This is a genomic window from Escherichia sp. MOD1-EC6300, assembly GCF_002965045.1.
GTDB lineage: Bacteria > Pseudomonadota > Gammaproteobacteria > Enterobacterales > Enterobacteriaceae > Escherichia > Escherichia coli_F.
In genome coordinates, this window is sequence record NZ_PTRH01000013.1 from 57,672 (window position 1) to 115,188 (window position 57,517).

58 protein-coding genes and 2 tRNA genes (1 of these 60 running past the window's edge) are annotated in these 57,517 nt (G+C 50.0%); 14 read left to right on the forward strand and 46 right to left on the reverse strand.

The window, feature by feature from the left end; all coding sequences use genetic code 11:
• From BGE37_RS18475 to dsbG, 3 genes are all read right to left on the reverse strand, one after another.
• Positions 1-66, reverse strand: the 5' portion of a protein-coding gene (locus BGE37_RS18475) for a phosphoadenosine phosphosulfate reductase (RefSeq protein WP_000029791.1). Its footprint begins 1,155 nt before the window's first position; only the first 66 of its 1,221 coding nucleotides appear in the window; the start codon lies at positions 64-66; its stop codon lies beyond the left edge, outside the window.
• A gap of 146 nt (positions 67-212) precedes the next feature.
• Entirely contained in the window at positions 213-1,115 is a 903-nt protein-coding gene (gene citR, locus BGE37_RS18480; protein ID WP_024212087.1) for a DNA-binding transcriptional repressor CitR, read from the reverse strand.
• A gap of 207 nt (positions 1,116-1,322) precedes the next feature.
• Positions 1,323-2,069, reverse strand: a complete 747-nt coding sequence (gene dsbG, locus BGE37_RS18485; RefSeq protein ID WP_024212086.1) for a thiol:disulfide interchange protein DsbG — start codon at positions 2,067-2,069, stop codon at positions 1,323-1,325.
• Positions 2,070-2,441: 372 nt separating this feature from the next.
• Here dsbG and ahpC point away from each other — a divergent pair, with 372 nt between their 5' ends.
• Both ahpC and ahpF read left to right on the forward strand, forming a co-directional pair.
• Positions 2,442-3,005: an alkyl hydroperoxide reductase subunit C gene (gene ahpC / locus BGE37_RS18490; RefSeq protein WP_000052796.1), complete on the forward strand. Its 564-nt coding sequence runs from the start codon at positions 2,442-2,444 to the stop codon at positions 3,003-3,005.
• 170 nt (positions 3,006-3,175) lie between these two features.
• Complete coding sequence (gene ahpF, locus BGE37_RS18495; RefSeq protein ID WP_032183601.1) at positions 3,176-4,741, forward strand: alkyl hydroperoxide reductase subunit F; 1,566 nt, start codon at positions 3,176-3,178, stop codon at positions 4,739-4,741.
• A 121-nt stretch (positions 4,742-4,862) separates the two neighbouring features.
• Here the strand turns inward: ahpF and uspG are convergent, their stop codons facing one another.
• The 11 genes from uspG to citC form a co-directional block, all read right to left on the reverse strand.
• A complete protein-coding gene (gene uspG / locus BGE37_RS18500; protein ID WP_000278505.1) occupies positions 4,863-5,291 on the reverse strand; it encodes a universal stress protein UspG in 429 nt (142 codons plus the stop codon).
• 123 nt (positions 5,292-5,414) lie between these two features.
• The gene (gene yldA, locus BGE37_RS26020) at positions 5,415-5,504 is read right to left on the reverse strand and encodes a small membrane protein YldA (protein ID WP_349813939.1); all 90 of its coding nucleotides are present in this window, start codon (positions 5,502-5,504) and stop codon (positions 5,415-5,417) included.
• A 142-nt stretch (positions 5,505-5,646) separates the two neighbouring features.
• A complete protein-coding gene (rnk, locus tag BGE37_RS18505; protein WP_000089731.1) occupies positions 5,647-6,057 on the reverse strand; it encodes a nucleoside diphosphate kinase regulator in 411 nt (136 codons plus the stop codon).
• A 229-nt stretch (positions 6,058-6,286) separates the two neighbouring features.
• Complete coding sequence (gene rna / locus BGE37_RS18515) at positions 6,287-7,093, reverse strand: ribonuclease I (RefSeq protein WP_105288309.1); 807 nt, start codon at positions 7,091-7,093, stop codon at positions 6,287-6,289.
• A gap of 113 nt (positions 7,094-7,206) precedes the next feature.
• Positions 7,207-8,670, reverse strand: a complete 1,464-nt coding sequence (gene citT, locus BGE37_RS18520) for a citrate/succinate antiporter CitT (RefSeq protein ID WP_000050328.1) — start codon at positions 8,668-8,670, stop codon at positions 7,207-7,209.
• A 50-nt stretch (positions 8,671-8,720) separates the two neighbouring features.
• Complete coding sequence (gene citG, locus BGE37_RS18525; protein ID WP_105277471.1) at positions 8,721-9,599, reverse strand: triphosphoribosyl-dephospho-CoA synthase CitG; 879 nt, start codon at positions 9,597-9,599, stop codon at positions 8,721-8,723.
• Positions 9,574-10,125, reverse strand: a complete 552-nt coding sequence (citX, locus tag BGE37_RS18530; RefSeq protein WP_000550421.1) for a citrate lyase holo-[acyl-carrier protein] synthase — start codon at positions 10,123-10,125, stop codon at positions 9,574-9,576. Before citX ends, citG begins: the two co-directional genes overlap by 26 nt.
• A gap of 3 nt (positions 10,126-10,128) precedes the next feature.
• Positions 10,129-11,661: a citrate lyase subunit alpha gene (gene citF, locus BGE37_RS18535; RefSeq protein WP_000192245.1), complete on the reverse strand. Its 1,533-nt coding sequence runs from the start codon at positions 11,659-11,661 to the stop codon at positions 10,129-10,131.
• Positions 11,662-11,671: 10 nt separating this feature from the next.
• The gene (gene citE, locus BGE37_RS18540; RefSeq protein WP_000622357.1) at positions 11,672-12,580 is read right to left on the reverse strand and encodes a citrate (pro-3S)-lyase subunit beta; all 909 of its coding nucleotides are present in this window, start codon (positions 12,578-12,580) and stop codon (positions 11,672-11,674) included.
• Positions 12,577-12,873, reverse strand: a complete 297-nt coding sequence (citD, locus tag BGE37_RS18545; RefSeq protein ID WP_000700703.1) for a citrate lyase acyl carrier protein — start codon at positions 12,871-12,873, stop codon at positions 12,577-12,579. The genes citE and citD overlap by 4 nt, the downstream gene beginning before the upstream one ends.
• A gap of 14 nt (positions 12,874-12,887) precedes the next feature.
• Positions 12,888-13,946, reverse strand: a complete 1,059-nt coding sequence (gene citC, locus BGE37_RS18550) for a [citrate (pro-3S)-lyase] ligase (protein ID WP_105288310.1) — start codon at positions 13,944-13,946, stop codon at positions 12,888-12,890.
• 379 nt (positions 13,947-14,325) lie between these two features.
• Here citC and dpiB point away from each other — a divergent pair, with 379 nt between their 5' ends.
• Both dpiB and dpiA read left to right on the forward strand, forming a co-directional pair.
• On the forward strand, positions 14,326-15,984 hold the full coding sequence (dpiB, locus tag BGE37_RS18555; protein ID WP_105288311.1) for a sensor histidine kinase DpiB: 1,659 nt from the start codon (positions 14,326-14,328) through the stop codon (positions 15,982-15,984).
• The gene (gene dpiA / locus BGE37_RS18560; RefSeq protein ID WP_072616967.1) at positions 15,953-16,633 is read left to right on the forward strand and encodes a two-component response regulator DpiA; all 681 of its coding nucleotides are present in this window, start codon (positions 15,953-15,955) and stop codon (positions 16,631-16,633) included. The genes dpiB and dpiA overlap by 32 nt, the downstream gene beginning before the upstream one ends.
• 40 nt (positions 16,634-16,673) lie before the next feature.
• On the opposite strand, the gene dcuC is transcribed toward dpiA, so the two are convergent.
• Positions 16,674-18,059, reverse strand: coding sequence for an anaerobic C4-dicarboxylate transporter DcuC (gene dcuC / locus BGE37_RS18565; protein WP_000955057.1), 1,386 nt, complete (start codon positions 18,057-18,059; stop codon positions 16,674-16,676).
• Between the two features lie 588 nt (positions 18,060-18,647).
• On the opposite strand from dcuC, the gene pagP reads away from it, so the two are divergent.
• Positions 18,648-19,208 (forward strand): lipid IV(A) palmitoyltransferase PagP, encoded by a 561-nt coding sequence (pagP, locus tag BGE37_RS18575; RefSeq protein ID WP_032183607.1) that lies wholly within the window; start codon positions 18,648-18,650, stop codon positions 19,206-19,208.
• Between the two features lie 174 nt (positions 19,209-19,382).
• Positions 19,383-19,592, forward strand: a complete 210-nt coding sequence (cspE, locus tag BGE37_RS18580; RefSeq protein WP_000034825.1) for a transcription antiterminator/RNA stability regulator CspE — start codon at positions 19,383-19,385, stop codon at positions 19,590-19,592.
• A 53-nt stretch (positions 19,593-19,645) separates the two neighbouring features.
• Here the strand turns inward: cspE and crcB are convergent, their stop codons facing one another.
• The gene (gene crcB, locus BGE37_RS18585; RefSeq protein ID WP_032183608.1) at positions 19,646-20,029 is read right to left on the reverse strand and encodes a fluoride efflux transporter CrcB; all 384 of its coding nucleotides are present in this window, start codon (positions 20,027-20,029) and stop codon (positions 19,646-19,648) included.
• A 95-nt stretch (positions 20,030-20,124) separates the two neighbouring features.
• Here crcB and BGE37_RS18590 point away from each other — a divergent pair, with 95 nt between their 5' ends.
• A complete protein-coding gene (locus tag BGE37_RS18590) occupies positions 20,125-20,913 on the forward strand; it encodes a deaminated glutathione amidase (RefSeq protein WP_001305561.1) in 789 nt (262 codons plus the stop codon).
• 128 nt (positions 20,914-21,041) lie between these two features.
• Positions 21,042-21,245: a twin-arginine translocase subunit TatE gene (gene tatE / locus BGE37_RS18595; protein ID WP_000503931.1), complete on the forward strand. Its 204-nt coding sequence runs from the start codon at positions 21,042-21,044 to the stop codon at positions 21,243-21,245.
• A 100-nt stretch (positions 21,246-21,345) separates the two neighbouring features.
• Here the strand turns inward: tatE and lipA are convergent, their stop codons facing one another.
• The 15 genes from lipA to leuS form a co-directional block, all read right to left on the reverse strand.
• Positions 21,346-22,311, reverse strand: coding sequence for a lipoyl synthase (lipA, locus tag BGE37_RS18600; protein WP_000042632.1), 966 nt, complete (start codon positions 22,309-22,311; stop codon positions 21,346-21,348).
• Between the two features lie 208 nt (positions 22,312-22,519).
• Positions 22,520-23,473, reverse strand: coding sequence for a YbeF family transcriptional regulator (locus BGE37_RS18610; protein ID WP_105277475.1), 954 nt, complete (start codon positions 23,471-23,473; stop codon positions 22,520-22,522).
• A 259-nt stretch (positions 23,474-23,732) separates the two neighbouring features.
• On the reverse strand, positions 23,733-24,374 hold the full coding sequence (lipB, locus tag BGE37_RS18620; protein WP_000284041.1) for a lipoyl(octanoyl) transferase LipB: 642 nt from the start codon (positions 24,372-24,374) through the stop codon (positions 23,733-23,735).
• Positions 24,375-24,474: 100 nt separating this feature from the next.
• On the reverse strand, positions 24,475-24,738 hold the full coding sequence (ybeD, locus tag BGE37_RS18625; protein ID WP_000850550.1) for a DUF493 family protein YbeD: 264 nt from the start codon (positions 24,736-24,738) through the stop codon (positions 24,475-24,477).
• Between the two features lie 109 nt (positions 24,739-24,847).
• The gene (gene dacA / locus BGE37_RS18630; RefSeq protein ID WP_001092082.1) at positions 24,848-26,059 is read right to left on the reverse strand and encodes a D-alanyl-D-alanine carboxypeptidase DacA; all 1,212 of its coding nucleotides are present in this window, start codon (positions 26,057-26,059) and stop codon (positions 24,848-24,850) included.
• 139 nt (positions 26,060-26,198) lie between these two features.
• Positions 26,199-27,287: an endolytic peptidoglycan transglycosylase RlpA gene (gene rlpA, locus BGE37_RS18635; protein ID WP_105277476.1), complete on the reverse strand. Its 1,089-nt coding sequence runs from the start codon at positions 27,285-27,287 to the stop codon at positions 26,199-26,201.
• A 10-nt stretch (positions 27,288-27,297) separates the two neighbouring features.
• Positions 27,298-28,410, reverse strand: a complete 1,113-nt coding sequence (gene mrdB, locus BGE37_RS18640; protein ID WP_000131719.1) for a peptidoglycan glycosyltransferase MrdB — start codon at positions 28,408-28,410, stop codon at positions 27,298-27,300.
• A 2-nt stretch (positions 28,411-28,412) separates the two neighbouring features.
• On the reverse strand, positions 28,413-30,314 hold the full coding sequence (mrdA, locus tag BGE37_RS18645) for a peptidoglycan DD-transpeptidase MrdA (protein WP_000776191.1): 1,902 nt from the start codon (positions 30,312-30,314) through the stop codon (positions 28,413-28,415).
• A gap of 30 nt (positions 30,315-30,344) precedes the next feature.
• Positions 30,345-30,812 carry a 23S rRNA (pseudouridine(1915)-N(3))-methyltransferase RlmH gene (gene rlmH, locus BGE37_RS18650; protein ID WP_000776104.1) on the reverse strand — a complete coding sequence of 156 codons (468 nt, stop codon included), beginning with the start codon at positions 30,810-30,812 and terminating at the stop codon, positions 30,345-30,347.
• A gap of 3 nt (positions 30,813-30,815) precedes the next feature.
• Complete coding sequence (rsfS, locus tag BGE37_RS18655) at positions 30,816-31,133, reverse strand: ribosome silencing factor (RefSeq protein WP_001161664.1); 318 nt, start codon at positions 31,131-31,133, stop codon at positions 30,816-30,818.
• A gap of 259 nt (positions 31,134-31,392) precedes the next feature.
• Positions 31,393-32,004 (reverse strand): adenosylcobalamin/alpha-ribazole phosphatase, encoded by a 612-nt coding sequence (locus BGE37_RS18660; RefSeq protein WP_105288312.1) that lies wholly within the window; start codon positions 32,002-32,004, stop codon positions 31,393-31,395.
• 23 nt (positions 32,005-32,027) lie between these two features.
• Complete coding sequence (gene nadD / locus BGE37_RS18665; RefSeq protein WP_032183614.1) at positions 32,028-32,669, reverse strand: nicotinate-nucleotide adenylyltransferase; 642 nt, start codon at positions 32,667-32,669, stop codon at positions 32,028-32,030.
• A gap of 1 nt (position 32,670) precedes the next feature.
• Positions 32,671-33,702, reverse strand: coding sequence for a DNA polymerase III subunit delta (gene holA / locus BGE37_RS18670; protein WP_000620504.1), 1,032 nt, complete (start codon positions 33,700-33,702; stop codon positions 32,671-32,673).
• Positions 33,702-34,283: an LPS assembly lipoprotein LptE gene (lptE, locus tag BGE37_RS18675; RefSeq protein WP_001269673.1), complete on the reverse strand. Its 582-nt coding sequence runs from the start codon at positions 34,281-34,283 to the stop codon at positions 33,702-33,704. Before lptE ends, holA begins: the two co-directional genes overlap by 1 nt.
• Positions 34,284-34,297: 14 nt before the next feature.
• The gene (gene leuS / locus BGE37_RS18680; protein ID WP_001157890.1) at positions 34,298-36,880 is read right to left on the reverse strand and encodes a leucine--tRNA ligase; all 2,583 of its coding nucleotides are present in this window, start codon (positions 36,878-36,880) and stop codon (positions 34,298-34,300) included.
• A gap of 235 nt (positions 36,881-37,115) precedes the next feature.
• Here leuS and BGE37_RS18685 point away from each other — a divergent pair, with 235 nt between their 5' ends.
• Positions 37,116-37,598 carry a zinc ribbon-containing protein gene (locus BGE37_RS18685; protein ID WP_001044880.1) on the forward strand — a complete coding sequence of 161 codons (483 nt, stop codon included), beginning with the start codon at positions 37,116-37,118 and terminating at the stop codon, positions 37,596-37,598.
• Positions 37,599-37,667: 69 nt separating this feature from the next.
• Here the strand turns inward: BGE37_RS18685 and ybeQ are convergent, their stop codons facing one another.
• Complete coding sequence (gene ybeQ / locus BGE37_RS18690; RefSeq protein WP_000578180.1) at positions 37,668-38,645, reverse strand: Sel1 family TPR-like repeat protein YbeQ; 978 nt, start codon at positions 38,643-38,645, stop codon at positions 37,668-37,670.
• Between the two features lie 163 nt (positions 38,646-38,808).
• Between ybeQ and BGE37_RS18695 the strand changes: the two genes are divergently transcribed.
• On the forward strand, positions 38,809-39,516 hold the full coding sequence (locus BGE37_RS18695; protein WP_105288313.1) for a DUF1266 domain-containing protein: 708 nt from the start codon (positions 38,809-38,811) through the stop codon (positions 39,514-39,516).
• The gene (locus BGE37_RS18700) at positions 39,513-40,940 is read left to right on the forward strand and encodes a J domain-containing protein (RefSeq protein WP_105288314.1); all 1,428 of its coding nucleotides are present in this window, start codon (positions 39,513-39,515) and stop codon (positions 40,938-40,940) included. The genes BGE37_RS18695 and BGE37_RS18700 overlap by 4 nt, the downstream gene beginning before the upstream one ends.
• 9 nt (positions 40,941-40,949) lie before the next feature.
• Here the strand turns inward: BGE37_RS18700 and BGE37_RS18705 are convergent, their stop codons facing one another.
• Positions 40,950-41,504 (reverse strand): tetratricopeptide repeat protein, encoded by a 555-nt coding sequence (locus BGE37_RS18705; RefSeq protein ID WP_001035659.1) that lies wholly within the window; start codon positions 41,502-41,504, stop codon positions 40,950-40,952.
• Positions 41,505-41,605: 101 nt separating this feature from the next.
• Between BGE37_RS18705 and BGE37_RS18710 the strand changes: the two genes are divergently transcribed.
• The gene (locus BGE37_RS18710; protein ID WP_001030943.1) at positions 41,606-42,313 is read left to right on the forward strand and encodes a DUF1266 domain-containing protein; all 708 of its coding nucleotides are present in this window, start codon (positions 41,606-41,608) and stop codon (positions 42,311-42,313) included.
• Positions 42,310-43,761, forward strand: coding sequence for a co-chaperone DjlC (gene djlC / locus BGE37_RS18715; RefSeq protein WP_105288315.1), 1,452 nt, complete (start codon positions 42,310-42,312; stop codon positions 43,759-43,761). The genes BGE37_RS18710 and djlC overlap by 4 nt, the downstream gene beginning before the upstream one ends.
• A gap of 59 nt (positions 43,762-43,820) precedes the next feature.
• Here djlC and hscC read toward each other — a convergent pair whose 3' ends face one another.
• The 11 genes from hscC to miaB form a co-directional block, all read right to left on the reverse strand.
• Positions 43,821-45,491, reverse strand: a complete 1,671-nt coding sequence (gene hscC, locus BGE37_RS18720) for a molecular chaperone HscC (protein ID WP_105288316.1) — start codon at positions 45,489-45,491, stop codon at positions 43,821-43,823.
• An 83-nt stretch (positions 45,492-45,574) separates the two neighbouring features.
• On the reverse strand, positions 45,575-46,510 hold the full coding sequence (gene rihA / locus BGE37_RS18725; RefSeq protein WP_001207495.1) for a pyrimidine-specific ribonucleoside hydrolase RihA: 936 nt from the start codon (positions 46,508-46,510) through the stop codon (positions 45,575-45,577).
• Positions 46,511-46,627: 117 nt separating this feature from the next.
• Positions 46,628-47,353 carry a glutamate/aspartate ABC transporter ATP-binding protein GltL gene (gene gltL, locus BGE37_RS18730; protein ID WP_000631384.1) on the reverse strand — a complete coding sequence of 242 codons (726 nt, stop codon included), beginning with the start codon at positions 47,351-47,353 and terminating at the stop codon, positions 46,628-46,630.
• The gene (gene gltK, locus BGE37_RS18735) at positions 47,353-48,027 is read right to left on the reverse strand and encodes a glutamate/aspartate ABC transporter permease GltK (protein WP_000272805.1); all 675 of its coding nucleotides are present in this window, start codon (positions 48,025-48,027) and stop codon (positions 47,353-47,355) included. The genes gltL and gltK overlap by 1 nt, the downstream gene beginning before the upstream one ends.
• Positions 48,027-48,767 carry a glutamate/aspartate ABC transporter permease GltJ gene (gltJ, locus tag BGE37_RS18740; RefSeq protein WP_000020941.1) on the reverse strand — a complete coding sequence of 247 codons (741 nt, stop codon included), beginning with the start codon at positions 48,765-48,767 and terminating at the stop codon, positions 48,027-48,029. The genes gltK and gltJ overlap by 1 nt, the downstream gene beginning before the upstream one ends.
• Positions 48,768-48,936: 169 nt before the next feature.
• Positions 48,937-49,845, reverse strand: coding sequence for a glutamate/aspartate ABC transporter substrate-binding protein GltI (gltI, locus tag BGE37_RS18745; protein ID WP_001177085.1), 909 nt, complete (start codon positions 49,843-49,845; stop codon positions 48,937-48,939).
• 396 nt (positions 49,846-50,241) lie between these two features.
• The gene (gene lnt, locus BGE37_RS18750; RefSeq protein WP_105288317.1) at positions 50,242-51,780 is read right to left on the reverse strand and encodes an apolipoprotein N-acyltransferase; all 1,539 of its coding nucleotides are present in this window, start codon (positions 51,778-51,780) and stop codon (positions 50,242-50,244) included.
• 24 nt (positions 51,781-51,804) lie between these two features.
• A complete protein-coding gene (corC, locus tag BGE37_RS18755; RefSeq protein ID WP_001278605.1) occupies positions 51,805-52,683 on the reverse strand; it encodes a CNNM family magnesium/cobalt transport protein CorC in 879 nt (292 codons plus the stop codon).
• Positions 52,684-52,772: 89 nt separating this feature from the next.
• Positions 52,773-53,240: an rRNA maturation RNase YbeY gene (gene ybeY, locus BGE37_RS18760; RefSeq protein ID WP_000084469.1), complete on the reverse strand. Its 468-nt coding sequence runs from the start codon at positions 53,238-53,240 to the stop codon at positions 52,773-52,775.
• Positions 53,237-54,277, reverse strand: coding sequence for a PhoH family protein (locus BGE37_RS18765; RefSeq protein ID WP_001018040.1), 1,041 nt, complete (start codon positions 54,275-54,277; stop codon positions 53,237-53,239). Before BGE37_RS18765 ends, ybeY begins: the two co-directional genes overlap by 4 nt.
• 152 nt (positions 54,278-54,429) lie before the next feature.
• Entirely contained in the window at positions 54,430-55,854 is a 1,425-nt protein-coding gene (gene miaB / locus BGE37_RS18770) for a tRNA (N6-isopentenyl adenosine(37)-C2)-methylthiotransferase MiaB (RefSeq protein WP_000162740.1), read from the reverse strand.
• 145 nt (positions 55,855-55,999) lie between these two features.
• Here miaB and ubiF point away from each other — a divergent pair, with 145 nt between their 5' ends.
• Positions 56,000-57,175: a 3-demethoxyubiquinol 3-hydroxylase gene (ubiF, locus tag BGE37_RS18775; protein WP_105288318.1), complete on the forward strand. Its 1,176-nt coding sequence runs from the start codon at positions 56,000-56,002 to the stop codon at positions 57,173-57,175.
• A 153-nt stretch (positions 57,176-57,328) separates the two neighbouring features.
• Here ubiF and BGE37_RS18780 read toward each other — a convergent pair.
• A tRNA-Gln gene (locus BGE37_RS18780) sits at positions 57,329-57,403 on the reverse strand.
• A gap of 37 nt (positions 57,404-57,440) precedes the next feature.
• Positions 57,441-57,515 (reverse strand) — tRNA-Gln (locus tag BGE37_RS18785).
• Positions 57,516-57,517 lie beyond the last annotated feature (2 nt).

The following is a 57,517-nucleotide window of genomic DNA, read 5'->3' on the forward strand; positions in this document are numbered from 1 at the left end:
CCAGGTAATACGTTCCTGTGCAGCTTCTAAAATATTCAGCGGAAGAGGGATTTTATAAATAGACATCTGAAAACGCTCTCTGAACGTTACTGGGTGACTTGTGAGATGAATCCGCTAATTATAGGGTAAACGAAGCAAGATAGAGCACATTATTTTATATTCACACAATGAATCAATTGATGCGTAATATAACATTTATCCGTGGTAATAAATCAGAAGCTATCATTTAAACGATCTATGAATCGTGAGAAGACAAGGTTGTTCAACGAAGCCTTGTTATAGGAAATATAAAGTTTAACCGTAGGAAGTGGTCGTTCCAGTTTTATCTCTTGTAACTTCAAAAAATCACGATGTAAATCGTACAGTTCGGTGGGCACAATGCCCAATAAGTCAGTAACAGAAATACTATTAATTATCGTCAACAAAGAAGAACTGCGAAATGAAACTTTACGGTTCATAAAACGTTCATCTATGTCCATTTGAATTTCGTCAATCCCTGCTGATTTAGATATCAACAAGGTGAATTCTTCGGCGATAATTTGTTCATAGTTACTGGTATCGGTAATACGAGGATGTTTGTTGCTACATATAAGAGAATTGCGAATAGTATGTACCGGCATGCAGATGACAGAGCGGCTAATTACTGGTTGCAGTGTAATTGCCAGGTCAGCTTTGCGTTGAACTAACAATTCTTCAGCGTTTTCAGCTGAAAGCAGTATGTCATGGCATTCTATATCGATTGAAGTATCTTGTCTTAGACAGCGGATTAGCATGTTGTTATTACTACAAGAAATAAGCTGAGGACCGTAGATAATAAAATTTTTCTTCAGCTCAGACTTATTAACGATATTGATCGTTTGTTCAAGGCCTCGGAGATTTTTCTCAAGATGGTGATGCAGATTTAACCCTGTTGTAGTCGGCGCGATACCTTTCCCTGAGCGGATGAATAACGGGTCATTAAATTGCGCGCGTAAACGTTGTAACGACTGACTAACGGCAGATGGCGTTATATATAATGATTCTGCTGCTTTGCTAATGCTGAGGTGTTGATAAATGCACTCAAATATGACCAGTAAATTGAGGTCGAATTTTTTTAAATCATAAAGATTAGCCATAACATACTCCGTTATATTATCTTGTCCATAAATCATTCTTGTAATCAATGATTCTACTGTTTTATTTATATTTGTTATGTTTTATTACTTAACTCTGGATTAAGTTTTTCTAAAGTAACACAGTTGTCTGGAGGGGAAGAAGCAATTCATGCGTTTTTAGAATGGTTGAAAAGCAAGGATGTATTTCAACCACCCATGAATTATCTTCTATTTATTTTCCATAATGATATTAAGCGTTTTCTGATCGGGCAACCCCACGGCCTGTTGCAGCGTATTTTCCTTACTCATGTAATAGATAGCCGGTGTGACATTTGCCCCCAGATCGTCCATGAGTTTCTCGTTGTCGCTTAACACTTTCATTTGCTCTGCACTTACGTTTGTAGGCACATTTAGCTTAAGTTTGCCGCCAGAGGCTTCATATTCTTGCCAGGTTTTTGCGGGATCTTTAGAGGCCAGAATTGCCGCGGCTGTCGCCGGACTTTCTGGTTTGATAACCCCAACCAACAATGTTCTCAACTGTACTTTGCCAGAATCAACCCACGGGCGCGCCTGCTGCCAGAACTGTTTACAATATGGGCAGAACGGATCGGCGAAAACGTAGACTATGACTGGCGCGTCTTTTTTACCGTCGAGGAGCCAGTGCGATTGTTCCATCCGTTGCCACATTTCGCGTCCGGCTGGCGCATAAATTTCTTTTTCGATAAGCATGTTACTCAGGTTTTCACCTTTCTCGTTGTACATGTAACCAGAGATAGCGTGCTTACCATCTGGAGTCAGGTAGATGGTGACGCCCATATCCTGATACTTGCCGAGATAACCTTTCATTCCGCCGGGGGCATCGAACGTTTTGATGATCTTAATGCCCTGTTTTTCAATCGCTTTTACCGGAGCAGGAAGTTCCTCTGCAAAGGCGATTGTAGGAAGCAGAGCCAGTAAAAGTATCTTTTTTAACATTAATTTGTCCTTTTCAGTCAGTGCAAAAATGGAGTAAAAGGCATAACCTATCACTGTCATAGGTAAGAGCTTAGATCAGGTGATTGCCCTTTGTTTATGAGGGTGTTGTAATCCATGTCGTTGTTGCATTTGTAAGGGCAACACCACAGCCTGCAGGCAGGCGCTGAAGATACCAAAGGGTAGTTCAGATTACACGGTCACCTGGAAAGGGGGCCCATTTTACTTTTTATCGCCACTGGCGGTGCAAAGTTCACAAAGTTGTCTTACGACGGTTGTAAGGTAAAACTTATCGATTTGATAATGGAAACGCATTAGCCGAATCGGCAAAAATTGGTTACCTTACATCTCATCGAAAACACGGAGGAAGTATAGATGTCCTTGATTAACACCAAAATTAAACCTTTTAAAAACCAGGCATTCAAAAACGGCGAATTCATCGAAATCACCGAAAAAGATACCGAAGGCCGCTGGAGCGTCTTCTTCTTCTACCCGGCTGACTTTACTTTCGTATGCCCGACCGAACTGGGTGACGTTGCTGACCACTACGAAGAACTGCAGAAACTGGGCGTAGATGTATACGCAGTATCTACCGATACTCACTTCACCCACAAAGCATGGCACAGCAGCTCTGAAACTATCGCTAAAATCAAATATGCGATGATCGGCGACCCGACTGGCGCCCTGACCCGTAACTTCGACAACATGCGTGAAGATGAAGGTCTGGCTGACCGTGCAACCTTCGTTGTTGACCCGCAGGGTATCATCCAGGCAATCGAAGTTACCGCTGAAGGCATTGGCCGTGATGCGTCTGACCTGCTGCGTAAAATCAAAGCAGCACAGTACGTGGCTTCTCACCCAGGTGAAGTTTGCCCGGCTAAATGGAAAGAAGGTGAAGCAACTCTGGCTCCATCCCTGGACTTGGTTGGTAAAATCTAAATTTCCTTCGTCTTTCGCGCTACCAACTCCGGCGCGAAATACTTCGGAAATTCACCTAATTCTTCGGGTGCTGCGGCACCCGATTTTCTTCCCCGCACCATGATGCAAGCTGCATTCAGGTAGCCGCAGAGGCCGCTTGCATGATGATGTTTAAAGCCCAGGAGATAAACATGCTCGACACAAATATGAAAACTCAACTCAAGGCTTACCTTGAGAAATTGACCAAGCCTGTTGAGTTAATTGCCACGCTGGATGACAGCGCTAAATCGGCAGAAATCAAGGAACTGTTGGCTGAAATCGCAGAACTGTCAGACAAAGTCACCTTTAAAGAAGATAACAGCTTGCCGGTGCGTAAGCCGTCTTTCCTGATCACTAACCCAGGTTCCAACCAGGGGCCACGTTTTGCAGGTTCCCCGCTGGGCCACGAGTTCACCTCGCTGGTACTGGCGTTGTTGTGGACCGGTGGTCATCCGTCGAAAGAAGCGCAGTCTCTGCTGGAGCAGATTCGCCATATTGACGGTGATTTTGAATTCGAAACCTATTACTCGCTCTCTTGCCACAACTGCCCGGACGTGGTGCAGGCGCTGAACCTGATGAGCGTACTGAACCCGCGCATCAAGCATACGGCAATTGACGGCGGCACCTTCCAGAACGAAATCACCGATCGCAACGTGATGGGCGTTCCGGCAGTGTTCGTAAACGGGAAAGAGTTTGGTCAGGGCCGCATGACTATTTCCGAAATCGTCGCCAAAATTGATACTGGCGCAGAAAAACGTGCGGCAGAAGAGCTGAACAAGCGTGACGCTTATGACGTATTAATCGTTGGTTCCGGCCCGGCGGGTGCAGCGGCGGCAATTTATTCCGCACGTAAAGGCATCCGTACCGGTCTGATGGGCGAACGTTTTGGTGGTCAGATCCTCGATACCGTTGATATCGAAAACTACATTTCTGTACCGAAGACCGAAGGCCAAAAACTGGCAGGTGCACTGAAAGTTCACGTTGATGAATACGACGTTGATGTGATCGACAGCCAGAGCGCCAGCAAACTGATCCCGGCAGCAGTTGAAGGCGGCCTGCATCAGATTGAAACAGCTTCCGGCGCGGTACTGAAAGCACGCAGCATTATCGTGGCGACTGGTGCAAAATGGCGTAACATGAACGTTCCGGGTGAAGATCAGTATCGCACCAAAGGCGTGACCTACTGCCCGCACTGCGACGGCCCGCTGTTTAAAGGCAAACGCGTAGCGGTTATCGGCGGTGGTAACTCCGGCGTGGAAGCGGCAATCGACCTGGCGGGTATCGTTGAGCACGTAACTCTGCTGGAATTTGCGCCAGAAATGAAAGCCGACCAGGTTCTGCAGGACAAACTGCGCAGCCTGAAAAACGTCGACATTATTCTGAATGCGCAAACCACGGAAGTGAAAGGCGACGGCAGCAAAGTTGTTGGTCTGGAATATCGCGATCGTGTCAGCGGCGATATTCACAACATCGAACTGGCCGGTATTTTCGTCCAGATTGGTCTGCTGCCGAACACCAACTGGCTCGAAGGCGCAGTCGAACGTAACCGCATGGGCGAGATTATCATTGATGCGAAATGCGAAACCAACGTCAAAGGCGTGTTCGCAGCGGGTGACTGTACGACGGTTCCGTACAAGCAGATCATCATCGCCACTGGCGAAGGTGCCAAAGCCTCTCTGAGTGCTTTTGACTACCTGATTCGCACCAAAACTGCATAAGAAGAAGTAAGATTCACCTGCAATTGCTTAGCCGCCGGAGTCAAACCTGGCGGCTTTTTTATTGCAATAAAAAGCCCCGCCGGGATGGCTCCGGGCAGGGCGACATAAATACTTTTATCTATTAGCGAACGACCAGCACCGGCAGATTGGCGTGGCGGATAACGCTTGAGGCGTTAGAACCTAACAGATGGGTCGAAATCGATGGGTTGCGCGAACCGATAACGACAACATCAGCCCCCAGTTCTTCTGCCAACTCATTGACTTCATCCCGCACGCTACCAAAACGGACATGTTGTTTAATGCGGGAAGGATCGATGGTGAAGTGGCTGACCATCGTTTGCAAACGTTCTTCTGCTTCATGTTGCAGATGCTCTTCAAAACGACGTACATCAGCGGCAAAACGGTGCAGGCTCAGGCTGGCTGACCCCGGTAGTACGTGAAGTAGATGAATAACTCCGTCATCCTGGGCGAGGAATTCAGCGTGGCGAACAGCTTTGTCGCTCAATTCCATTTCGAAAACATCCACTGGCATGATGATTGTTTTGTACATAAGCATTCTCTCCTTGTTTTTGCATGTATACATAACAGCACATTATTGATTATGAATCTATGATTTGCGAGGCTGATTCGATCTGAATTTGCGATTGATCTGGAAAATAAATAAAACCAGGTACTACCAGCGTTGTTCAAGGTATAGCACTGCAGCAACAATAATAGCTGCTATGAATATATAAAACGCAGTGATACTGAGAGCTTCGCTCATATGGGGTTCCGCAGATGAATAACCAGTTCAGATTAGAATGCTGTGCTTAAGAGCAAAATGATAAATCTGGTTGATATTTGAGCGGAAAGAGGATGCGAGTGCATCCTCTGGGCAAAGCGAGTTATCGCTTGTGCAGATGGGATTAAAGCAGGTAGTCGCCAGCAGCTTCTGGCTGGTATTCGAGTTCCAGCACTTCAAGGTGGGTTGCAACGCCGCCCGGAAGTTCCCAGTGAATGGAATCGCCAACGCGCAGCCCCAGCAGTGCGGCACCTACCGGAGCCATAACAGAAAGCTGAGTATTGCTGTCAGTCATTTTAGCCGGATAGACCAGCGTGCGCACACGCACTTCGCCATCGCTAAGATTGCGGAATTTAACCCGGCTGTTCATTGTCACCACGTCGTGTGGCATCTCTTCTGGCGAACACATTTGGGCGCGATCCAACTCTGCGTTTAACGCGTCGGCGATTGGCAAACCAGCATAGGCAGGTTGCTCCAGCAGAATATCGATGCGTTCGGCATCCAGGTCGTTAATGATGATAGTTGGTCTGGACATTTTTACTCCATGTCGTCGGTACTGCGAGTGTCGCAGATAAACATACCCAAAAGAAAACCCTCACCGTCAGGCGGCGAGGGTTTAACTCACATGATGATACTGACTGTTGCTCACTCTTTGAAGTGATTTGCATCACATTCAGGGAATTCCTCAATGCAGCGCATTATGTATAAATCTTAATCGTCATGGTTTATGGAAGACGAATTAGCGTGTTTTGTACATCAGATGATTAATAACCCGCTTTATCAATCACAAAGGTTTTGCCACAGTTGCCTGGGTGTGGTTGCGGCAAGAATGAGTTTGCAGAAAGCGGAGCGTTGATGGCGTCAGCTTTGATTGAAATCTGAATTTCAGTCAAATACGCAGGGTTACCCTGGCACGTTAGCTTAACGGCTTTCACGTTCTCTTTTCCCCAGCTTTTGGCAAAGGCGGCATCAAAATCACGGCGGTTCACTGTTTTACCATAGTTATCCGCAAGAAATTTTCCGGTTTCGCTCTCTTTAATTTCTTGATTCAGACGTACCATCGTGCCGAAGTAAGCGTCCGGATCAAAACCAAAGCAGACGCCGTGTTTGGCATATTCGTAGCGTTCCAGGCAGGAACGTCCGCCAGCTCCTGGCATGACTTCACTTAGTTTAGCTGCCGTTTCCAGTGATAACCCAGTTTCCGGCGATGAACACATCCGGCTGGCGCGTGCTTCTGGCAGATTCGGGATTGGGCGAGTAGCGCAACCGAAGCGCATCCAGCGGCGTTCATCAACACCACGGGCAGCAACCGATTTAGGCAATCCAGGCCATAGACCATGTACGGTCAGAAAATCAGCTTTGTTGGTCGTTTCGGTTTGCAGGCGACATTCATCTCGTTCGTTACGATTTCGATCGTGTTGACTCTGGCAAAATCCGGTTTGCCAGGAGAGGGCCAGGACATAGCGATCAAAATCGCCATACTGTTTTGCCTGCAACGCCACGGCGTTGGCAAAAGAGAAGGGAAGCAGAGAAACCGCGAGCAACGCGGCGTTACGCCAGAATGCTTTCATAATGGGTGTGGAACTCATACATACACTGAATACTATCTATTAAATCATAAAAAAGCCCGCCAGGTGGGCTTACCTGGCGGGCGTGATGATTTATTCAGCGTTTGGCGAACGTATTAGTTCCACATGGCGAGAATCGGCCAGCCAACCAACAGCAACATAGAGATGTAAATCACCCCGAAGATTGCACCAAGTCGCCAGTAATCTTTTGATTTCACATAGCCGCAGCCGTAAATAATCACCCCAGGACCGGTTGCATACGGCGTCAGACAGCCCATGATACCGATAGACAGCACCAGCAGGATACACAGTTGTTCCATTGGTACGCCCGGAATACCTTTACCGACGGCCAGAATAACCGGCAGCATGGTTGCGGTGTGCGCAGACAGGCTGGCAAACAGGTAGTGGGCAAAGTAGAACACCAGAACCAGTACAATCACCGTTGCATTTGGTGAGAAGCCTTCCAGGTGCGTACTCATCGTGTTGGCGAACCAGTCGATAAAGCCAGAACGGGTCAGGCCATTCGCCATAACAACCAGCGTTGCCAGGTTGACCAGCGTGTTCCATGCGCTGTTATAGCGAGTAATGTCTTTCCACGGCACAACGTGCAGCGCCAGCATCAGCGAAACTGCCAGCAGACCTACCGCAGTAGCATTAATGACTTCACTGCCAAATACCCACAAACCTAAGCTGAGCAATACAAGGCCAATCAGCGTCCACTCTCTGCGTGTCAGCGCACCCATGGTTTTTAGTTCATCACCCGCCCAGGTTGCTACTTCTTCACTGTGTGTGATTTCCGGTTTGTAAAGCACGTAGGAAAGCCACGGCGCAATGATAAGTAAGATAACGCCAACCGGCAGGAAGCAGAGGAACCACTGCAACCAGCTAATCTGGATGCCGGCAATTTTGCTGACGAACTCCAGACCCAGCACGTTTGGTGCCGCACCGGTGACAAACATGGACGAACTCAGACTGGTACTAATGACCATCATCCACATCAAATAGCCGCCAATACGACGCGCGGACGGATCGTTCGGGAATGATTTAAACAGCGGCGGCAAGTTTTTAATGACCGGGAAAACCGTACCCCCGGTACGCGCAGTATTAGACGGTGTAAACGGCGCCAGCAGAATGTCGATAATGACTATCGCATAACCCAACGTCAGCGTGCGTTTGCCCATGAATTTCACCAGGAATAGGGCAATGCGACGACCTAACCCGGAAACTTCATACCCTAATGCAAAAATAAATGCGCCAAATACCAGCCATACCGTGGTACTGGAAAAACCAGCCAGACCCCATTTCAGCGCCTGTTTTTGCGCATTAAACGCTGGGTCAGCTAATTCTTTGGCATCAAAGAGAAGGTAATTACTGCCAATAACGCAAATAGTAACCGCAATAAAACTGATCGCTGTTGCCGGAATTGGCTCGAGGATCATGCCGACAATCATTGCCACAAACACAGCGAAGTAATGCCATGCCTGCGGTGGCATACCGTCAGGGACAGGGATAAGAAACATGACGCCCATCACCACCAGTGGGGCCAATAGTTTCCATATATTATCTTTTGCTAAAGACATACGGGTTCTCCGAAAATTAATATTTCCAAATTTATCAAGTGCTTAAATAATTAAATCTGTGCTAAAAACCAGGTAAGGATCAGCAGGTCGGCACTGCCGCCTGGACTGAGATTTCGTTCGATACACTCCCTGTCGAACTGCCGGAGATAATCGAGATCGGCGGGGGTTCGGATGCCCCCTTTTTGCAATAATGTTTGCGCCTTGCGCTGTAGCCAGCGCAGGCCCCCCTCGCCACCGCGCGATGCAACGTTGGTATCGCCGTTGATCGCCATCAGTAGGAGTAAGGTATCGAGCAATGCCAGTTCAGGATCTAACCCCTGATCCAGCAGAGTGAGGTAATGCGGCAGGGCGTGGTTGATCACCAGTGGGTAACCTGCTTCGGCTTCACCGCGTGCGCCGGTAAGGCCTAGCTGCTGGTACAACCGTTGACCTGCCGTCAGTTGTGAATTATTGGTACGCAGTTCGCGATCGGTCAGGCCACGGCAGAAACTTGCCGTCGTCGCACAAATGGTTATTGGCGTTACCGACTGGTTGAGTTGAAGCAAACGGCCAATTGCCGCACACAGTAGCCCTAAAGAAAAAATGCTGCCTTTATGGGTGTTTACGCCCGCAGTGGCGCGGAACATATCACCTTCGCAAGCCATACCAATTGGGCGTAATCCGTGGAGTACCGCTTCTGGTGCCATTTCAGCACTACAGGCACCAAATTCAATGAAACGGGGTAACCAGCCCTGAATCGCCAGCGCGCTGCGGTGAAAATCTTCCAGCGCCATATCTTTGTGCGCACCGCAGTTAATCCGATCCACGAGGCCTGGTTTCGGTGACAGATTGACTTCAGTCAGCATGGCGCGCCAGCCCAGCAGGGCGTACTCATCGATTAATGACGTCGCAAGCTTTGTGGTTTTAGTTGACGTTGCAGGCATCGACATCGTTCAGCAGCGCCTCCATGCGGTTGAGTAAATCGGTCAGTTGATGGTTTTTTCCACGCGCGCAAACAGCTGCGCTTTGCTCGCACAACAGGCAGCGGCGAGGCGGCAGTGAATAGTCGCGGCGGGAGAGAATTTCGCCTTCGGGTGTCAGGACATCGATATCCCATAACCGCCCGAGAGGATGACTATGTTCAAGCTCAATGGTGGCGAGCTTGAGGTCGCGAGCCGGGGCGGCAATGCTCAACATGCCCTCCGGCCCGCTGGCGGAAACCAGTGCAGCCTGCTCCTGAATTTGCCAGCCCTGTTTTGCGGCTAAGGCACGCAAGGCTGTCACGCCATGATTAAAAATTCGGCGTGTGACCTCGCTGTCTTTAATCGGCCCAGGCGCAACCACGGTAAAGGAGACCAGTGGAACAGGATGGCGCTTGAGCCAGACGTGTTGCCGTGCTTGCCTTTCATCCCGGCTGACGAGCAGCTCGGGAATTGACACCGCATGGTGGCTGGCGAGTTCAGGAAGCAGGTGCATGGCTTATTCCTTCACCTGATGCACAACATCGATCACCGAGCCATCGCGGTAACGCACAACGGCAACGACGCGGTCGGTGAATTCAATCGGCTGTGGTTCACCGGTCAGCAGACGCGCACGTTCACGCAGCCACTCAATAGAAACCACTTTGATCCCCGCTTCCTGCAGACGTTCTGCCAGTTCCGGACGTGCCGGGTTAACTGCGATACCGTGGTCTGTGACCAGAATATCGACACTGGAGCCCGGGGTGATGCAGGTCAGCACGTTATCCACCAGAGTCGGAATACGACCGCGTACCAGCGGTGCGACGATGATGGAAAGTGCAGAGGCAATCGCGGTATCGCAGTGACCACCGGAAGCGCCACGCAGTACGCCGTCAGAGCCGGTCAGCACGTTAACGTTGAACTGGGTGTCAATTTCCAGCGCGCTCAGTACCACCACGTCGAGACGATCAACCGATGCACCTTTTGAACCCCAGTTAGCGTACTGGTTGGCGCTGATTTCGATGTGATTGGGGTTACGGGCCAGCGATTGTGCAGCGTGGCTGTCAAAGCTCTGCACATCCAGCAGTTTGCGGATCAGACCTTTTTCGTGCAGATCAACCATCGTTGCGGTAATACCACCGAGGGCGAAGTCAGCGCGAATATCGCGGCTACGCATTTTGTCTTCCAGGAAACGGGTTACCGCCAGCGATGCGCCGCCGGTGCCGGTCTGCATGGAGAAACCTTCTTTGAAGTAGCCAGAGTTAACAATCACATCCGCAGCGCTACGGGCAATAAGCAGTTCGCGCGGGTTAGTGGTCATACGGGTAGCACCAGCGCCGATTTTTGCAGCATCGCCAACGCGATCAACTTTGACGATCAGATCAACCTGATCTTGCTCAATGCTTGCCGGATTATGCGGATAAGGCAGCAGTTCTTCGGTAAGCATCACGACCTGTTTTGCGTTGTCGGCATCAACCATTGCATAGCCGAGGGAGCCGCAGCAGGCTTTACCGGTGTAGCCGTTGGCATTACCGAATTCATCACAGGACGGGACGCCAAGGAAAGCCACGTCGATATTCAGTTCGCCGCTCTGTACCAGATGCACACGTCCGCCGTGAGAGTGGATTTGCACCGGTTCCGCCAGCAGACCACGGGAGATTTCTTCCGCCAGTGGACCGCGCAGGCCAGAGGTATAAATGCGGGTAACCACGCCCTGGCGAATGTGTTCTACCAGCGGCGCATGGCAATCACTCAGGGAGCTGGAGGCCAGAGTCAGGTTTTTAAAGCCCATCTTCGCGATGACGTCCATCACCATATTGACGGTCAGGTCACCGCCACGGAAAGCGTGATGGAAGGAAACCGTCATGCCGTCCTGTAAACCAGAGCGACGAATCGCTTCTTCCAGGTTGGCGCACAGTTTGCGATCGCGCGCTTTTTCAGCCTGGTAGGTTTGCTTTGGCGAGTTCTGGAAAGCGGCAAGATCGCATTCAGCGCGACGATTCCAGGCCGCTACCCGTTCTTGTCGTTGAGATTGTTCAATTTTCTGCGTCATTTTGATTGCCTTATTCTTCGCGGATGCCGGAAAGTTCTGCACGGGAGAGCACCAGACGGGCGCGATCGATAACCGGACCGTCCACCATCTTGCCGTTCAGGGAAACCACGCCGAGGCCTTCGCGAGCGGCGGCTTCAGCGGCTTCTACGACGCGGCGGGCGTGATCCACTTCTTTCTGGGTCGGTGCGTAGAGGTTGTGCAGCAGATCAATCTGACGCGGGTTGATCAGCGATTTGCCGTCAAAGCCCAGCTGTTTGATGTGGGCGGCTTCTTGCAGGAATCCGGCTTCGTTGTTTGCGTCAGAATAGACGGTATCGAACGCCTGAATACCCGCAGATCGCGCGGCCTGCAAAATGGAGCAGCGAGCGAACAGCAGTTCAGTTCCTTCCGGGGAGCGTTCTGTACGCAGGTTGCGCACATAGTCTTCTGCACCGAGGGCGATACCGATCAAACGCTCGGAAGCGTGAGCAATTTCCACTGCGCGGGTAATGCCCAGCGGAGATTCAATCGCCGCCAGCAAGCCGGTACTGCCGGGTTCACGACCACAGGCTTTTTCGATACGCAGGATCTCTTTTTCGATATCCAGAACATCCTGAGCGGTATCGGTTTTCGGCAGACGCACAACGTCCGCACCACCGCGAACGACGGCTTCCAGGTCGTTGACACCCCATTCGGAATCCAGCGCGTTTACACGCACAATGGTTTCAATATCGCGATACAGCGGATGTTGCAGCGCGTGGTAAACCATGCGGCGGGCGGTGTCTTTTTCACGCAATGCTACGGAGTCTTCGAGGTCAAACATCAGGGCATCAGCCGGGTAGATGAATGAGTTGCTGACCATCGCGGCATTGGCACCAGGCACAAACAACATGCTGCGGCGGGTGCGAGTTTTACGTTGTTGCAGCGAAGCGGAAATCATTGGCAATCCTCCCATGGCAGAGCCGGGATACCGCTGGCGCGTGCCAGCAGGGCTTCCAGTCGTGCACGTAAAATGCAGTCCAGTGCGCCTTTGTCATCGACATTCAGCTGTACGCCGCGCACGTTGTAGCGGGCGAGAACGTCCAGAATGGTGGTGCGAATGGCATCACCAAACTGTTTTTCAACGCTGCTGTTGATTTGCAGGTCGATATCCTGCGTATCGAGTGGGGCGATGCGTATCATCACATCCCCAGACTCAAGGGTGCCTGCAACGGCGGGCTGGTTTATTTTCATTTTTCACCTGTTTCTCATGCGGGGGTCTTTTGACGAGCTGCCGCGTCCTGGCGGGAGTGCTCAAGCAGGTTCTGCAAATAATGCAGCGTGACTGCAGGGACCAGCGGCGCGATAGCCGTGAGATCGTTTTTCGCCAGCAGTTGACGTACCCGGGAAGCGGATATCGGCATCTCCTGGTAACGCAGCCGCTCAATTTCAACCAGTTCGATGGGCGGTGCGGAGATAGTCGGCGTTTCCAGCCAGTAGCGCATATCCTGGTTGTACTGGGCGGTAACGCGACAAAAGGGTTCAGTACCGACAAAGCGGTGAGTTACACCCAGCGCGGGAGCGAGGTACTGACGGAAAATCTTCAGATCAATTTCGGTGTAACAATGGTTAATGACGCTCTGTTCTTTAATGAAGTAGCAAGGGAACGTAGCGCGGGAGATGATGTATTCGGAGCCGCGATGCACAGTCAGGCGTGGAATATCGGCGGTGCCTTTTAACACCAGATCCAGCCGGTCTTCATAGGGAAAGCGTGAAGAATCTTCTTTAACTAAAAACAGGTGCAACCAGTCGCACTGTGCTGCAGCCTGTTGAATCAGATAACGGTGACCATTCGTAAAGGGATTGGCGTTCATCACAATGCAGCCAATCTTGTTCCCTGGATGACGAAATTTTTTCAGCGATTCGGCATAGCGTTTCAGTCGCGTGGCGCTGTTTTCCATCAGCACCATCACGCCGGGTACACTGGTCAGCGTGGAAAAACCGCACTGGCGGAACAGCGCCTCGTATTCGGTTTTGGTATAAATAAACAGATGCGTGCTGTGCCGCTCATAGGCGAGGTTTATCAATTCAGTGGCTAATGTCAGCGCCAGTCCTTCACCGCGAACGGATTCACTGATAGCAACGCATTTAATAATATTTCCGGCAATTCCACCGCACGCGATAAGCTTTTCATCGCGGGCTACGGTAATAAATACTTCGACTGTGGTGTCAACGCTCAAATCATTTTCATGCAGGAATTGGGCGATTTCCGCCATTTTTTTATTTTCTGAACGTTTTACACGGGTGAAAATATCATTGCCGAACATAATAAATAGTATCCTGAAGGTGCATGTTGTTATCGATTTGCAACGAATGTTGTTCGATGTTGCAAATTGATAACCTTTTATTTTCACTTGGGAGAAAGGGGGGCGATCGAGGTATATCTTTTTCTCCTTTCGCTATACATCCTAAGGAGTATTGCAGCGTGAAATTTTGATTTATTTCACATAGAGTTAGTGGTTTTTTATTTATTTAATGGTTTTAAGTTTTTTAATTAATGTAATTACGAAATGACCCGCAGGTTTAAGTGATTTAATTGATTTAATGAATAAAATTTGCCACGATTATATTTAATATCTATGTATTTTGATTCAACATTTTAATTACATCCGTCAAAGAGGCTCGGGACAACCCGCAAGGAAAACAATGTTGCAGCTTAACGAGAATAAACAGTTTGCATTTTTCCAAAGACTGGCATTTCCGCTGCGTATCTTTTTGCTGATTCTGGTGTTCTCAATATTTGTCATTGCAGCCCTGGCGCAATATTTTACGGCCAGTTTTGAGGACTATTTAACGCTTCATGTGCGCGACATGGCAATGAATCAGGCAAAAATTATTGCTTCTAATGACAGTATCATCAGCGCAGTGAAAACGCGTGACTACAAGAGGTTGGCGACCATCGCTGACAAATTACAAAGAGATACTGATTTCGATTATGTCGTGATTGGCGATCGGCACTCGATTCGTCTTTACCATCCTAATCCGGAGAAAATTGGTTATCCTATGCAGTTCACCAAACCGGGCGCGCTGGAGAAAGGGGAGAGCTACTTTATCACCGGGAAAGGGTCAATTGGCATGGCGATGCGTGCCAAAACGCCAATCTTTGATGACGATGGAAAAGTCATCGGCGTGGTGTCGATTGGCTACCTGGTGAGTAAAATCGATAGCTGGCGGGCTGAGTTTTTATTACCGATGGCTGGCGTGTTTGTCGTGCTGTTAGGGATTCTGATGTTGCTGTCGTGGTTCCTGGCCGCGCATATCCGTCGGCAAATGATGGGCATGGAGCCAAAGCAAATCGCACGCGTGGTCCGTCAGCAAGAGGCGCTGTTTAGTTCGGTTTATGAAGGGCTGATTGCGGTGGATCCGCACGGTTACATTACCGCCATCAATCGTAACGCAAGAAAGATGCTGGGGCTAAGTTCCCCCGGACGGCAATGGTTGGGTAAACCCATTGCTGAAGTGGTCAGGCCCGCCGATTTCTTTACCGAACAGATTGATGAAAAACGTCAGGATGTGGTGGCGAACTTTAACGGTCTGAGCGTTATTGCCAACCGGGAAGCTATTCGTTCTGGTGATGATTTGCTGGGGGCCATTATCAGCTTTCGTAGTAAAGACGAAATATCCACCCTCAATGCACAACTGACGCAAATTAAACAATACGTCGAGAGCCTGCGCACATTGCGACACGAGCATCTCAATTGGATGTCGACGCTCAATGGTCTGTTGCAGATGAAAGAGTATGATCGCGTGTTGGCGATGGTGCAGGGGGAGTCTCAGGCCCAGCAACAGCTTATTGATAGCCTGCGCGAGGCGTTTGCCGATCGCCAGGTGGCGGGGCTGCTTTTTGGTAAAGTGCAGCGCGCCCGCGAACTGGGGCTAAAAATGGTCATCGTCCCCGGAAGTCAGCTTTCGCAACTGCCGCCAGGACTGGACAGCACCGAGTTTGCAGCCATTATTGGCAATTTACTTGATAACGCCTTCGAAGCCAGCCTGCGTAGCGATGAAGGAAACAAGATCGTTGAATTATTCCTCAGCGATGAAGGCGATGATGTGGTGATTGAAGTCGCCGATCAGGGCTGCGGCGTTCCAGAGTCTCTACGAGACAAAATATTTGAGCAGGGTGTCAGTACGCGTGCTGACGAGCCCGGCGAACATGGCATTGGGTTGTACTTGATTGCCAGCTACGTAACGCGCTGCGGTGGTGTTATCACTCTCGAAGATAATGATCCCTGCGGTACCTTATTTTCAATCTATATTCCGAAAGTGAAACCTAATGACAGCTCCATTAACCCTATTGATCGTTGAGGACGAAACGCCGCTGGCAGAGATGCATGCGGAATATATTCGTCACATTCCCGGATTCAGTCAGATATTACTGGCGGGAAACCTGGCGCAGGCCCGAATGATGATCGAGCGTTTTAAGCCGGGGCTAATCTTGCTCGATAACTATCTTCCTGACGGTAGAGGGATTAATTTACTGCATGAACTGGTGCAGGCGCATTATCCCGGCGACGTGGTGTTTACCACTGCAGCCAGTGATATGGAAACGGTGTCTGAAGCCGTACGTTGTGGTGTATTTGATTATCTCATTAAGCCAATTGCCTATGAACGGCTGGGGCAAACGCTAACCCGTTTCCGCCAGCGTAAACATATGCTGGAAAGTATTGATAGCGCCAGCCAGAAGCAAATCGATGAGATGTTTAATGCCTATGCTCGCGGTGAACCCAAAGACGAACTGCCGACCGGCATTGACCCCTTGACGCTAAACGCGGTGCGAAAACTGTTTAAAGAGCCTGGTGTGCAACATACGGCAGAAACGGTGGCGCAGGCACTGACTATCAGCCGCACCACTGCCAGACGTTATCTTGAATATTACGCCAGCCGCCATCTGATTATTGCTGAAATTGTTCACGGCAAAGTTGGCAGACCGCAACGCATATACCACAGTGGGTGACATGATAAAGCCGGAGGAAGCTTGCCTCCGGCATGACTATTTACTTGCCTGTTACCGCGGCTGCCGTTCCTGGCACCATCAGCTCTGTAGCAACGATAACAATCACCAGCCCAACAAGCACCGGCACCGAGGTGCGTTTTACGACTTCAAATGGTGAGATTTTCGCCATCCCGGCAACCGCAACGACTACGCCAGAAACGGGTGACAGGGTACGACCGAGGTTTGACGCCTGCAGCATTGGGATAGTCAAATACGCCGGGTTAATGCCGGAAGAGTGCGCCAGTTTCGGGATCATCTCAACAAACGCATAAAACGGCGCATTGCCTGAACCGGTCGTGACTGCTGCCAGCATTGTCAGGATCACCAATACCAGCATCAGGATGATACTCGCCGAACCAAACGAAGTGGCGATAGAAATCAGACTTTGAATAAAGCCGATGGTGCTAAGCCCCTGAGCGAATACCCCAGCGGCAACCAGCAGCATCACCACGTTAGCAAACGCATCTGCCATCCCGCGATAAGCCACTTCCAGGCCCGAGAACACTTTCTGAGTATTAAAGCTGCGAATGAACTCCAGAATGGAGGCAATCAGCATACAGATCACCAGAATTGTGATGATGTGTAATTGCGGACCCCATTTGCCGTCAAAAATCAGTACTCCGATGATCGGCGTGAACGGCAGAATGGCGTAAAACGCAGGGGCAGTGGTGGTGATTTCACTGACATCTAACATTTCATGAGAGATGTGCTCTTTTTTATCCAGATAACGTTGCCAGAAAAAGTGGGCAATCGCCATGCCGATAATCGCAGCAATCGAGATAGGCAGCGTCGTTTTGAAGGCGAAATCAATCAGCGACATTTCGGAAGCCTGCGCCGCCAGCACCACATCCCCTGAAGTCGGTGCAAGAATAATCGCCGCTGGAGAGGCACAAATTGCAGCTGCTGCGCCACGACTGATACCAACGTTTACCATCACCGGAAACAGGGTTGCCATCAGCAAAACACCCAGACCGGTTGCGGAAGAGACGGCCAGAGACATCAGACAGGCGACAAAATAGGCGGCAATCATCAGCAGGTAAGGGGAGTTAATATACTGCAATGGTTTTGACGCCAGCTTGACCACCATATCATTCGCGCCGATATGGGTCATGTAAGCGGCAAAGCCACACAGCATCATAATCATCATGCCGAGGTCGCCGCCGCGGCTCATTAGCAATATTTTAACGTATTCAACGATATCCGTGGCGCTGTAGCCTGTTGAAGCCTGGCTGGACGGTAACACTTTGTGCCCCATAATGGCACTAATAATCAGCAATAACAGGCCACCGACAAATAACACGCCGGTGGCGGAATACCCTTTAATGATGTAGCGAGCTACACCCACAATAACCACAACCCCAATAAGGAGTTCAATGAATGTCAGCATAATTTTTCCTGTCTCCAGGCCCCAAGGTAAATAATAAAAAATTCCTAAAGCTTAAGGAAAAAATATGCCCAATAAATTGGCGGTGAATGCTGATTAAAATCAAGAAAAACTGCCATTAAGACATTGAAGTTGCTGTTTTTATACATAGATAACAAAACGCATATTTAGCGGTTGGCAATTATCACATAATAATGTGTGTAAATTGATGGTGGATTGATGCAAATTTGTTAATTGCAATGGTGTTAGCTGCGGTTGTGTGCTCATAAAATAATCTACCATGAGCATGGGTTGACGATATATATTATATACTTCGTTAAGATGATTGTTGTATCTAGTTAAAAAATAAAATAATTTTTCCTTGATTGCATTTTGTCATCAAAAAAGACTTGGTTTTTCTTTTTTGACTATTCCCATCGCAGAAAACGACGCATCATCTTTAATCGATGCGCGGAAATATTTAACTTAAACAAGCGGAAATAAATAGAGCAGCTATTCAGATTATTCTTTATGTTGGGGCTATTAAGGTTATGTTAATTGTATCTTTGCTATGCTAATAGTAGATTTTTGATAAATGTTTTATGGTCACAAATGAACGTGAGTAAATATGTCTCTATATTTTCCTTTGTTTTTATTCAGTTAATCAGCGTTGGTAAAGTTTTAGCTAACGCAGATGAGTGGATGACAACGTTTGGAGAAAATATTACACAAACCTGGCAACAGCCTGAACATTATGATTTATATATTCCTGCCATCACCTGGCATGCTCGTTTCGCTTACGACAAAGAAAAAACCGATCGCTATAACGAGCGACCGTGGGGGGGCGGTTTTGGTCAGTCGCGTTGGGATGAAAAAGGAAACTGGCATGGCCTGTATGCCATGGCATTTAAGGACTCGTGGAACAAATGGGAACCGATTGCCGGATACGGATGGGAAAGTACCTGGCGACCGCTGGCGGATGACAATTTTCATTTAGGACTGGGATTCACCGCTGGCGTAACGGCACGCGATAACTGGAATTACATCCCTCTCCCGGTTCTACTGCCATTGGCCTCTGTGGGTTATGGTCCAGTGACTTTTCAGATGACCTACATTCCGGGTACCTATAACAATGGCAATGTGTACTTTGCCTGGATGCGCTTTCAGTTTTGAGACAAATGAAATTTTAGTAACTTCTTTAAAATCAATGACTAAAATAATTAACATCAAAAATAACGCGACTTTTATCACTTTTTAGTAAAGTTGCACTGGACAAAGCGTACCACAATTGGTGTACTGGTAACCGACACAGCATTTGTGTCTATTTTTCATGTAAAGGTAATTTTGATGTCTAAGATTAAAGGTAACGTTAAGTGGTTTAATGAGTCCAAAGGATTCGGTTTCATTACTCCGGAAGACGGCAGCAAAGACGTGTTCGTACACTTCTCTGCAATCCAGACTAATGGTTTTAAAACTCTTGCTGAAGGTCAGCGCGTAGAGTTCGAAATCACTAACGGTGCCAAAGGCCCTTCTGCTGCAAACGTAATCGCTCTGTAAGATACGTCAGCAAGAATTCAAAACCCGCTTAATCAGCGGGTTTTTTTTGGTCTTTAGTGTGCGGTTGAGGCCGAAAACAGCCAGAAAGCCAGTGCGGTCATGGCAAAAGACCCCAGAAGGTTGACGAAAACGTTCAGTAATGCCCAGCCAAAGCGGCCCTCTTGTAACAAAAACACCACTTCTGCCGAAAATGTTGAGAAGGTTGTTAGACCGCCACAAAATCCGGTGGTGATTAATACTTTCCACACTGGATCAATGTTCGTCATCCTGCTAAACCAGGCGAATCCCATTCCTATGATGAATGCCCCAATCAGGTTTGCAGCCAGCGTCCCCATCGGAATCGCCTGATGCAGCGGGTTAAATCGCATACTTAACAGCCATCTCGCCACGCTTCCCGTACCACCGCCAATAAAAACTGCTAAAAGAAGTTGTAACACTGCAAAATCCTGCTATTTGATTTGTATGAGTGATAAGTGTAACGCCGAATAATCGCCGTTGGCGAATTTTACGACTCTGACAGGAGGAGGTGGCAATGCTGGTTGCCGCAGGACAGTTTGCTGTTACATCTGTGTGGGAAAAGAACGCTGAGATTTGTGCCTCGTTGATGGCGCAGGCGGCGGAAAACGACGTTTCGCTGTTTGTCCTGCCGGAAGCATTGTTGGCGCGTGATGATCATGATGCAGATCTATCGGTTAAATCAGCACAGCTGCTGGAAGGCGAATTTCTCGGACGTTTACGGCGAGAAAGTAAACGTAACATGATGACGACAATTCTGACGATTCATGTTCCTTCAACGCCGGGGCGCGCATGGAATATGCTGGTGGCGCTACAGGCAGGAAACATCGTCGCCCGTTACGCCAAACTGCATCTCTATGATGCATTTGCCATTCAGGAATCACGCCATGTTGATGCTGGTAATGAAATAGCTCCGTTACTGGAGGTGGAAGGGATGAAGGTCGGTCTGATGACCTGTTATGACTTACGCTTTCCAGAGCTGGCGCTGGCACAGGCATTACAGGGAGCTGAAATCCTGGTACTTCCTGCCGCCTGGGTTCGCGGGCCGCTCAAAGAGCATCACTGGTCAACGTTGCTTGCCGCTCGTGCGCTGGATACCACCTGTTATATGGTGGCGGCGGGGGAGTGCGGGAACAAAAATATCGGGCAAAGCCGGATTATAGATCCCTTTGGCGTCACCATTGCGGCAGCGTCAGAAATGCCTGCACTCATTATGGCGGAAGTGACGCCCGAACGTGTGCGTCAGGTGCGCGCGCAACTGCCCGTCTTAAACAACCGTCGCTTTGCGCCGCCGCAATTATTATGATGTTTTTTTACTCGGCGCTTGATTCACCTTGTTACAGATTGCTATTGTGTGCGCGCGTCGAATGACCGTTAATATTCTCTGGTTTTTAAGGCGCGTTCTGTTGCCGGTTATATGTCAAGAAGGTATCTATGGGTGAGATTAGTATTACCAAACTGCTGGTAGTTGCGGCGCTGGTCGTTCTGCTGTTTGGGACTAAGAAGTTACGTACGCTGGGTGGAGACCTTGGAGCGGCCATTAAAGGGTTCAAGAAGGCGATGAATGATGACGATGCTGCGGCGAAAAAAGGCGCAGACGTTGATCTTCAGGCTGAAAAGCTCTCTCATAAAGAGTGACGTGGCGAGCAGGACGCTCCCTCAATATCTTGTTCGATACAAAAAACCCGCTTCAAACAGCGGGTTTTTTATCAGACAGATGTAAGTAATTATTACAGGATTACTTAACTTCCATCCCTTTCGCCTGCAAATCGGCGTGGTAAGACGAGCGGACAAACGGACCGCATGCAGCATGGGTAAAGCCCATCGCCAGCGCTTCGGCTTTCATTTCGTCGAACTCATCCGGGCTAACGTAACGTTGAACCGGCAGGTGATGGCGGCTTGGCTGCAAATATTGCCCCAGCGTTAGCATCGTCACACCATGACGGCGCAGGTCGCGCATTACCTCAATAATTTCTTCATTGGTTTCACCCAGACCCACCATCAGACCAGACTTGGTCGGGATTTCCGGATGCGCTTCTTTAAAGCGTTCCAGCAGCTTCAGCGACCAGTTGTAATCTGCACCAGGCCGTACCTGACGGTAAATACGCGGTACGTTTTCCAGGTTATGGTTGAACACATCTGGTGGTGTGGCGGTCAGAATATCCAGAGCACGATCCATACGACCGCGGAAATCCGGCACCAGAGTTTCAATTTTGATTTGCGGGCTTTTTTCCCGAATGGCAGTAATGCAATCCGCAAAGTGCTGGGCACCGCCATCGCGCAGGTCATCACGGTCAACGGAGGTGATAACCACATAACGCAGCGCCATATCGGCAATGGTCTGCGCCAGTTTCACTGGTTCATTGGCATCCGGAGCTACCGGGCGACCATGGGCAACGTCACAGAACGGACAACGGCGGGTACAAATAGCGCCGAGGATCATAAACGTTGCTGTGCCGTGGTTGAAGCATTCCGCCAGGTTAGGGCAGGAGGCTTCCTCGCAGACAGAATGCAGGCCATTTTTGCGCATTGCGGCTTTGATGCCCTGGATACGTGTAGAGTCCGCTGGAAGCTTGATTTTCATCCATTCCGGCTTGCGCAGCAGGGCTTCGCGCTCTGTTGCCACGTTTTTAACCGGGATAAGGGCCATCTTATCGGCATCGCGGTATTTAACACCGCGTTCCATCACAATGGGTTTACTCATAGCGTGCGTGTTCCAGTTGCGAATTACGAAGGAAAGCGTTTCAATTCAATAGATTGTTGTAATTATCAACTATTTTTGAATTAACGACTGGCAGTATATCATTGAAACGGACCTGAAAGCAGCCAAAGCGGTCGCGAAAATGTAAAATTGTTGTTGGATTGTGCCATTTTTTCGTTCTACGCTGTGATCTGGCTGTAACAATACTTTTTCAAAATGCATTACGGATAACATCTATTACCCCGTGCAGGATGGGATCACGCAGGCTGAATTTGTTGTAGTGGATAGAGAAATCTATTTGCTCCTCATTTAAGGACGGAAAAGGCAGTTTTTCCAGCGGCCAGCAACGGCTAAACAGGTTATAAAAACGGCTGGGAATAATCGCTAACATGTCACTGTTGGCAACCAGTGCAGCGATTGTCAAAATGTTGTAGCTGGTGAAACTGATTTGCCGGTCCGGAAACATCTTTTGAACTCTCTGCCGCAGACCGCTGAAATTTTGCCCTTCCGGTAACAGGAGTATATGCGCAGCGTTGCCAATAGTCTCTCTGTCATCTTCTAAAGAGAGTAGCGGATTTCCCTCGCGGCAAATTAACACCATATTGTCGGTGAACAGAACATGATGTTGCACCGTACGATTGGTGCAAAACATGTTATCGATGATGAGATCGGTTTGAAACTGACTGAGTTGGTTTTCCGCGTCGCTGATGGGGGGGTTGCGCAGTAAAAGCTGCGGATAGTGAGATTTAATCGCCCGATAGATGACAGGAAGGACCAGGGCTCCGACCGAGGGGGTGGTCGCAATAGTTATCGTTCGTTGCTTATCATAGCTTCCTTCGATATCCAGCGCGCCAAGAATGGACTCAAGGCCCTGACTGATATACTCATGCAAATGCATTGCAAATGCAGTAGGAGTGACGCCCTGGCCTTTGCGAATAAACAATGGGTCAGGGAATATAACGCGCAGTTTCTGAATAGACTGACTGATTGCCGAGGGTGTCAGATTAAGCACTTTCGCTGCATTAACGATCCCTTTATGCACATACACAGCTTCAAAAATAGTCAGAAGGTTAAGATCAATATTTCGTAAGGTTGTAAATATTTGTGGTTTACCTTCTGACGACTTTCTGCTTAAACAGGGTTCAATTTGATTATTACTATCCACGCACTTACTCCAATTTTATTCATGGAAAAATAATATTTAAAAAAATTACAATAATCTTATATCTAATTTGAATGGAACGCTTTTGCTCACCATAGTCAACTATTTCAATAAGTTAATCAATGGGGTGAGTTACGGAGCGAAGCATTGCATCGCATTTCTGCAAGTGATAAAGAAAATATACAAACGCGAAGGAGAAGTAAAGCATTAGCAGGTATTATGAGTAATGACCCAGTGTAAATTGGGCCATTGATGTATGTAATTAAGCGGTAATATATTCGAAGTCGGGATTGTTTAGTAGCACTAAAATATTTTCTAGCAAACGCGGTGCAATATTATTAGTTGTCGCTTCGGGTTTCCATTGTGATATTTTAGCCATTTCCATTCCGGCATACCCACAAGGATTAATACGTAAAAATGGCGAAAGATCCATATTGACGTTTAATGCCAGACCGTGGAATGAACAACCGCGCCGAATACGTAAACCAAGTGAGCAAATTTTCTTTTCCCCGACATAGACACCAGGCGCGTCAGCCCGAGGATGTGCTTCTATACCCAGTTCAGCCAGGGTATTCACCACTGTTTGCTCGAGCAAGGTCACCAGTTCACGCACACCGAGTTTACGGCGTTTCAGGTTAAGCAACACATACATCACCTGTTGCCCCGGCCCGTGATAAGTCACCTGCCCACCGCGATCGCTTTGGATCACCGGAATATCGCCCGGCATTAAAATGTGCTCCGCTTTTCCTGCCTGCCCTTGGGTGAATACCGGATAGTGCTCGACCAGCCAGATTTCATCAAGAGTACTTTCATCGCGGGTATCGGTGAATTCATGCATAGCCTGGGAGATTGGCTCGTAAGGCTGAAGACCGAGCTGGCGGACAAGAATTTTATCCTGATACAAAACGGCATCTCCGTGGAGAATGAGTAAAAGTGGGGGAAAAGTATATCACAGCGAGGAGAGGGGAGTTACCCGACCAGGGGCCGGGTAAAGAATACGCGAGTTACAGAACCATGCGGACAATATCGATTTTGCCCAGTTCTTCATACAGTGTTTCAACCTGCTCAATATGAGTGGCGTTGATAGTGATAGATACCGAGTGGTAGTTGCCTTTGCTGCTTGGTTTTACCGTTGGGGTGTAGTCACCTGGCGCATGGCGCTGTACCACTTCAACCACCTGATCAACCAGCTCAGGTAACGCCTGCCCCATAACTTTGTAAGTAAAAGGAGTAGGGAATTCAAGCAGTTCGTTAAGTTTGGTTTTCATGTCAGCTCCGGCGTAACGTAATTAAATAGCAACTCCCGCCAGAAGGCGGGAGTTTTTTACTGATGCTTAGTATATGGGGGCGGAAATCACACTTTCAAGTGTTCGATTTTTAACCAAACCAGTGATGGAACATTAACTTAATGTAATCAATGATTTTGCCGAAGAAGTTGCCTTCCGGGATTTCTTGCAGCACAACCAGCGGGCGTTGTTCGATCGTTTTGCCATCAAGCTGGAAGTTGATAGTACCGACGACCTGATTCTTTTGCAGCGGCGCATGCAATTCACTGCTGTTCAGCACATAGCTGGCTTTCAGATCTTTCATGCGGCCACGCGGAATGGTCAGGTACACGTCTTTATCAACACCTAACGAAGCGCGATCAGAATCACCAAACCAAACCGGTTCAGAGGCGAACTCTTTACCTACTTTCAGTGGGTTAACGGTTTCGAAGAAACGGAAGCCCCAGGTTAGCAGTTTTTTACTTTCGGCTTCACGGCCTTTAAAAGTACGTCCGCCCATCACCGCAGAGATCAAGCGCATCTGGCCTTCAGTCGCAGAAGCAACAAGGTTGTAACCTGCTTTGTCAGTGTGTCCGGTTTTGATGCCGTCGACATTCAGGCTGTTATCCCATAACAGGCCGTTACGGTTCAGCTGGCGAATACCGTTAAACGTAAATTCTTTTTCTTTATAGATCGAGTATTCATTCGGTACGTCACGGATCAACGCCTGGCCGATCAGCGCCATATCTCGCGCGGAGCTGTACTGACCGTCAGCGTCGAGACCGTGCACGGTCTGGAAGTGAGTGTTTTTCAGGCCCAGTGCGTTAACGTAGCTGTTCATCAAGCCAACAAAAGCGTCCTGGCTACCAGCGGCAAAATCGGCCATGGCGACGCAAGCATCGTTACCCGATTGCAGGTTAATACCGCGGATCAGCTGAGAAACCGGAACCTGCATGCCCGGTTTGAGGAACATCAGCGAAGAACCTTTAAATACCGGGTTACCGGTGGCCCATGCGTCGTTGCCGATGGTGACTAAATCAGTTTCTTTAAATTTACCGGCTTTCATTGCCTGGCCGATAACGTAACTGGTCATCATTTTGGTCAGACTGGCAGGATCGCGGCGGACATCTGCGTTCTGTTCGGCGAGCACTTTGCCCGAGTTATAGTCAATCAGGATGTAGGACTCCGCATCGATCTGCGGTACACCCGGGATCATAGTTTTGATATTCAGGTCATCGGCATGTGCAGCAGAGATAAAGGCTGTGCAAAGAGCCGTGGTGAGCGCCAGGCGCTTCATGATACGAGCGGAAAAAATGGTATTCATGGTCTGAACTACGACATCCGTGATGGAATTAAAAAAAGTGCCCTACTATAGCAAATGCACTACCGGCAGGCATCTGACTTTCCGCGTGACTTTGTTAACGTCATTTACAGAAATTGACACATCAGATGCCTGCTTTACGCTACTGCGCGGTGGTAATAAATGACTGTAATTGGGCTTCGGTTTGCAAACGTTGCTGCAAGGTACTGGCTTCGGCTTTGCTGGCGAATGGGCCAAGCTGGATCCGCCAGACCGCGCCATTTTGAGTTACGCGACCGGGGACGCCGAACTTCTGTCCCAGTTGCTGTTGGTACTGTTGCGCACGCGCCTGATCGCTTACGGCCCCGACTTGCACCATAAAGTTGCCGCTGGCGCTTTGTGAGGCGGCTTGCGGTGTCACCATTGCAGGCGAGGTTTCAGGCGTTGTCGAGGGGGCTGTAACAACGGGCTGTGGCGCAGGTGTTGGTTCGCTGCCTTCCAGCACACCAGGCGCTAACGTCGTTGGTGCACCGAGGAAACCGCTGCTGGTTACCGGCGCGCCGGTCGGATCTTCGCTTTTTAGCGTCGAATTACTGACCGGAAGAATGTCACCCTGCGGGCCTGACACTGAACTTGTTCCCGCGCCACCGCTTAAATCGGGAGGTGCAGGCAGGGCGTAAGTCTGTTTGGCAACTGTGGTACAGGCCATACCAGGACCAGAAAGCGAACCATCCTGGGCGACAATAATCGGATCGATACGAACTTTGGTGTTGTTTGACGTGTTAAGACGGTCAGCTGCCGCGCGAGAAAGCGAAATAACGCGGTCGTTGCCGTAAGGACCGCGATCATTAATGCGCACCACGATCATTCGTCCGTTAGCCAGGTTAGTGATTCTGGCGTAGCTGGGGATCGGAAGCGTTGGATGGGCCGCTGTCAGCTGTGTCGGATCGAATGCTTCGCCAGAGGCCGTCAGGTTACTGCCTGGTTCGGCGTCATAGATTGCGGCCAGTCCCGCCTGGCTAAATCGAGATGGATCCTGCACGATTTTGTAGCTTTTACCATCGCGCTGGTAATCCTGATTTGCCGTCGCGTTCAGTGGTTCGAAACGCGGGTCCGCCCCGCTAATTTCAACTATGGGGCCGTTACATACCGCAGGCTGCGGTACACTTACCGTCTGTTGCTGACCATCATCGCTTGTACATGCCGCGAGCATTCCTGCCGCGATGCAGATCCCGAGCCACTGCTTACGCATTGCGCACCTCTTACACGCTTTTCGACAACATTTTCCTGTGGGTGTGGATTGACATTACAATCCCGAACCCAGCCATCAGCACAATTAGCGCCGATCCTCCATAACTGACCAGTGGGAGCGGAACCCCTACAACCGGCAGAATACCGCTTACCATACCAATATTTACGAAGACATAAACGAATAATATCAGCATTAAGCCGCCAGCCATGACGCGACCAAAGGTGGTTTGCGCTCTGGCGGCTATCCACAGCCCGCGCATGATCAGCAGAATGTAGAGAGCGAGCAGAATCAAAATGCCCACTAATCCCAGCTCTTCCGCCAGTACCGCGAAAATAAAGTCAGTATGGCGTTCGGGGAGAAATTCAAGCTGTGACTGAGTACCGTGCAGCCAGCCTTTGCCGCGTAATCCGCCGGAGCCAATAGCAATTTTAGACTGAATAATATGATAGCCCGCGCCGAGTGGGTCTGATTCCGGGTCCAGGAGCATCATTACGCGCTGGCGCTGGTAATCATGCATCAGGAAGAACCACAGAATAGGAATGAACGCCGCCACCAGCACTACTGCGACGCCAATCAGACGCCAGCTAAGGCCAGAGAGGAACAGTACAAACAGACCGGAAAGCGCAACGAGGATTGATGTCCCCAGGTCAGGCTGCGCAGCCACCAGCAGCGTGGGCATAAATATCAGCACCAGCGCGATGCCTGTGTTCTTCAACGACGGCGGGCAAACGTCGCGGTTGATAAAGCGCGCTACCATCAGTGGTACGGCTATTTTGGCAATTTCCGACGGCTGAAAACGAACGATACCGAGGTCCAGCCAGCGTTGAGCGCCTTTAGAGATGGCACCAAAAGCATCTACCGCCACCAGCAAAATAATACAGATGATGTAGAGATAGGGAGCCCAGCCTTCATAAACGCGTGGAGGAATTTGCGCCATCACCACCATGATGACCAGGCCCATCGCGATTTGGCCTATTTTACGCTCCATCATGCCAATATCCTGACCGCTGGCGCTCCAGATAACCAGGGCGCTGTAAACCAGCAATGCCAGTAAGATCAGCAGCATTGTGGGATCGAGATGGACTTTATCCCAGAATGTTTTTTTATTCGGATTATCCGTCATGATTAATGGTCCTCCGCTGCGGCAACCGCTGGATTTTCCGCAGGCAGATCGGTGTTGTTATCACCCAACATAATGTGGTCGAGGATCTGGCGCATCAGCGTACCAACCGCCGGACCCGCACCGCCGTTCTCCAGAATCATGGCGACAGCGACTTGCGGATTGTTGTATGGCGCAAAGGCGGTCATCAGTTTGTGGTCACGTAAACGCTCGGCAATTTTGTGCGCATTATAGGTTTCGTTCGCTTTCAGGCCGAAGACCTGAGCCGTACCGGATTTTGCTGCAATTTTGTACGGTGCGCTGGCAAAGTATTTATGCGCCGTACCGTTAGGGCGGTTAGCAACACCGTACATACCGTCTTTTGCCAGCTCCCAGTAACCGGAATGAATATCGCCGACGGGCGGTTCATGCGGTTGTACCCATGGCACCTGTTTGCCGTCTTCAGCGGTGCTCATCAGCAAATGTGGAACTTTCACGATACCGTCATTAATCAGGATCATCAGTGCCTTACTCATCTGGATTGGGGTCGCTGTCCAGTAACCCTGACCGATACCAACCGGAATGGTGTCACCCTGATACCACGGTTTTTTAAAGCGTTTCTGTTTCCATTCGCGTGTAGGCATGTTGCCGGAACGTTCTTCCGCCAGGTCGATACCGGTGTAATGACCATAACCGAATTTACCCATCCATTCGGAGAGGCGATCGATCCCCATATCGTAGGCCACCTGATAGAAGAAGGTATCCGCAGATTCTTCCAGCGATCTTGTGACATTCAGACGCCCGTGGCCCCATTTTTTCCAGTCACGATAACGTTTTTCCGAACCTGGCAGTTGCCACCAGCCTGGGTCAAACAGCGTCGTATTGCGCGTGATCACTCCGGCGCTCAATGCCGAAACCGCCACATAGGGTTTAACTGTAGACGCGGGAGGATAAACCCCCTGTGTGGCGCGGTTCACCAGCGGTGTATTTGGGTCGTTCAGCAAGGCGGAATAATCTTTGCTGGAGATACCGTCAACAAACAGGTTTGGGTCATAACTAGGCGTGGAAACCAGCGCCAGCACCCCACCTGTACGCGGATCGGTGACTACCACCGCTGCGCGGCTACCCGCCAGCAGCGTTTCAATATATTGCTGGAGTTTGAGATCCAGCGTCAGGTAAATATCGTGTCCGGCTTGCGGTGGCACTTCTTTTAACTGGCGGATAACACGCCCACGGTTGTTAACTTCAACCTCTTCATAACCGGTCTGACCGTGCAGCACGTCTTCATAGTAACGCTCAATGCCCAGCTTACCGATATCATGCGTTGCCGCATAGTTGGCCAGTTTGCCGTCATTATTCAGGCGTTCGACGTCTTTATCGTTGATTTTCGACACATAGCCGATGACGTGGGTCAACGCCGAACCGTAAGGATAGTAACGACGCTTATAGCCTTTAACTTCGACACCCGGAAAACGGTACTGGTTAACGGCAAAGCGCGCCACTTGTACTTCGGTCAGGTTAGTTTTCACCGGGATAGAGGTGAAACGGTGTGAACGTGCGCGCTCTTTTCGGAATGCAGCAATATCGTCATCGGTCAGATCAACCACGCTGCGCAAAGCGTCCAGCGTTTGCTGCACGTTATCGACTTTCTCCGGCATCATCTCTATCTGGTAGATAGTGCGGTTAAGTGCCAGAGGGATACCGTTACGGTCGTAGATAATGCCGCGGCTGGGCGCGATAGGCACCAGCTTAATGCGGTTTTCATTAGATCGGGTCTGGTAATCGGTAAAGCGAACAATTTGCAGATTATACAGATTGGCGATAAGCACGCCGGTCAGCAGCAAAATCCCCAAAAAGGCGACCAGCGCCCGGCGCACAAACAGCGCGGACTCTGCCGTATAGTCGCGAAAAGAGTTCTGTAGTTTCATCCGCTGCGTTTTCTACTCAAAGCTCCCTTATCACTCACGGTGATAAGGATGGTTGGTGGTGATGCTCCACGCCCGGTACAGACTCTCTGCGACCAGCACGCGAACCAGCGGATGGGGAAGGGTAAGCGCCGACAGCGACCAGCTTTGTTCCGCCGCCGCTTTGCAGGCAGGCGACAACCCTTCAGGCCCGCCAATCAGCAGACTGACGTCGCGACCATCCAGTTTCCAGCGTTCCAGCTCAGCGGCTAACTGCGGCGTATCCCAGGGCTTGCCTGGAATATCGAGGGTAACAATGCGGTTTTTGCCTGCGGCTGCCAGCATCTGCTCACCCTCTTTGTCGAGTATGCGCTTGATGTCCGCATTCTTGCCGCGTTTTCCGGCCGGAATTTCAATCAGCTCGAAGGGCATATCTTTCGGAAAACGACGCAGGTACTCGGTAAAACCGGTTTGTACCCAGTCCGGCATTTTCGTTCCCACGGCGACAAGTTGCAGCTTCACGCATTAACTCCAGAGTTTTTCCAGTTCATACAGGCGACGGCTCTCTTCCTGCATGACATGGACAATCACATCGCCCAAATCCACGACAATCCAGTCGGCGCTGTTTTCACCTTCTACGCCGAGCGGTAACAGGCCCGCTGCGCGAGACTCCTGCACAACGTGGTCAGCAATGGACATAACATGACGGCTGGACGTACCCGTACAGATGATCATGCAGTCGGTGATGCTGGATTTGCCCTGAACGTCTAAGGCGATGATGTCCTGACCTTTGAGGTCATCAATTTTGTCGATAACAAAATCCTGGAGTGCTTTACCCTGCAAGTTTTCCCCCTGGGTGAATCAAATAGATAAAAATGGTCTGTCAGTATACCTGAACCAGAGGCGATTTCGGGACAATTGTCGCCGAATCGGCTTTCGAAAGTGGGCTATCATCCCACCCCGCGCCGCAGATTGCATCGCCATTTTTGTAAAACAATTTCTACAAAGTCGTGTCTGGCGGAAAAAGTCTGGCTGCGGAGAATATCAGCCTGCCCGGGGCTGTCAATGGTCGTTGCGGCTTACCCGTAAAAAAACAGCAAAGTCATGCATTCTCGACCCCGATGGCACGGCTATTGAGGACGCGTAGCGTCGCGAATTTTTGGTTGATATCAATGGCGCTCCAACACCCCTGGTCAACGCGGAAATGCCACATAGACTCGGCAGGCATGCCAATTAAACGAGCAATTAACAGACTCAGTACGCCCTGATGGCTGACGACTAAAATATTCTGATAGTGCTGATATTGACTAAGCCTTGTGATAAAGCGTTCCACACGTTGCGAAAATGCCTGAAATCCTTCACCGTTCGTGGGGATAGAATGATGCCAGTCATTGCACCACGCGCTATAGTTTTCGGCATCTTCTTGCATGAGGTCGCGATGATGTCGCATCTCCCAGTCGCCAAAAAACATTTCGTTGAGTTCAGGGATGATTTGCACGGGGAGCAGGCGATCACTGAGAACCAGTCGCGCGGTATGCTGTGCCCGTTCCAGTTTACTGCATAAAACCAGATCAAAGGAAACACCATGTAGCAGCGTATGCAGATTTTGCGCTTGCTCAATACCGCGCGCAGTCAGGGGTGTGGGAGCATGACCGCTGTACAGACCATCGACATTCGCTTGCGTTTCGCCATGACGAATTAACCACAGTCGCATCATGCCCTCCGTAACGACAGGTATCAGCGATACAAGCCTTGTTGGTTTATGTAAGTCAGTACCGGTTCCGGCAATAAATCCTCACACGATTCACCGTTTTGCAACCGTTCGCGGATGATGGTCGCCGAGATGTTAAACCATGGCGTTTCAGCCAGATAAATTTTACCGGCAGGCTGAAGATGGAGATCTTCCGGGTTATGTGTCAAATGATCTTCCAGCCATTGCTGGTATTGCGGTTGCGCCATTTCTAGTGGGTAACCGGGACGCCGACAGACGATCAAATGTGCATTGTCGAGTATCGTTTCGTATTCGTACCAGGTTGGAAAGGTGAGCAGTGAATCCTGGCCAATAATAAATGCCAGCGGCACATCTGGCCCTTGTTCCTGCCGCCATTCTTTCAGTGTTTGTGCAGTGTAAGAGGGAGCATTGCGCTTTAGCTCGCGTTCATCAAGGGTAAACAGTGGCTTGTCGGCAATCGCCAGTTCAAGCATGTGTTTACGCTGCACACTGGTTGCTTCCGGCTGGGGACGATGCGGAGGAACATTATTAGGGATGATGGTGACTCGCGTCAGACCAATCAAGTTCGCCAGCGTTTCCACGGGCTTAAGATGACCATAGTGCACCGGATCAAAGGTGCCACCAAACAGAGCCTGTAAAGATTTCATATCAACCGTCGATAAATACGTCCGCCAGCGGTTTATGGCACAACAGAAGAGATAACCCTTCCAGCTCTGCCCACACTGACTGACCGTAATCTTGTTTGAGGGTGAGTTCCGTTCGTGTCAGGAGTTGCACGGCCTGACGTAACTGCGGCTGGCTTAAGCGATTTAACGCCTCACTCATCATGCCCCGGCGGTTCTGCCATACCCGATGCTTATCAAACAACGCACGCAGTGGCGTATGGGCAGACTGGCGTTTCAGGTTAACCAGTAACAACAGTTCACGTTGTAATGTGCGCAACAAAATAACCGGTTCGCTGCCTTCCAGACGCAGTTGCTGAAGAATATGCAACGCGCGCTTACTTTTTCCCATCAACAAAGCATCAACCCAATGAAAAGGGGTGAAATGCGCGGCATCATTCACCGCCTGTTCAACGCGAGGTAATGTCAGTTTGCCGTCTGGCCAGAGTAGCGATAAACGCTCCAGTGCCTGGGCCAGCGCCAGCAGGTTACCTTCATAACAGTAGCAGAGCACCTGATTTGCGGCGTCATCCAGTTCTAAGTTGAGCTGTTTTGCACGCGCAGCAACCCAGCGAGGAAGCTGAGCCTGCTCCGGTGTTTGACAGGTCACCTGCACGCTTCGATTTGCAAGAGCAGTAAACCAGGCGGCATTTTCTTGCGCTTTGCTTAATTTATTACCGCGGACGATCAACAGCAGGTCGTCATGCAGAAGTCCAGTGAGTGTGAGAAGTTGTTCATTGATCGCCGCATTCGGTCCGTTTTCTGGTAACAACAGCAATAGCGTTTGTCGACTGGCAAACAGACTCATGGCCTGGCATAACGAAAAGACCGCATTCCAGTCAGTGTTGGGATCAATGGAAAAAGTGTGGTGTTCTTCGAATCCTTGTGCCGCAGCGACCTGACGAATAGCGTCCTGGCTTTCCTGCAATAACAGAGGATCGTTACCAAGTAAAAGATACGCCGCGCGCAGCCCTTCATTGAGCTGCGCGCGAAGTTGTTCCGGGTACAACCGAATCATCAGTTACCCAGCGTGGTAGAGACGCGTGCAGGCGTTGCCGGAGTATCCGTTGTGGTCGACGTCTGTTCTTCGTCGGAACGAATATCCGCAGCACGGATGCTTGGCAGCTTACGAATCAGCTGTTCGGCAGCACGGTCGTACATCTCTTTTACGATCATGTCTTGTTCGTTATCTTTCGCTAACGCCATTTGCGGGTTATCGAAGAACGAACGGAAGACTTTGGCGCTAATCGGGTAGATGTCACGGCCGGGGATCAACACGGTCGCATTAACCGTCATGATCATCTGATACTCTGCTGTTTGACCGTTACGGAATACCGATGCGGTATCTTTCGCGATGCTCACTTTACCCAAACGCAGGGATGGAACGTCCTTACGGGTGGTTTCTTTATCAAGCAACTCGACACCGTTCAGACGTAACTGGTTACGCACCGCACGACTTAACGGCCCGTTCGGGTCGCCAGAGTCCAGGATCATGACCTTCATAGTGGAAGGAACCTGCGTAGTATCACGCAGATGCCAGCCACACCCGGCGGTGATTAACACCGCCAGAGATAACAACAATGTTGCCAGATATCGCACGCTTCCTCCCGCGCTTAGCCAACGACCAGATTGAGGAGTTTACCTGGTACGTAAATCACTTTACGCACAGTAACGCCATCGAGATATTTTGCTACCAGATGTTCCTGGCCAGCACGTTCGCGAACCTGTTCTTCCGTTGCGTCCACCGGAACAGTGATTTTGGCACGGACTTTACCGTTAACCTGCACCACCACCAGCGTGGAGTCTTCCACCATCGCTTTTTCGTCAGCAACCGGCCACGGCGCGTTGTCGATATCGCCTTCGCCTTTCAGTTCCTGCCACAGCGTGAAGCAGATGTGCGGGGTGAACGGGTTAAGCATACGGACTACCGCCAGCAGCGCTTCCTGCATCAGGGCGCGATCCTGCTCGCCATCGGTCGGTGCTTTCGCCAGTTTGTTCATCAGCTCCATAATTGCCGCAATCGCGGTGTTGAAGGTCTGACGACGGCCGATATCATCGGTCACTTTAGCGATAGTTTTATGCACATCGCGACGCAGTGCTTTCTGATCTTCAGTCAACGCGTCGACATTCAGTGCTGCAACATCACCTTTTGCAGTGTGCTCGTAAACCAGTTTCCAGACACGTTTCAGGAAGCGGTTAGCCCCTTCCACGCCAGACTCCTGCCATTCGAGAGTCATATCCGCCGGAGAAGCAAACATCATAAACAGACGAACGGTGTCCGCGCCGTAACGTTCAACCATCACCTGTGGGTCGATACCGTTGTTCTTCGACTTGGACATTTTGCTCATGCCGGTATAAACCAGTTCATGGCCTGCCGCGTCTTTCGCTTTCACGATACGGCCTTTCTCGTCACGTTCAACGATAGCATCAACTGGGGAAACCCAGTTACGCTCGCCGTTTTCGCCAACATAGTAGAAGGCATCCGCCAGCACCATACCCTGACACAGCAACTGTTTTGCTGGTTCGTCAGAGTTCACCATGCCTGCATCACGCATCAGTTTATGGAAGAAGCGGAAGTAGAGCAGGTGCATAATGGCGTGTTCGATACCACCAATGTAGATATCCACCGGCAGCCAGTAGTTGGCCGCTTCGGAATCCAGCATACCTTCTTTGTACTCAGGGCAAGTGTAGCGCGCATAGTACCAGGAGGACTCCATAAAGGTGTCGAAAGTGTCGGTTTCACGCAGCGCTGGCATACCGTTAACGGTGGTTTTCGCCCACTCAGGATCAGCTTTTATCGGGCTGGTAATGCCGTCCATCACCACATCTTCCGGCAGGATCACCGGCAGCTGGTCGTCCGGGGTCGGCATTACAGTACCGTCTTCCAGTGTCACCATCGGAATCGGCGCGCCCCAGTAACGTTGACGGGAAACACCCCAGTCGCGCAGGCGGTAGTTCACTTTACGCTCGCCAACACCCATCGCAGTCAGTTTATCGGCGATGGCGTTGAAGGCTGCTTCATGATCAAGGCCGTTGAACTCGCCAGAGTTGAACAGCACGCCTTTTTCGGTCAGGGCTTGCTGAGAAAGATCTGGCTCAGAGCCGTCAGCTGCCAGGATAACCGGCTTGATATTCAGGCCGTATTTAGAGGCAAACTCGTAGTCGCGCTGGTCGTGACCCGGAACCGCCATAACTGCGCCGGTGCCGTATTCCATCAATACGAAGTTTGCTGCCCAAACGGGAATTTCTTCGCCCGTTAATGGGTGAACCGCTTTAAAGCCAGTATCGACGCCTTTTTTCTCCATCGTCGCCATTTCAGCTTCGGCAACTTTGGTGTTACGGCATTCGTCAATAAAGGCGGCCAGTTCAGGATTATTTTCCGCCGCTTTCTGTGCCAGCGGATGACCTGCCGCTACCGCCAGGTAGGTACAACCCATAAAGGTGTCCGGGCGGGTAGTGTAAACGGTCAGCGTGTTGTCATAGTCGTTAACGTTGAAAGTGATTTCTACGCCTTCGGAACGACCAATCCAGTTACGCTGCATGGTTTTAACGGTGTCTGGCCAGTGATCCAGTTTATCCAGATCGTTGAGCAGCTCGTCAGCGTAAGCGGTGATTTTGATAAACCATTGCGGGATCTCTTTACGCTCAACTTTGGTATCGCAGCGCCAGCAGCAGCCGTCGATAACCTGTTCGTTCGCCAGTACGGTCTGGTCGTTCGGGCACCAGTTGACCGCAGAAGTCTTCTTATATACCAGGCCTTTTTTATACAGCTCGGTGAAGAATTTCTGTTCCCAACGGTAGTATTCCGGCGTACAGGTTGCCAGCTCGCGGCTCCAGTCATAACCAAAGCCCAGCATTTTGAGCTGGTTTTTCATGTACGCGATGTTGTCGTACGTCCACGGTGCTGGCGCGGTGTTATTTTTCACCGCTGCGCCTTCCGCAGGCAGACCAAACGCGTCCCAGCCGATCGGCTGCAGAACGTTTTTGCCCAGCATGCGCTGGTAACGGGCGATCACGTCACCGATGGTGTAGTTACGTACGTGGCCCATGTGTAGTCGACCAGAAGGATAGGGAAGCATAGACAGGCAGTAATACTTCTCTTTGCTCTCGTCTTCTGTTACTTCAAATGTGCGCTTCTCATCCCAATGAAGCTGTACTTTGGATTCTATCTCTTCCGGGCGGTATTGCTCTTGCATGGCAGCCAGTGGTCCTGTTTTCAATACGGCTACAAAAGTAGCGTTAGAGGTGGTTTTTCAGATCCGCATAGCATAGCCCAAACGTCCGCGTCAAAACAGCCTTTCGCGCACTCGACGTTGAAATGATGCCCGGATTATTCATACATTAATTTACAGAGTTTGTGGGCGTAATAGCAAAGCAAGGAACAAAGAACGTCTATTATTATAGTCAGTTAACGACCCGGGAGATGAAACGATGAACAAGGTTGCTCAATATTACCGTGAACTGGTCGCGTCACTGAGCGAACGCCTGCGTAATGGCGAACGTGATATCGACGCACTGGTGGAACAGGCGCGCGAGCGCGTAATAAAAACAGGGGAGTTAACGCGAACCGAGGTCGATGAGCTGACGCGAGCTGTCAGACGTGACCTGGAAGAGTTCGCCATGAGCTATGAAGAGAGCCTGAAAGAAGAGTCTGACAGCGTCTTTATGAGGGTGATTAAAGAAAGCTTGTGGCAGGAACTGGCAGACATCACCGATAAAACGCAGCTTGAATGGCGCGAAGTTTTCCAGGACCTCAATCATCACGGGGTTTATCACAGCGGAGAAGTGGTAGGGCTGGGAAATCTGGTCTGCGAGAAATGTCATTTCCATCTCCCAATCTACACACCGGAAGTGCTGACGCTATGCCCGAAATGTGGTCATGATCAGTTCCAGAGACGCCCGTTCGAGCCTTAATGGTCCGATTTCAAACAGCAATAAAGAGAATATGGGCCGAATAAAATTCCCCGGCCCTTGTTTTTATCTCTACAGTAAATCTTCAATCTCACGGATTTTTTGACTGACATCCCTGGTACCGGATGACTGAGCTTTACGATACAGATCGAGAGCCTGTCGGAGATCGACAGGTCTTCCTTCTCCGTAATGATACATAATGGCAAGGTTATACCAGGCAGTGGCATTATCGCATTCAGCGGCTTTCGTAAACCATTCAAAGGCGGCCTGATAATCCTTCTCAACGCCTTGACCGTGTTTATACATATAGCCGATGTTAACGTAAGCGCCGACGCTTTCCTGAGCGGCAGCCTTCAGATACCAGTACATTGCTTGCTTATAGTCCTGGTCAACCCCTTCGCCAGCGTTATAATCCCACGCAATTTGAAATTGAGCGTGCCGATTACCTTGCTGTGCGCTTTTCAAATACCAGAATGCGGCAAGAGCTTTGTTTTGGGCAACACCTTTACCGTCTTCATAAAGATCGGCCAGATTGTCTTGTGCGTAACTATGGCCTTGCAATGCAGCTTGTTTGTACCAGAAAAATGCCAGCGCATAGTCTTGTGCGACTCCGTTGCCATTTCTGTACATCCACCCAAGATTATTTTGCGCATAAGACATTCCGCTCTCCGCGGCTATCTGATACCAGACAACCGCTTCTTTATAGTTGGGGTCTTCTCCACGATCCAGTATCCAGCCAAGGGCGTTGGAAGCGAAAGTATGGCCTTGTAGGGCAGCTTTTTTCAGCCAAAAGATGGCTTGCCCATTATCTTTATGACGGCTTTTATCCTCGGTATACTTTTGCCCTAAGGAATATTGTGCTTCACAATGACCTTGCTCAGCGGCCAGCTTCAGCCAGTAAAAGGCCTTTTCGTCATCCGGAGAGTCAATTGCGCTATCGCGATTATAATAAAACCCAACAATATATTGAGCCTCGCAATCGCCTTTTTCAGCACGTTCGATAATCTCATCTATTGATAAGTTATCGCAGCAACTTGACGTAAAAATCATTATCATTTCCTTATGGTTGTAGATAAAACATATTATATTTTTATGTATTCCATTTTTGCGTAAGCCTTATTTTATGCGTATTATGTTGCGTCAGAAAAGTATAAATAAATGAGTCTCGCAATGTAGTTTACATTCATTAAATGAATGTTTAAGGATAAATTATATGGACATGGAGTCGCAAAAAATATTGTTTGCACTTTCCACTCCGATGGAAATACGCAATGAATGCTGTTTACCTTCGCATTCATCCCCCAAAATGTATTTAGGTACATGCTTTTTTGACCTTTCTTCCTCATGGGGAATTGATGACCGTGATGACCTGCTGCGTACAATTCACCGAATGATGGATAACGGTCATGCTGCGCGGTTGGCAGGGTTTTATCACCGCTGGTTTCGTTATTCTCCATGTGAATGGCGTGATTATCTTGCTGAACTAAATGAGCAAGGTCAGGCTTATGCGCAATTTGTCGCCAGCACCGCCGAATGCTGTGGCGAAGGGGGAATCAAAGCCTGGGATTATGTCCGGATGGGTTTTTTAAGCCGAATGGGCGTACTTAATAACTGGTTGAGCGAAGAAGAAAGTCTATGGATCCAGTCGCGCATTCATCTACGGGCGCTACGTTATTATAGTAACTGGCAGCAATACTTTGCCGGTTATACCTTTGGTCGGCAATATTGGCAGTCTCCCGAAGATGATAATCTTCAGTTATTACGTGAATTTTTAGCGCGTAAAGAATACGACGATTCCGGCAATGATATGTTTTATCAATTATTTGCCAGTGATGATGCGTATTACCCTACCTTGTCCTGGCAACCATTGGCTTACTATTCTGCATGCCCGGAAACGCTTAAGGATATGAGCGATCTATGAAAAATTGCTGGAAGATCCTCAACATAGAGGAAACAACTGACGTCGATATTATCCGCCGCGCTTATCTGGCGCTGTTACCGTCCTTTCATCCAGAAACCGATCCGCAGGGTTTTAAACAACTTCGTCAGGCGTATGAGGAGGCGCTACGGATTGCGCAGTCGCCTGCTAAATCTGTTTGGCAACCAGAAGAACATGAAGTTGCAGAACATGAAATTCTGCTCGCCTTTCGTGCGTTACTCGCCTCTGATAGCGAACGTTTTCTGCCCTCTGCCTGGCAGCGATTCATTCAGCAATTAAATTATTGCTCGATGGAAGATATTGATGAATTACGCTGGTCGCTGTGCACAATAGCCATGAACACTGCCCATTTATCCTTCGAGTGCGTGGTGTTATTAGCAGAAAGATTGCGGTGGTTGCAGGAGGAAAACGTCGGGGAAATAGACGAAGAAGAACTGGAATCCTTTTTATATGCCATTGCGAAGGGGAATGTTTTTAACTTCCAGACCATTCTGCATCTGCCCGTTGCCGTACAAAATGACACCATTGATTTTTACCAAATGTTCGCGCGGATTTGGTCATCGCATCCAGAATGGCTGACATTGTATTTAGCGCAACATCGCGCAGTGATTATCCCCGATGATGCAAATTTGCACAGAAATTTACTCCGCTGGTATAGCACAAGCCGTCTGGATATCCCCGAACTTCTGGATTACGCCCGGTCGTGGCGGGAAGCTGAACCTGATAATGAAGATGCGCGTTATTATGAATACGCGCAACGCGTCTATTGTGGAGAAGGCGAAAGCCTGCTGGCAGAACTTTGTGACTACTGGCGCGAGTATCCCTCCACCCAGGCGGATGCTTTAATGTTGCAATGGTGCCGTCAGCATCGGGTCGATTATTACCCGTTAGTCGTGATGATGATTGAAGCACGTGAACTGGTTAACGATCAGGGGAAACCGTTACTTTATGTTCCTGGTGACAGTGCGCGTACGCGCTTTCAATTATACGAAATACTCAGCGATGAGAAACTCTCTGCGCTGGGGCGTTCTCTGGTTGAGATGGTTTTGCACAAAGGGCGTAAGCCGCGAATCTCACTCACGCGTGATACACAGCATCCCTTATGGACATTATATTTAGTTGCTAAACAATTAGTGCAGACCAGCCAACCTACAGAAGAATCATTGATGCCGATCGTCGCCCGCCTTGATGCAGAAGATCGTTGTCCTCTGGACGCATTAATAATTCGACGATTATTAATTCAGTCGGCGAATTTTGCCGGGCAACAAACCGTCGAGCCGGAGCCGCAACCGCAGCCAATGCCCGTTGACGATGGTGGGCCGGGCTGTCTGGGCATCATTAAAATTATTTTCTATATTTTTATCTTTGCTGGTTTGATAGGGAAAATACTTCATCTGTTCGGGTGAAAGTCGACGTTAATGTGCGGGAAGCTCTGCAAGTAATCTTTCCGCATTTTTATAATGTTGCTCTGCCGCCAGTTCTAACCATTTGCGAGCTTCATAATTGTTGGTGCTAATACCCGTGCCGTTTCTGTAGATCAAACCCAACGTGTATTGTGCATGAACATGCCCTTGTTCAGCTGCTTCCTTATACCAGAGAATTGCTTTACGGGTATCGGGTTTGACCCCCAGACCTTTGAGGTAGATCCACCCCAGTTTACTTTGCGCGCGTGGATTTTCCTGTTCCGCTGATTGCTCATACCAGTATCTCGCCTGTGTATAATCCAGTGGTTTACCGTCGCTACCATGAAGATAAAATTCTCCAAGGCGATATTGCGACGTTGAGTGACCATGAATCGCGGAAAGCTCCGTGGCTGCCGTGGTGAATGGAAGACTGCCCGGTGAGCTTAAATAATCAAAGGCATAATTCGCCATGGCTTTATCACGCAACGTCGTTTTCTTGGGTTGGCTAATACAGGTTATTGCTGCAACTATAAATATTGCGAATATATACATTAATTTTTTATTCATGTGTGAATGCTTCGATTTTCTTTTTATTTTGAAAGCGTCAAGTTTATACTCATCAATAATAAAAAAGTAGTCAGTTAATGCACTTAAGGGATTATTAACAAATGAATAAGGAAGAACAATATCTTCTTTTTGCGCTTTCTACGCCCATGGAAATACTTAATCAGGGTTGCAAGCCCGCGCATGACTCGCCAAAAATGTATACCGGGATAAAAGAATTCGATCTCTCATCATCCTGGGGAATAAATAATCGTGATGATTTAATTCAGACTATTTATCAGATGACCGATGATGGTCATGCCAATGATTTAGCTGGCTTATATCTGACATGGCATCGCTCTTCCCCTGAAGAGTGGAAAGCATTAATTGCTGGCGGCTCGGAGAGAGGGTTGATTTATACCCAATTCGTTGCCCAAACCGCTATGTGTTGTGGGGAAGGGGGAATCAAAGCCTGGGATTATGTGCGGATGGGTTTTTTATCACGGGTTGGTGTGCTCAACAAGTGGCTGACGGAAGACGAGAGTTTATGGCTGCAATCGCGCGTCTATATACGAGCACACCATTACTATCACAGCTGGATGCACTATTTTTCCGCCTATTCGTTAGGGCGTCTCTACTGGCAATCTTCTCAGTGCGAAGACAACGCTTCGCTACGCGAGGCGCTAACCCTGTACAAATACGATAGCGCCGGGAGTCGGATGTTCGAAGAGCTGGCAGCGGGAAGCGACCGTTTCTATGCCACGCTTCCCTGGCAGCCATTAACTGTCCAGCCTGAATGCCCGGTAACGCTTAAGGATGTGAGCGACCTATGAAAACATGTTGGCAAATCCTCGAAATTGAAAGCACGACGCAAATAGACATTATCCGCCAGGCTTATCTTGCTCGCTTACCGTTGTGTCATCCCGAAACCGATCCGCAGGGGTTTAAAGCATTACGCCAGGCCTATGAAGAGGCGCTGCGACTGGCGGTAAATCCTGTCGCGGAAGCAGATGATGAAGAAAAAGATGCCGCCGCTGAACATGAAATACTACGTGCATTCAGGGCATTACTGGATTCTGAAAGTGATCGTTTTCAGCCCTCCGCCTGGCAGAAATTTATTCAGCAATTAAATACCTGGAACATGGAGGATGTCGATCAATTACGCTGGCCGCTGTGTGCAGTCGCTATAGAAGCGCGATATCTTTCATTAAATTGTGCTTCTTTGCTGGCAGAGCGTTTGAACTGGCATTCGTTTAATGACAGCGAAGGAATGGATGAGGAAGAAAGGGAGGCTTTTCTTGAGGCCATTCAGGCTGGTGATTGTTTCGATTTCCTTAGCCTTCTGGAATATCCCGTCGCGTTGCAGAACCAGACTGTTGAGTATTACTTCGCGCTGGAACGCTGCTGCCGTTACCATCCTGACTATGTCACTGCGTTTATGGCAATGGAAGGTCCGTGGTTCATTCCTGATGATGCAAAGTTACATCGCAAACTGTTGCGCTGGCACAGCTCGGTGCAAACAGGTATGGCGGAACTCATTCCTGTAGCGCAACAGTGGCAAACGGAAGAACCAGAAAGTGAAGATGCCCGATATTACCAGTGTGCGCAACGGTTGTACTGCGGCGAGGGGGAAAGCATGCTTGCCGATCTCTGCGGTTACTGGGAAAGTTATCCGTCTACACAAGCCGATAATTTATTACTGCAGTGGAGTGCGCAACATTGCCCGGATTATTTCGCGCTGTTAGTGATAGTTATCGAAGCGCAAAGCATGATTGATGCGCAAGGTAACCCGTTGAAATATGTTCCTGGTGAGAGCGCCCGGACGCGGCTGTTATGGGCGGAAATTTTACATAGCGGAAAATTATCGCCGTTAGGTCAATCGTTTATTGAGTCGTTATTCTTCAAGCGCAAAGCATGGGCATGGTGGAAATCGAGAGTCGGTAGCGAGACAGAACAAGATTCACCGTTACTGGATTTGTATCGTGTAGCGGAACAGGTTGTGCTGGAAGCGTTCCCGAAACAAGAGATGCTGGCCCGTCTTAATACAAGGCTGGAAGGTGGAGATGCTCATCCATTAGAGGCCATTATCACGCGGATGCTGTTGACGAAAGTGAAACTCGAGCCGGAGGATGAAGATGTCGATGAGCCAACACCTGAAAACCACGAAGAAAAAAATGATGAGGATGAAAAACCACAGAGCATTACCAGCATTATCAAAATCAGCTTAACGGTGCTGGTGATAGGCTATGCTCTCGGAAAAATCGCGATGTTGTTTAGCTGAGGATGTGTTTTTTGCGCCGATGCCGGATGCAGCGTTTATGCCGCATCCGGCAGCCGTGTTTAAGGGATCTCAATAGCCAAATAATCGCTCGCCCGTCGCCGAACTTCATCGACGCGGGCCATATCGTTTGACTGCAACGCCGCATCAAAATCGGTGATCACCCGGCCGATCTCTTCTCGCTCGTCACCCAGCGCCCGCGCCCACAACTCTTCCAGTTTGGCCTTAAAGGTACGGTTGATAAGCATATCGCGCGGATAAATTTTTAATGCGGATAACCTTGCCCGACTCTCTTCAATTTGCTGGGTACTTAACGTTACCGGGCTGTGGTTAATGACTCTGGACTTAACGCTGCCGTCTTCCAGAAGCACGTCAACTTCAAGCAACCCGTTGATATCATAACTAAAGCGAATATCAATCGACTGATAAGCCCCGGTTTTCTTCAACGGCACATCGAAGGATTCTACCAGAATGTTATTTTTAACTTTGTGGTTTTCTCCCTGATAGACGTTAACCGTAATTGAATCCTGTTCCGGGTGCATGGTCGAGTAAGTTTCTACACGCGACACCGGTACAGTGGTGTTTCGTTCAATAATCGGTGAGAAAATGCCGGAAACGCCCTGGCGGTTAACTTCAACACCTAAGGAGTAGGGGCAAATATCGGTGAGGATCACTTCTTCAATGTCTTCGCTGCGTAAGCGGCAGGCGGCCTGGATCGCTGCGCCCAGCGCGACAATAGTACTCGGGTCGTAACTTTGATACGGTAATTTGCCAAACAGACGCACGGCGATTCGCTGCACCAGCGGCATTTGTGATGCGCCGCCAACCAGCACCAGACTGTCGATTTGACTTGGCTTCAGACGTGCATCGCGCAACGCCTGTTCAATCGGCACTCGCAAGCGATTGAGCAGCGGCAACCACAAATCTTCCAGTTCGTTCTCGTAAAATTCGCACTCACGCGTTTCTTCCTGATACTGCCAGCTAATTTGCAGCGGTAATTGATTGCTGCATTTTGCCGCTTCCACGCTGGTGTACAGGGCTGCCAGCTCACTTTCGTTGAGCATGTTTTTAGCCACTGCGGCGCGTTTTAAAACTTCATCCACCAGCATATGAGTAAAATCTTCGCCGCCAAGAAAGTTGTCGCCAGCGGAGGCGTGAACTTCAATCACCGGCGTGGCGTATTCGAGCACCGTGACGTCAAACGTGCCGCCACCGAGATCAAAAACCAGCGAGCGGGTATTTTGTTGCGTATGCAGGCCATATGCCATCGCAGCTGCTGTGGGTTCATTAATTAAGCGTACCGCATTTAACCCGGCTAGCTCCGCTGCTAAACGGGTATGCTTGCGTTGTTCATCACTGAAATAAGCCGGAACAGAGATCACCACATTTTTAATAGAACGTTGCAGAAATTCTTCGGCATCTTCTTTTAATGAACGTAAGACCAAAGAGGACAGTTCTGGTGCGTTAAATGTGTCGCTGCCTAACCGCCAGTTGGTATTACTGCCCATTGAGCGTTTAAATAATGCGGCGGTTTTATCCGGATGCGAAGTGCGCCGTGATACAGCCGGTTTTCCGACTAAAATATGATTATTTTCATCCATACTAATGATGGATGGTGTTAAATATTCACCGAACTTATTTGGAATTAATTGCGCGGCACCGTCTTTCCAGACGGCAATTAAACTATTGGTAGTGCCGAGATCGATACCAATGGCGAGTTCTGCATTATCCATTGCATTTATATCTTGAAAGAAAAAGAGATAAACAGATTAAGACCACCCTGTGAAAGCGTGGTGATCTTAATCAATGTGGTGTGTTAAGCGTAAAATTTCAGACGCTCAGCCAGTAAATCAACAAAGCCCTGACGATCAATATCGACCATTACAGTGGCATTCGGTTTATTGCCTGTCAGATAATAATAATCAACAACCGTCATGCCCTGAGTATATTTCCCCTGTGTTTCCACGCCAACCCAGCGCTCAACAGTGGTAAACAACTCTGGTTTCAACAGCCAGGCGATGGTGCATGGGTCATGCAGCGGTGCGCCCACAAAGCCCCATTTTTCGTCTTTGTGATATTCGAGGAAGAAATCCAGCAGTTCGGCAACAATGGTTGAAACAGGGTTGCCAATCGCGCGGAAACGCTCGGTGTCTTCAACGTGGATTTGTGCTTTGTGGGTAACATCCAGACCGGCCATCACCACCGGGATCCCTGACTGGAAAACAATTTCTGCCGCTTCCGGGTCAACATAAATATTAAACTCGGCGGCTGGCGTCCAGTTACCAAGCCCCATTGCGCCGCCCATAATCACGATACGGGCGATTTTGCTATGCAGTTCCGGATGGCTATTGAGCAGCAAGGCAACGTTAGTTTGCGGTCCGGTAGAAACAATCGTGACAGGTTCCGCACTTTCACGCAGCGTTTTCGCCATCAGCTCCACCGCCGTACAGTTTTGCGGTGCGAACGTCGGTTCCGGTAATGCCGGGCCGTCGAGACCGCTTTCGCCGTGCACATTGTCCGCGATAATCAAATCACGCATTAATGGTTTTACCGCGCCGCCTGCTACCGGAATATCGGTGCGATTAAGCAAGGTCAGCATACGCAGAACATTGCGTAAGGTTTTTTCTGGTGTCTGGTTTCCGGCGGAAGACGTAATTGCTTTGACATCAAGCTCTGGTGAGGCGAGGGCGAGAACTATTGCGATAGCGTCGTCATGACCTGGGTCGCAATCTAACAGAATCGGCAGTGCCATTGTTGCTCCTTGTTGTGTGCTTCTTTGCGACAAGGGTAACGCCAGGATGTAACAGATACGAGGAGCGAAACGATAAAGCGTGAGATGGCGCGCACTTGGGTATGCGCGCCAGAGTGATTAATGCAGGATTTTCGCGAGGAAGTCTTTTGCGCGGTCCGATTTCGGATCATCGAAGAAAGCGTCTTTCGGCGAGTCTTCGACAATTTTACCCTCGTCCATAAAGATCACCCGATTCGCCACTTTACGGGCAAAGCCCATTTCGTGGGTCACCACCATCATGGTCATTCCTTCGTTCGCCAGTTCCACCATCACGTCCAGCACTTCGTTAATCATCTCCGGATCCAGCGCCGATGTCGGTTCGTCGAACAGCATCGCGATAGGATCCATGCACAATGCGCGAGCGATCGCCACACGCTGCTGCTGACCGCCGGAAAGCTGCGCCGGAAACTTATTGGCATGTGCGGAAAGCCCGACGCGCTCCAGCAATTTCAGGGCTTTTTCACGAGCGGGCGCTTTATCGCGTTTAAGCACTTTTACCTGCGCCAGGGTCAGGTTTTCAATAATCGACAAATGAGGGAACAGCTCGAAATGCTGGAACACCATCCCGACGCGGGAACGCAGCTTTGCCAGATCGGTTTTCTTATCATTAACCACGATACCATCGACGGTGATTTCACCTTGCTGCACCGGTTCGAGGCCGTTGACGGTTTTAATCAGTGTTGATTTGCCAGAGCCTGACGGACCACAAACCACCACTACTTCACCTTTTTTCACTTCGGTTGAGCAGTCGGTCAGCACCTGAAAGTGACCATACCATTTTGAAACATTTTTCAGGGTAATCATTATGCTGTCCTTCTTTTCAAGTAGCTGACCAACAACGATGCGCTAAGGCTAATAACGAAATAAACAAACCCGGCAAACAGAATCATTTCGACCTGTGTACCATCACGCTCACCAATGGTTGAGGCGGTACGGAAGAAATCGGCCAGAGATAACACATACACCAGCGAGGTATCCTGGAACAGTACGATGCCCTGAGTGAGCAGCAGCGGCACCATCGCGCGGAACGCCTGCGGCAGAATAATCAGTTTCATCGACTGCCAGTGAGTCATCCCCAACGCCAGCGCGGCGCTCGACTGCCCACGGGAAATACTTTGAATACCGGCACGGATAATCTCTGAATAGTAGGCCGCTTCAAACATCGAAAACGCCACCATCGCCGAAATTAAACGGATATCATTTTTTGGCGATAATCCCAGCACGTTTTGCAGAAAACCCGGCACAATCAGGTAAAACCATAGCAAAACCATGACTAACGGGATCGAACGGAACACGTTAACGTAGGCTTTGGCAAACCAGGCAATCGGCGCAAAGCTGGACAAGCGCATTACTGCCAGCAACGTACCCCACAAAATACCAATGACCACCGCCGTGATGGTGATTTTCAGGGTGATCACCAGCCCGTCGAGCAGATATGGCAGGGAAGGAACAATGGAACTCCAGTCAAACTCGTACATTATTTGCCCCCCATGTTGCCGGGCAGGCGAACTTTACGTTCAACCAGCGTCATCACCAGCATGATAAAAGCGTTAATCAACACATACGCCAGCGTAATGGCGGTAAATGACTCCCAGGCGTGGGCCGAGTAATCGAGCAATTTACCGGCCTGCGCCGCCATATCCACCAGACCGATGGTCGAGGCGATGGCGGAGTTTTTTACCAGGTTCATCATCTCAGAGGTCATTGGCGGGACGATAACGCGATAAGCGTTAGGCAACAGTACGTAGCGGTAAGCCTGCGGTAGCGTCAGACCCATTGCCAGCGCGGCATTTTTTTGCCCACGCGGCAGCGACTGAATCGCGGCGCGTACTTGTTCGCAAACACGAGCTGCAGTAAACAGTCCCAGACAGAGCATGGAGGAGAGGAAAAACTGAATATTGGGGTCTAGTTCTGCCTTAAACCACATGCCGATTTTTTCCGGCAACAGTTCAGGGATAACCAGATACCAGGTAAAGAATTGCACAATCAACGGCACGTTGCGGAACAGTTCGACATACAACGTACCCAGACCGGAGAGAAAACGGTTTGGAACGGTACGTAAAATGCCGAAAAATGAACCGACGAGGAAAGCGATAATCCAGGCGCAGATCGACAAAGCGATCGTCACCTGAAAACCACTCCAGATCCAACCAAGATAGGTGGTGTTGCCGAACGGGGCTTGTTGTAAAAAAATACCCCAGTTCCAGTCTATAGACATAAATCTACTCCAGAAAAAAGAGGGTAGCAGCGTTAACTGCTACCCTCGAAGATTGTTACCCAGCGTATTGCGGTTTTCAGGCCCGATGGGGAACGACCATCAGGCGTATAGTCTGTCCGTGCTACGTAACAATCGAGAGGGCTGGAATTTCCGCCCCTGGTTCTTGTAATTAGTTCAGTGCCTTGTCATTCGGTTCTTTGAACAGTGCTTTCATTTCGTCTGACAGTTCGAAATTCATGTTCAGGTTTTTCGGCGGAATTGGATTTTTGAACCACTTATCAAACCATTTTTCCGCTTCACCGGAGGTCTGCACCTGAGCGATAGTGTCATCCATCAGCTTTTTGAACTGCGGATCGTCTTTACGCAACATGCAACCGTAGGCTTCCTGAGACTGCGGCTTGCCGACGATTTCCCAGTTGTCTGGTTTCTTCGCTTTCGCTCGCTCACCGGCTAACAGAGCGTCATCCATCATAAAGGCAACGGCACGACCGCTTTCCAGGGTGCGGAAAGAGTCACCGTGATCTTTGGCGCTGATGATGCGCATATTCATTTTTTGCTCTTCATTCAGTTTGTTGAGCAAAACTTCAGAGGTAGTGCCGGAAGTAACGACTACGGCTTTGCCTTTCAGGTCGGCAAAATCTTTGATATCGCCGCCTTTTTTGGTCAGCAGGCGCGTACCGACCACGAAAATAGTGTCAGAGAAAGCCGCCTGTTTTTGGCGTTCGACGTTGTTGGTGGTTGAACCACATTCAAAATCGAAAGTGCCGTTTTGCAGCAGCGGAATACGGTTTTGTGAGGTGATCGGAATCAGTTTCACCTGCAAGTCCGGTTTATTGAGTTTCTTTTTCACTGCTTCAACAATGGCGTTGGAGTAATCCTGCGAGTAACCCACCACTTTTTGCTGATTGTCGTAATAAGAGAAAGGTACTGAAGATTCACGGTGACCGACGACAATCACACCGTTTTTGGCGATTTTGTCCAGCGTACTGCCCGCTGCCGGGGCGGCGTCATCTGCCTGTGCCAGGCCTGCGGAAAGCGCCAGGGCCAGGATTGCTGTGGCAGGTTTACGTAATTGCATATCCAACTCCTTTATCTTCTGCGTTAAGAACGCATGGATACCCGTTGTGAGTGTTTGTGTTGTTATCATCTGCAACTTTATTGTGCAGTGTTGTGTTTGTTAGGTAACATTTAGTTTGGCTAAATGTAAAGATATTGATGTTTTATTGTTTGTTTTTGCGAGATGCGCCGCACCATTCCGAAGCAAAATTCTTAAAATGCACTCTTTTGGTGCTACCGGTGGATTGCTGTGGTGCAACCGGGTTGTTCTGACGCGGGTTCAAGCTTTGCCTTGTATAACAAAGCAATAGATGTGCCAAAGTTGGATAGGGGAATTTTGTCATCCGGATAACGCACTGATACCACATCCGGCGAGCGTGCCGAAATACGGGATGTATTCCGGCACGATAAGAAGGGATTATTTACGTCGTTGATGCAGACTCATCAACACAGCGGCAAAACCAAACAGTGCCGTCAGTACCCACAGCGGCCAGTTGCCGGTACGTGCGTACGGTGTGAGTCCGGTAGTCGGCGTCACATTAGTGGTCAACACCTCGCGGGTGAATTGCGGGATCATCGCCTGAATCTCACCCTGCGGACCAATCACCGCCGTGATGCCATTATTGGTGCTACGCAGCAGCGGGCGCGCCAGCTCCAGCGCACGCATTCGCGCCATCTGAAAGTGCTGCCATGGGCCAATAGACTTACCAAACCACGCATCGTTGGAGATAGTCAGCAGATAGTCGGTATCCGGGCGGAAGTTATCGCGCACTTGCTCGCCGAGAATGATCTCGTAGCAAATAGCCGCAGTAAGCTCAATACCATTTACCGACAGCGGTGGTTGGATATATGGTCCACGGCTGAATGACGACATCGGCAGATCAAAGAACGGTGCTAACGGACGCAGAATCGACTCCAGCGGGACAAACTCGCCAAACGGCACCAGATGGTTTTTGTTATAGCGATCGGTCGATTCATAGCTGTACGGTGCACCTTTACCCAGCGTGATGATGGTGTTGTAGGTATCGTAGCGGTTCTGCTTATTGAGACGCGCGTCGACAATCCCGGTGACCAGCGAGCTACCTTTATCACGCAACTCACCGTCCAGTGCTTTGAGGAACGGCTGCTGATTAATTTCCAGGTCGGTTATCGCCGACTCCGGCCAGATAATCAGCGATGACTTGCCCATCAGCGGTGCCGTTGCGTTGTAGTAAATCTTCAGCGTATTGAGAAGCTGGCCTTCATCCCACTTCAGCGATTGCGGAATGTCGCCCTGAACCATCGAAACCTGAATGGTTTTCTCCGGTTGCGGGGTGAACCACTGGATGTAACGCAGCGGGAAGGGAAGGGCGAACAGCACGACGGCCACCACCAGCGGACGCCAGTTGCGTTTGACCAACGCCAGTGCCAGCAGGCCGCTTACCATCATCAGCAGGAAGTTAATGGCTTCCACGCCCATTATCGGTGCCAGTCCTTTTAACGGACCGTCAATCTGGCTATAGCCGAACTGCAACCACGGGAAGCCAGTCAGCACCCAACCGCGCAGAAACTCGGTCACTTGCCAGAGAGCAGGGGCGGCAATCGCCACGCGTAGCCAGGTGGTTTTCGGCCACAGACGCGACAGCACGCCAGCAAACAGTCCGGTATACAGCGACAAATACGCCGCCAGCAGCACCACCAGGAAGATGTTAACTGGGCCAGGCATTCCGCCAAAGGTCGCGATGCTGACATAGACCCAGTTAATACCGCTGCCAAACAGGCCAAATCCCCAGCAAAAGCCAATAGCGGCAGACTGGAGTGGACGGCGGTTAAAGGTGAGCGCCTGAAGTCCCATCAGCGAAATAATCGCCGCAGGCCAGACATCGTAAGGAGAGAAGGCCAGCGTTCCGCAGGCACCGAATAATAACGCCAGCAGCAGGCGAATGCGCTGGCGTTCAATTAATGAGGCAAAAGCCATGTAGTTATCTATCCAGTTTCGGTTTTATTCATCCAGCTTTGGCTGGGGTGAGTCATCCGGGATTTTGACATGAACCTGAATAATACGCCGACTGTCGGCCATCGCCACTTTGAACTGGTAACCGTCGATGTCGATGGTTTCGCCACGCGCCGGGAGATGCCCAAATGCCTGCATCACTAGACCGCCGATGGTGTCGACTTCTTCATCGCTAAAGTGGGTGCCGAAGGCTTCGTTGAAATCTTCGATGGAAGCCAGTGCGCGCACGGTCCAGGTATGACGACTCAGCTGACGGAAGTCGATATCATCTTCTTCGTCATACTCGTCTTCAATCTCACCAACAATCAGTTCCAGGATATCTTCAATGGTCACCAGACCGGAAACCCCACCGAATTCGTCAATGACGATCGCCATGTGGTAACGCTGAGAGCGAAACTCTTTCAGCATCCGGTCTACGCGCTTACTTTCAGGAACGACAACCGCCTGACGTAACACTTTGTCCATGCTGAAGGCTTCTGCATCGCTGCGCATAAACGGCAGCAAGTCTTTCGCCATCAGAATCCCTTCAATGTGATCTTTGTCTTCGCTAATCACCGGGAAACGTGAGTGGGCGGACTCGATGATGACATCAAGGCATTCGTCCAGCGTCTGGTTGCGTTTCAGGGTAATCATCTGGGAGCGGGGGATCATGATGTCGCGAACGCGTTGGTCTGCGATGTCCATCACCCCTTCGAGCATATCGCGCGTATCTTCGTCGATAAGGTCGTTCTGCCCGGAATCACGGATCAGCGCCAGCAGTTCGTCACGGTTTTTCGGTTCACCGTGGAAAAGTTGGCTGAGTAACAGGGAGAAAAATCCCTTCTTGTTGCTTATCGTGTCACTACTGTGTGAATTGTCGTCGCTCATGGCGTCGTATGGGTTCTCATGTTAGTTAATCAAAACGCCGTCGTTAATCACCAACGGCGGGGACGTCTGCCAGTCAAATGCCTGGCAAATTATTCTTTCTCGGCAATGTACGGATCCTCATAGCCCAGAGCAAGCATAATCTCTGTTTCGAGGGCTTCCATTTCTTCTGCTTCGTCGTCTTCGATGTGATCGTAACCTAACAAATGCAGACTGCCGTGCACCACCATATGCGCCCAGTGCGCTTCCAGTGGTTTGCCTTGCTCTTGTGCTTCCTTCTCAACGACCTGACGGCAGATAACCAGATCACCCAGCAGCGACATCTCCATGCCAGGCGGTACTTCAAACGGGAAGGAGAGCACGTTGGTCGGCTTATCCTTACCGCGATAGGTCAGATTGAGACTGTGGCTTTCGGCGGTATCGACCACGCGAATAGTCACTTCCGATTCTTCCTGAAACTGCGGGATCACCGCATTCAGCCATGTCTGAAACTGGCTCTCTTCCGGTAACCCGGAATTATCTTCACATGCCAGTTGTAAATCGAGGATCACCTGACTCATTTTTGTTCCTGTTCTTCGCGCTTGCGTTCTGCTGCCAGCGCCGCTTTTCGTTTTTGTTCGGCTTCTTCCCAGGCTTCATAAGCGTTAACGATACGCGCTACCACCGGGTGACGAACCACGTCTTCGCTGTGGAAGAAGTTAAAGCTGATCTCTTCGACATCGGCTAACACTTCGATAGCGTGACGTAAACCTGATTTAGTATTACGCGGTAAGTCGATCTGCGTGACATCGCCGGTAATAACCGCTTTTGAGTTAAAACCGATACGAGTCAGGAACATCTTCATCTGTTCGATGGTGGTGTTCTGGCTCTCATCAAGAATGATAAACGCGTCGTTCAGCGTACGGCCACGCATATAGGCCAGTGGCGCGACTTCAATAACGTTGCGCTCAATCAGCTTCTCGACTTTCTCAAAGCCCAACATTTCAAACAGCGCGTCATACAGCGGGCGCAGATACGGGTCCACTTTCTGGCTTAAATCGCCAGGCAGGAAGCCCAGTTTCTCACCGGCTTCTACCGCCGGACGAGTCAGCAGAATACGGCGAATTTCCTGACGCTCCAGGGCATCAACTGCCGCAGCCACTGCCAGGTAGGTTTTACCCGTACCCGCCGGGCCAACGCCGAAGGTAATGTCATGGTCGAGAATATTGGCGATGTACTGCGCCTGGTTTGGCGTGCGCGGCTTGATTACGCCGCGTTTGGTCTTGATATTGACCGCTTTGCCATACTCCGGCACGCTCTCCGCACTTTGTTCCAGCACGCGTGCTTCTTTAATCGCCAGGTGGATCTGTTCCGGCTCGATATCCTGAATCTGACCGCGCATCGGGGCAGTATCGACATACAGGCTACGCAGAATGTCTGCCGCAGCGGTGACGCAAATCGGACGGCCGGTCAGTTTAAAGTGGTTATCACGGCGATTGATTTCGATGCCGAGACGGCGTTCGAGTTGTTTGATGTTGTCATCAAACGGGCCGCACAGGCTCAACAGACGTGCGTTGTCTGCTGGCTCCAGAGTAATTTCGCGAGTGTCTATGTTCAAACCGTTCCTCTTATCTGTATGCCGCCGGAAGCTGAACATTCACCGGCCTATAAGGAAATTATTCACGCCACAGGAAAAAGGCGCAAGCATTGAGATAAAGATGGGGATAAAGAGAGAAAAAACAAGGCCCACCGGAACGGCGGGCCTGAGAATTACGGCTGATAATAACCCACGCCAAGGTCATTTTCTTTGCGGGTACGGGCAATCACCGATTCCGGTGTTTCTGCCACGCGCAGACCCATTTCATCTTCAGTTCGCACCACTTTACCGCGCAGAGAGTTCGGGTAGACGTCGGTAATTTCTACATCGACGAATTTACCGATCATATCCGGTGTGCCCTCGAAGTTGACCACGCGGTTATTTTCAGTACGACCGGAAAGCTCCATGATGCTCTTACGCGATGTACCTTCTACCAGAATACGCTGGGTGGTGCCGAGCATACGGCGGCTCCATGCCATCGCTTGCTGATTAATGCGCTCTTGCAGAATATACAGACGCTGCTTCTTCTCTTCTTCCGGAACATCATCAACCATATCGGCGGCTGGCGTACCCGGACGTGCAGAGAAGATAAAGCTGTAGCTCATGTCGAAATTGACGTCGGCAATCAGCTTCATCGTTTTCTCGAAGTCTTCGGTGGTTTCGCCAGGGAAGCCAACGATGAAGTCAGAACTGATCTGAATATCCGGACGCGCCGCACGCAGTTTACGGATGATCGCTTTGTACTCCAGCGCTGTATGGGTACGTCCCATCAGGTTCAGAATGCGATCGGAACCGCTCTGTACCGGCAGATGCAGGAAGCTCACCAGCTCCGGCGTGTCACGGTACACTTCGATGATATCGTCGGTGAATTCGATCGGATGGCTGGTGGTAAAGCGAATACGATCGATCCCGTCGATCGCCGCAACCAGACGCAGCAGATCGGCAAACGATCCGGTGGTGCCGTCGTAGTTCTCACCACGCCAGGCGTTCACGTTCTGACCGAGCAGGTTGACTTCACGCACGCCCTGAGCCGCAAGCTGGGCAATCTCAAACAGAATATCGTCGGAAGGACGGCTTACCTCTTCACCACGGGTGTAAGGCACCACACAGTAGGTGCAATATTTATTGCAGCCTTCCATGATGGAGACAAACGCGGTTGGTCCTTCGGCACGCGGTTCCGGCAGACGGTCAAACTTCTCGATTTCCGGAAAGCTGATATCTACAACCGGGCTGCGGTCGCCGCGTACGGAGTTGATCATCTCCGGCAGACGGTGCAGCGTTTGCGGCCCAAAAATAATATCAACATAGTGGGCGCGCTGGCGAATGTGCTCGCCTTCTTGCGATGCCACGCAGCCGCCGACGCCGATAATCAGGTCTGGATTCTTCTCTTTTAACAGTTTCCAGCGACCCAACTGATGGAAGACTTTTTCCTGAGCCTTCTCGCGGATTGAGCAGGTGTTCAGCAGCAGCACATCCGCTTCTTCCGCCACGTCGGTCAGTTGATAGCCGTGGGTGGCATCCAGCAGATCGGCCATCTTCGATGAATCGTACTCGTTCATCTGACAGCCCCAGGTTTTAATATGGAGTTTTTTGGTCATCGACTTGCTCTTGCGAAATAGTAGCCAGGAATGCAGGGCGCATAGTGTAATGCTTTGCTGCCGTTGTGACCAGTATGAGCGTTATCAGCCCTTGGGGGTAAAAATCCTGTAAACTTAAAGCATATTGCTAACAGGATGATTGACCATGACAAATCAACCAACGGAAATTGCCATTGTCGGCGGAGGAATGGTCGGCGGCGCACTGGCGCTGGGACTGGCTCAGCACGGATTTTCGGTAACGGTAATCGAGCATGCAGAGCCTGCACCGTTTGTCGCTGACAGCCAGCCTGACGTGCGGATCTCGGCGATTAGTGCGGCTTCGGTATCATTGCTTAAAGGTTTAGGCGTCTGGGACGCGGTACAGGCCATGCGTTGCCATCCTTATCGCAGACTGGAAACGTGGGAGTGGGAAACGGCGCATGTGGTGTTTGATGCAGCCGAATTGAAGCTGCCGTTGCTTGGCTATATGGTGGAAAACACTGTCCTGCAACAGGCGCTGTGGCAGGCGCTGGAAGCGCATCCGAAAGTAACGTTACGTGTGCCAGGCTCACTAATTGCTCTGCATCGCCATAATGATCTTCAGGAACTGGAACTGAAGGGGGGCGAAGTGATCCAGGCGAAGCTGGTGATTGGCGCTGACGGTGCAAATTCGCAGGTGCGGCAAATGGCGGGAATTGGCGTTCATGCCTGGCAGTATGCGCAGTCGTGTATGTTGATTAGCGTACAGTGCGAGAATGATCCCGGCGACAGCACCTGGCAGCAGTTTACTCCGGACGGGCCGCGTGCGTTTTTGCCGCTGTTTGATAACTGGGCATCGCTGGTGTGGTACGACTCACCAGCGCGTATTCGCCAGTTGCAGAATATGAATATGGCGCAGCTCCAGGCGGAAATCGCGAAGCATTTCCCGTCACGTCTGGGTTATGTAACGCCGCTTGCTGCTGGTGCGTTTCCGCTGACGCGCCGCCATGCGTTGCAGTATGTGCAGCCAGGGCTTGCGCTGGTGGGCGATGCGGCGCACACCATTCATCCGCTGGCGGGGCAGGGGGTGAATCTTGGTTATCGCGATGTTGATGCGCTGATTGACGTTCTGGTGAATGCCCGCAGCTACGGTGAAGCGTGGGCCAGTTATCCTGTCCTCAAGCGTTACCAGATGCGGCGTATGGCGGATAACTTCATTATGCAAAGCGGTATGGATCTGTTTTATGCCGGATTCAGCAATAATCTGCCGCCACTGCGTTTTATGCGTAATCTCGGGTTAATGGCGGCGGAGCGTGCTGGCGTATTGAAACGGCAGGCGCTGAAATATGCGTTAGGGTTGTAGCCTTACAACATTGCCGGATGCATGCCAACTGTAGGTCGGATAAGACGCATCAGCGTCGCATCCGACTTTGAAGAATAAGACGTGTCAACATCGCATTCGACATTGAATATACGCAGAAAAGCAAAAAGCTCGCCGAAGCGAGCTTTTTTAATGTGGCTGGGGTACGAGGATTCGAACCTCGGAATGCCGGAATCAGAATCCGGTGCCTTACCGCTTGGCGATACCCCAACTGGGTGCACTTACAAGGTAAGCGTCTTGAATAAATTGGCTGGGGTACGAGGATTCGAACCTCGGAATGCCGGAATCAGAATCCGGTGCCTTACCGCTTGGCGATACCCCAAC

Coding starts and splice junctions, on each gene's coding strand:
- ybeQ (WP_000578180.1), bottom strand. CDS start 38,645: ATGATTTTTACGTCAAGTTGCTGCGATAACTTATCAATAGATGAGATT.
- citC (WP_105288310.1), bottom strand. CDS start 13,946: ATGTTCGGCAATGATATTTTCACCCGTGTAAAACGTTCAGAAAATAAA.
- lipA (WP_000042632.1), bottom strand. CDS start 22,311: ATGAGTAAACCCATTGTGATGGAACGCGGTGTTAAATACCGCGATGCC.
- citG (WP_105277471.1), bottom strand. CDS start 9,599: ATGTCGATGCCTGCAACGTCAACTAAAACCACAAAGCTTGCGACGTCA.
- rihA (WP_001207495.1), bottom strand. CDS start 46,510: ATGGCACTGCCGATTCTGTTAGATTGCGACCCAGGTCATGACGACGCT.
- ubiF (WP_105288318.1), top strand. CDS start 56,000: ATGACAAATCAACCAACGGAAATTGCCATTGTCGGCGGAGGAATGGTC.
- leuS (WP_001157890.1), bottom strand. CDS start 36,880: ATGCAAGAGCAATACCGCCCGGAAGAGATAGAATCCAAAGTACAGCTT.
- holA (WP_000620504.1), bottom strand. CDS start 33,702: ATGATTCGGTTGTACCCGGAACAACTTCGCGCGCAGCTCAATGAAGGG.
- dacA (WP_001092082.1), bottom strand. CDS start 26,059: ATGAATACCATTTTTTCCGCTCGTATCATGAAGCGCCTGGCGCTCACC.
- ahpC (WP_000052796.1), top strand. CDS start 2,442: ATGTCCTTGATTAACACCAAAATTAAACCTTTTAAAAACCAGGCATTC.
- gltK (WP_000272805.1), bottom strand. CDS start 48,027: ATGTACGAGTTTGACTGGAGTTCCATTGTTCCTTCCCTGCCATATCTG.
- gltL (WP_000631384.1), bottom strand. CDS start 47,353: ATGATTACCCTGAAAAATGTTTCAAAATGGTATGGTCACTTTCAGGTG.
- tatE (WP_000503931.1), top strand. CDS start 21,042: ATGGGTGAGATTAGTATTACCAAACTGCTGGTAGTTGCGGCGCTGGTC.
- citD (WP_000700703.1), bottom strand. CDS start 12,873: ATGAAAATAAACCAGCCCGCCGTTGCAGGCACCCTTGAGTCTGGGGAT.
- gltJ (WP_000020941.1), bottom strand. CDS start 48,767: ATGTCTATAGACTGGAACTGGGGTATTTTTTTACAACAAGCCCCGTTC.
- BGE37_RS18695 (WP_105288313.1), top strand. CDS start 38,809: ATGGACATGGAGTCGCAAAAAATATTGTTTGCACTTTCCACTCCGATG.
- BGE37_RS18710 (WP_001030943.1), top strand. CDS start 41,606: ATGAATAAGGAAGAACAATATCTTCTTTTTGCGCTTTCTACGCCCATG.
- djlC (WP_105288315.1), top strand. CDS start 42,310: ATGAAAACATGTTGGCAAATCCTCGAAATTGAAAGCACGACGCAAATA.
- rlpA (WP_105277476.1), bottom strand. CDS start 27,287: ATGCGTAAGCAGTGGCTCGGGATCTGCATCGCGGCAGGAATGCTCGCG.
- citE (WP_000622357.1), bottom strand. CDS start 12,580: ATGATTTCCGCTTCGCTGCAACAACGTAAAACTCGCACCCGCCGCAGC.
- yldA (WP_349813939.1), bottom strand. CDS start 5,504: ATGAGCGAAGCTCTCAGTATCACTGCGTTTTATATATTCATAGCAGCT.
- BGE37_RS18590 (WP_001305561.1), top strand. CDS start 20,125: ATGCTGGTTGCCGCAGGACAGTTTGCTGTTACATCTGTGTGGGAAAAG.
- citX (WP_000550421.1), bottom strand. CDS start 10,125: ATGCACCTGCTTCCTGAACTCGCCAGCCACCATGCGGTGTCAATTCCC.
- citF (WP_000192245.1), bottom strand. CDS start 11,661: ATGACGCAGAAAATTGAACAATCTCAACGACAAGAACGGGTAGCGGCC.
- lnt (WP_105288317.1), bottom strand. CDS start 51,780: ATGGCTTTTGCCTCATTAATTGAACGCCAGCGCATTCGCCTGCTGCTG.
- citT (WP_000050328.1), bottom strand. CDS start 8,670: ATGTCTTTAGCAAAAGATAATATATGGAAACTATTGGCCCCACTGGTG.
- BGE37_RS18705 (WP_001035659.1), bottom strand. CDS start 41,504: ATGAATAAAAAATTAATGTATATATTCGCAATATTTATAGTTGCAGCA.
- ybeD (WP_000850550.1), bottom strand. CDS start 24,738: ATGAAAACCAAACTTAACGAACTGCTTGAATTCCCTACTCCTTTTACT.
- mrdB (WP_000131719.1), bottom strand. CDS start 28,410: ATGACGGATAATCCGAATAAAAAAACATTCTGGGATAAAGTCCATCTC.
- dpiA (WP_072616967.1), top strand. CDS start 15,953: ATGACAGCTCCATTAACCCTATTGATCGTTGAGGACGAAACGCCGCTG.
- hscC (WP_105288316.1), bottom strand. CDS start 45,491: ATGGATAATGCAGAACTCGCCATTGGTATCGATCTCGGCACTACCAAT.
- BGE37_RS18685 (WP_001044880.1), top strand. CDS start 37,116: ATGAACAAGGTTGCTCAATATTACCGTGAACTGGTCGCGTCACTGAGC.
- mrdA (WP_000776191.1), bottom strand. CDS start 30,314: ATGAAACTACAGAACTCTTTTCGCGACTATACGGCAGAGTCCGCGCTG.
- miaB (WP_000162740.1), bottom strand. CDS start 55,854: ATGACCAAAAAACTCCATATTAAAACCTGGGGCTGTCAGATGAACGAG.
- dcuC (WP_000955057.1), bottom strand. CDS start 18,059: ATGCTGACATTCATTGAACTCCTTATTGGGGTTGTGGTTATTGTGGGT.
- rnk (WP_000089731.1), bottom strand. CDS start 6,057: ATGTCCAGACCAACTATCATCATTAACGACCTGGATGCCGAACGCATC.
- dsbG (WP_024212086.1), bottom strand. CDS start 2,069: ATGTTAAAAAAGATACTTTTACTGGCTCTGCTTCCTACAATCGCCTTT.
- BGE37_RS18660 (WP_105288312.1), bottom strand. CDS start 32,004: ATGCGACTGTGGTTAATTCGTCATGGCGAAACGCAAGCGAATGTCGAT.
- cspE (WP_000034825.1), top strand. CDS start 19,383: ATGTCTAAGATTAAAGGTAACGTTAAGTGGTTTAATGAGTCCAAAGGA.
- uspG (WP_000278505.1), bottom strand. CDS start 5,291: ATGTACAAAACAATCATCATGCCAGTGGATGTTTTCGAAATGGAATTG.
- BGE37_RS18700 (WP_105288314.1), top strand. CDS start 39,513: ATGAAAAATTGCTGGAAGATCCTCAACATAGAGGAAACAACTGACGTC.
- ybeY (WP_000084469.1), bottom strand. CDS start 53,240: ATGAGTCAGGTGATCCTCGATTTACAACTGGCATGTGAAGATAATTCC.
- dpiB (WP_105288311.1), top strand. CDS start 14,326: ATGTTGCAGCTTAACGAGAATAAACAGTTTGCATTTTTCCAAAGACTG.
- citR (WP_024212087.1), bottom strand. CDS start 1,115: ATGGCTAATCTTTATGATTTAAAAAAATTCGACCTCAATTTACTGGTC.
- corC (WP_001278605.1), bottom strand. CDS start 52,683: ATGAGCGACGACAATTCACACAGTAGTGACACGATAAGCAACAAGAAG.
- ahpF (WP_032183601.1), top strand. CDS start 3,176: ATGCTCGACACAAATATGAAAACTCAACTCAAGGCTTACCTTGAGAAA.
- rna (WP_105288309.1), bottom strand. CDS start 7,093: ATGAAAGCATTCTGGCGTAACGCCGCGTTGCTCGCGGTTTCTCTGCTT.
- pagP (WP_032183607.1), top strand. CDS start 18,648: ATGAACGTGAGTAAATATGTCTCTATATTTTCCTTTGTTTTTATTCAG.
- gltI (WP_001177085.1), bottom strand. CDS start 49,845: ATGCAATTACGTAAACCTGCCACAGCAATCCTGGCCCTGGCGCTTTCC.
- nadD (WP_032183614.1), bottom strand. CDS start 32,669: ATGAAATCTTTACAGGCTCTGTTTGGTGGCACCTTTGATCCGGTGCAC.